Here is a 57,671-nt window from a genome sequence, read left to right as displayed (position 1 = left end):
ATTGTAGGATCTCTGCTCCGGCAGAAGGAGATCAATAACCTTTCCATTTACCCTCACAAGCCCCGGCCCGGGATTAACGGCAGGAGGCTGAAACTCCACCGGCTGCATAATGGTGTCTTTCTGATCCATAAATATTCCGTCTATTGTTAAGCTGTCGCCAATTTGAATTCCCGGCGGTATGGCATCGACAGGCAATCCGTTCATAGGTATGGGAACCGTAATCGTCTTCCCCTCTGCTTGCAGCTCCAGATCATAGGGATTGATGGTTACTCGTTCAAACCGGTTATTCAGAAGGGAGACACTTGCATCGCTCCGATTCATGAAAGTGCCCAGCTTCCGCGCGGCTTGCGGTTCACTCTGTCCGGCTTCAGGATAAGATTCCGCGAAGGTGTTCATCCTCCGTTCCAATGCCTCAACCTTGGTTGATTTGTAGAACCGCTCGAAAAACAATCCTTCCGCCAGCATCACCAAAGAGAACACAATCAACACCAGAGTGGTCGTCACCAGAAACAGCTTAAGAACTACACTATGCCTTCTCATGAGTCCAAATCAAATTTATAGCCTGTGCGGATGACGGTACTGATGTACCGTCCTTCCTCTCCCAATTTGGCTCTTAATTTCTTAATATGGGTGTCCACGGTGCGCACATCCCCCAAATAATCATATCCCCAGACGGCATTCAAGATCGTATCCCGGGGCATCACTTTACCGTAATGCTTAATAAGATAGAGTAGTAAATCGTACTCTTTTGGAGAAAGACTAATTTTATTTCCTGCCACAGTTACGGTGTGTGCCGCCTTATTCACTAAGAGATCACCATAGCTCAGAGAATCATTTTCACGGCCGACGGTACCTTCTGTTCTTTTCATCAATGCGGTCGCACGAGCCACTAGCACTCTTGGACTTAAAGGCTTAGTGACATACTCATCGGCACCCAACTCAAAACCCATCATTTGATCATCGTCTTCCGATCTGGCGGTGATGATAATAATCGGCACGTCCGAGGTTTTGCGGATACGCCTGCATACCGACCATCCATCCAGCTCCGGCATCATGATATCCAGGACCACCAGGTCAACGGAGTTCTGTTCGAAAATATCGAGTGCAATTCTGCCGTTCTCCGCTTCAAGCACTTCCCATTGCTCATTCCTGAAATAATCCGTTATAAATTCACGCATCAGCATATCGTCTTCAACCAGTAAGATCGTTCTTTTCATCCCTATACACTCACTTCCACCCTCATCTGATTACTGATTAGCTACAGGACCCACTATAAAGAACTCCTGTGTACATCGTGTGTATTCTATAGGAATTTTAGATGTTTTCAAGGCTTAATCGGCGTACTAGTTACCAATTACATACTCCAGCTGAATATCGAATGGCTCCAGCTCCACATGATGTTGGTTGATTTCCACAGCATCCACACAGCCCATAGAACTGTAAAATGCATAGGTTTCTTCAGCGGAATGTGAAGAGATATATAATTTCCGGGCACCCCACAGCTCAGCCTGCTTCACACACTTTTCAAATAGCTGCCTTCCAAGCCCTCGATGCCGGTATTCATATGAAACATGAAGCTGCATTAAATCTGCATACTGTTGTTCACTCCCGAACAAACTGCGGAGCAATGATGAAAAAGCAATGATCTCCCCATTATACTGGGCACAGTTTACGATCCCGCCATCTTTTAGACAATAAAATAAATCCTCACTTACGATCTCTTTCTTCGTCTCTAGATCCCATTGATCAATGAATGGCTCAGCAACGAGACATCTTTGGCCTTTGACAGTTCTCCAAACCCGTTTAACCTCCTGATAACGGTTGAATGTTTCGAGCAATCCGGATCTCAAGTCGTTTAAAGTTAGGTGTTTCCATTGAATCTCTTCAAAATTCATCATTCTAACCTCTCCATCCAGTTGCATTTTTATATAAAATTCCCCGGTAATAACAAAAAACCTGCAAAGGAAGCACCGGGACGGGCTTATCTGCAGGCCATATGTAATGTGGCAGCTAAATCACTTGACTTTAGCGGCTTTAGTTATTTGTCTATTGTCTCTTTTAAAGTCCAGTCCCGGTCTTAGACAGAAGCATGAGATCGATTCCCGGCTGATCACTAAATCTTTCAAGTTCATTGTAAGCAGGAATCCCGTGCATAGCCATATCCAGACCTTCCTCTTCTTCCTCTTCGGTCACGCGTAGACCTACCGTTCTCTGAAGCAGCTTCGCAAAACCAAAGCTCATCACGAGCCCCCAGATCGCTACCACTGCAACACCCAGCGCTTGTACCCCGAGCAGATGAATGCTTCCGGTTGTGAACAGTCCGTCTCCTTTGTCAAACAATCCGACCGCCAAAGTACCGAACACACCGTTGACACCGTGTACCGCGACTGCACCAACAGGATCGTCTACCTTCAGCTTATCAACGGCAAGCGTTCCCCAGATTACCAGCAGACCAGCGATCAAACCGATCAGAATCGATGAGTAAGGGCTAACATATGCGCAACCTGCTGTGATGGCTACCAGGCCTGCCAATGCACCATTCATCGTCATACTTGGGTCTGTTTTACCAAAGCGGTACATGGTGTAGAGCATTGCGGAGGTTCCTCCGGCCGCTGCAGCTAGCATTGTATTTAGAGCAATAACGGACAGATTAATATCCGCAGCATTCAAAGTACTTCCGGCATTAAAGCCAAACCAGCCAAACCAAAGAATAAAGGTGCCCGCTGAAGCCAGTGGAATGTTACTTGGAGCGAAGACATTCACACTTCCGTCTGTATTGAATCTTCCACGGCGCGGACCGAGTACTTTTGCAAAGGAAAATGCAGCCCAGCCTCCCAAAGCGTGAATCGCAGCCGAACCGGCGAAATCCTTCATTCCAAGCTGCGCCAGCCAGCCATCCGCATTCCAAACCCAATGACCCGATATTGGATACATCACTGCTGCAACAAATAATGCGATTAGTATATAGGCCCTAAAGGACATCCGTTCCGCAACCGCACCTGAAATAATCGAAATGGCAGCAATCGCGAAGCCGATTTGAAATAACACATAAGCAGATAATGGCAAATCTATCGCAAGCTTCAAGGATTGGGAAGCACCCCAGAAATCAAAGCTGATTACACCGCCTGCATCCTTGCCGAACATAAGTCCAAATCCAATTAGAAAAAATGACAGTACACCTACGGTTAAATCAACAAAAATCTTCATTGTTACATTAACTGCATTTTTAGTCCGAACAAAGCCAGCCTCCAGCAAGCTGAAGCCGCCCTCCATAAATATGACCATGGCCGCAGCCAATACTACCCAAACTGTATTCAGTGCCATTTCATTACCGGCGAACATGATGTCAACCTCCCTGACATGTAATAACTTTTATAATAGTAAAAGCATGGACTTAAATTGTCAACATCAAATGTAATGTTTTCTAACATAAAAAAGAGACAAAGCCTTATGCTTTGCCTCTTTTTTGTACCGCAACAGGAAGAATTCACTTCAATTCGTCAATGGTTTCGTCCGTTACACCCGTTCTGATATTGTACATTTCTTGAACAGGAACAACAAAAATTTTGCCGTCTCCCATTTCCCCAGTCTGTGCAGTTTTTATTATGGTTTGAATGGTCTCCTGCACTTTATGGTCGGATACAATAATCTCCATTTTGACTTTATGATGCAGATTAACGGTGTAAGACTTACCTCTGTACACGCCTGTTGTATTCTTTTGCTGTCCGCGTCCTTGCGCCTGGGTCACTGTAAATCCGGTAACATCTATAATCCGAAGAGCTTCAATAACTTCTCTAAGTTTCTCGGGACGAATAATGGCTTCTATCTTCTTCATATAGTACCTCCAATAATGTACACCAAATGGTCATTAATTGATTTGATTGTATCATATCACCGGGGTAGTCATGTTAGATTTCAATAATCTGTGACATTTATAGGGTTCTTCTTTTTGTTTTATACTTCTTACGAAGCCAATCTATAAAAAGTCCTGCAATCAGCCACGAAAAAAAATGTAGGCAGTACAAAATAAAATTGAATAGAAGTTCATTATTCATGGAGTAATGGAGATCCGTTAACCATGAATTCAGACGTAATAACAATGGACTTGTCAGGAACAATAGCAAGTTTTTATCATCATTCCCAGATAAGTTATGTATGCAAATGATCAAAGACAATACAGGCAGTAAGAAACTGGCTTTCTTGAAAATTTTCATAGAAAACTCCTTTACCTAAATTCTACCATGCAGTGATGTGGTGTTTCCAATTTATTTCTATTATGCACTTTTCAAAAATAATTCTTTACCGATCGTTCCCGTAATGTTAAGATAATAGCGAAGCACGACTTCTTATTTTTTTGATCTTTTTAAGAACGATCATTCTCGAATAAACCTAAAGGAGCGATTATCCATGGGAAAACTTACAAACAAAGTGGCTTTAATTACAGGAGGAAACAGCGGTATTGGGTTCGCCACTGCAAAGTTATTTATTGAAGAAGGCGCGAAGGTCGTCGTTACGGGAAGAAATCAGGACAGACTAAATGCAGTTAAGGAAGAACTCGGAGCAAATGTCCTCACTATTCAAACCGATGCAACCGACCCAGCAGGTCTCGAAAAAGCTGCGGCTGCGGCTGTAGAAACATTTGGTAGTCTGGATATCGTTTTTGCGAATGCCGGAATTTCCGGAGCAACTCCAGTAGGTGGCACAGAGCATTCTGTATTTGAAGAGATTTTGAGAACAAACGTAACCGGTGTGTTCTTTACCGTTCAAGGGGCTCTTCCTCATCTGAAAGAAGGAGCATCAGTGATTCTGGTCGGTTCCGTACTAGCTAAGGCTGGAAGACCGGGAGGGTCTGCATATGCTGCAAGTAAAGGGGCGATCAGCAGTATGGCAAGGGTTATGGCTGCCGAGCTGTCACCACGCGGTATACGTGTAAACACGGTCGTACCTGGAGCAACCCGCACACCGATCTGGGGACAGTCTGACCCGGAAAGCTTTGCTAAATTAGAGGCTGGGCTTGCATTAAGCATACCTCTTAACCGTATTGGTGAAGCTGTAGAAATAGCCAAGGCGGCACTTTTCCTGGCCTCAGAAGATTCTTCATTTGTTCAAGGAGCCGAAATCAGTGTTGATGGCGGTGCCGGAGCTGCTCCGCTAGGAGCTCCAATTTATCGCAGCTAAACCGTATTGTAATGAATACTAAAAAACGCTAATGACTTTATTCGTCATTAGCGTTTTTTAGTTCTTTTACACGGGTCTACAATGTCTCTGCATTCTTTAACGCATGATCCCAGCTTGGGAAATAAAACAACGCGTTCTGCATCAGCTCAGGATCGGATTGCTTCACTTGCTTTTTATTAGTCGTACCTCCATTCGATTGAAGCTGCCTGATCCGGTTGATAACTTCATCTGCACCCATTGTAATTTCCAATTACCTCGCTCCTTTTGTATAGATGAGAATTAGTCATATTTTTCACAAATCCAAATCGTCTTATACAGTAAAAAGGTATTATTTAGAACAAGGCATAATTATGTTGTTTTTTTAGATACTACAAGTAGGTAATTCACAATGCGGAAAGGACCATGGATACATAAGCAGAATGGACGAAATGGGGCCAGCCTCAAATGGCGATCCAATCGAACGGTCAAACGAACCCGCTGGAGGATATTCTTTCGTAAAATAAAAAAGGCCGCTTAGCTCGGCCTTTTTTTCATGCTATTCGCGATATGTCCTATTCCAAAAACCACCGTTGCGGCCAGCATATAGGGTGAGTGAAGAACTAATGTAGCACACAGAAAAAACAGAACTGGTGTAACCGCCAAAGGTACCGGAATTCCTGCCATAGGCGAGAACATCAGCTCATATTCCCTTCCGCCTTTAAAATATCGGATCCATCCAAAGTAATAGAGGATCAAAGTTATTATCATACCTGACATTGCGATTTCTTCATATGTATTGTCCAGATGTATGGTTGCAAAAAGAGGAGCGATGATGACTCCTGTACGGCCAATCCCTTCTGCAGCTGAGAGTCTGAAATCCCCATTCTCATCCGGATTGTCCGGCATATTCTTTGGCTGAAATTTGATCAATAGTACAGTGGGCAGAATCACCATAAGCGGTATCAAAAGACTCAGCGGATGAAACAGATTTACTCCCCCCTCGAATTTAAACGTGCAATAAAAAGTGTTTATTGTAATTATTATACTCTTTCCGGTTCAAATAGGACCACACCTTTCAATCATCTTTCAAACAGCTTAATGACCGTTGCTGCACTCCTGAGATTCGGGAAGTATTAATTACATCAGCGTTATCATGACCTACTTCGGCATTATGGGTATTTTTGCAGGAATCACCTATTGCCTCGATAAAATGCTAGGGAGAAGAAAAAGGGTGCGAATCGCATAAATAAGAACTAAGAAGCTTCCGAGATGCGGAAGCTTCTTTCACTATCACTACTTTAAGCTGGCTTTAATTTGGGAGTGTCAGAGTACACTACAGCAATTGGAGCGCCAAATCAACCGCCGCATTCGCATGTATTTCTGTTGTATCGAACAGGGGGATATTCGTATCCCTTTGATTGATTAACATCGAGATTTCCGTACAGCCCAAAATAACGCCCTCGGCACCTTTCAGGCCCAGATTATGAATGACCCGCAAATAAGTATCCTTGGAGTTACTTTGAATGTCTCCTTTGCACAATTCTTCATATATGATCCTGTGGATTTCTTCTCTCTCCTCCGGCTGTGGAATAATGGCCTCTATGCCGAATTTCTCACTCAGGATTTGTTTAAAGAACTCCCCTTCCATCGTGAACCGGGTTCCGAGCAGTCCTACCCGCTTTAAGCCTTGTCTACTCACTTCCCGGCCTGTCGCCTCAGCGATATGTAGAATATCAATACCAGCCTCCCGCTGAATGTCTTCAGCCATTCTATGCATGGTATTAGTGCAGATAACAATGAAGTCCGCACCTCCATTCTTAAGCCTTCGGGCGATGTCTATCATCATCTCAGTTAATTTATCCCACTCATTATAGTGCTGTAGTCTTTCTACTTCTGTAAAATCAACGGAATACATCAGGCACTGTGCTGAGTGCAGTCCGCCTAATTGCTTCTTTACTCTTTCATTGATGATCTTGTAATAAAGCAGAGAAGATTCCCAGCTCATTCCGCCGATCAACCCAATCGTTCTCAATAAGATCTCCTCCACCCGCTACTGACAAACGTTATGAGAAGTCTATCACGATCCGCTATTTCTCTCAATCCAACAAATCAGCTACCTTCCATGTTTCTATCGCAAATTATAAGAAAGCTCCTGTGACGTTAGGGGGTCAGTCCCGTCCCTAGGTCACAGGAGCTTTTTTCATACCTGGTTTTCTTTACGGGGAAGGATTGAAATTCTGCAGACCGTAACCGTAAGGGAACAATGGATTACCATAAGTGGTAGGTACCGGTTGATTATTATTGATATAATTGCGGATTTCGGCCCGTTCCGCTTCAGTGGCACCTAGATCGTAAGGGAGATCCCACTTCTCCAGTTGATTGGTTGTTACATCCGTTCCTACCTGATCCACTGATCGCGGGAGCTGGAATGGAAGCTTACCTTTAGGCAGATAATCACCGAACAGTAATTGGGAAGTTGCCAGACCTCCTCCGTTCCCCGGCCGGTATACCACGACGATTGCCGCACATTTATTCAGTATATCTGTCAATACATAAGGTCTTGGCATCACGACTACGGCGACAACAGGAATTCCCTTATTATAGAACTTATCAATCTGAGCAATTTGGTCTGTAGGAATCGTGATCTGTTTATCCGGCCACTCGGTTCCGTGGGTATAACTCTTCTCGCCAATAACCACTACAGCAGCTTTAGCTGTTGCCGCATCATTCAGGACGACATTTACTCCTGTACCCGCCCTGTCCTTGATTCCCTGGTAATACGATTTAGCAGCAGGGTTATCATGGTAGATGGATTGCCAGATGACATTGGCGATATTGTCGGTTGCCATATCATCACTGGTAGCCCGGGGACCGGCTACAACAAGCGTTTCACCACTGTTCACTTTCAGAGGGAGAACTCCGTTGTTCTTCAGCAACGTAAGAGACTGACGTGCCGCTTCATTAACAATGTTATTGCTCTCTGTGCTATGCCAGATGCTGGTTGGATAATCCGGGTCGCCATAAGGGTTCTCGAACATACCCAGCTTGAATTTTAGCTCCAGCACCCGGCGAACTGCTTCATTCAAACGAACCCAGCCAACGGAACCGATTACCGTATTGAAATCTGTTCCGGAAGCCATTGCTCCTCCCATAACATCAACACCCGCATTCAAGCTCTTGACTGAAGTATCCGTTGCCGAAGCCAGCCAGTCGGTCACAACAACACCTTTGAAGCCGATCACATTGCGCAAATAGTCAATGGTAGGCTTGCTGACTCCCGCCCCTGCTCCGCTTGGATCCAGGAAAGGTGCAGTGCCATAACCCGGCATGACTGTGCCGGCGTTGGCTTCAATGGCCGCATACCAAGGCTTCATGTGATATTTTATAGTGGTACTGTCATACACGATGGCCTGTTCACCACCAGCCCCTTGACTTGGCCAGTGTTTAACGGTAATCAGAATCGATTTGGGATTAACCTCAGGTCCTCCCTGCATCCCAACGATCATCGCACGGACCATCGCTGCCGCGTAATCCGCGTTCTCTCCTGCGCCCTCCTGAAACCGTGGATATAGCACCTTGGTATTCACTTCGGCAAGCGGGGAGAGCGTTCCGGTGAAGCCCCATGCTTTCTGCTCCCGCCGCTGGAGATCACCGGCCTGCCAGGCCAGATTAAGATTACGGGTTGCCGCCAAACCCAGTTCCGTCGGGAAAATCGTCTTCCAACCTTGGATCTTATCGCCCGTGAAGGCGATAGGTACGCCAAGACGCTGGGTGGAGGCTACTTTTTTCTGTGCATCGGTAATGAAGTCCGTTGTTCCATAGGAGAACACAAATCCCGCCTGCGTATTCATCGCACTCAGAGTATCCGGTGAATAAAACAGCTGGTTTAGCTTCTCGTCGCTGGTCATCCGCGTCATCAAATCATCCAGCCGGGTATTGATTGAATTATGCCAATCCTCATAGGGCTCAATTGCCCCATTCTTATTCAAGTCACGGCTGCCATTCACCAGATTCACTCCGTCGGCAACCTGCTCAAGATAGGGTAAGTACACGCTGAATTGTCCAATACTGGACTGGCTTCTTGCTCCGCTGCCGTCCACAGCAACGACGTACCATTTATAGGTCCAGCGGTCGACAAGGGATGGAGCCGTGAAGCTTGTTCCCGTAACCTCGCCTACCTTGGTATATCGGTCTAGCAGGTTGCCGGAGGCGTTCCAGTCGTAGTCCGTTCTTGAAATATTTACGTATACCTCGTATCTCGCAGCTCCTGCCTTAGCTTCCCAGGTCAGCAACGGCGTTCGTGTTGTCGTAATCATTTGTCCGTTAACCGGTGAGAGCACTTTAAAAGCGGCGATGGTATACGCCGCGGTTGCCACTTCCGAATTCGTCATATCGGTCTTTATCGCTATCGCTTTAATCGTCGTTGTCACCGACACATTGATCGCCCCGGTGTATGTCGGGGATGCAGCGGTAGGGGTAGATCCATCTGTTGTATATTTAATGGTGGCACCAGCCGTACTGCTGCTGATGGTCACATTCTGAGCCGTTGTATAAGTACCGGCAGCGGGTGTGAACACTGGGACTGCCACTTGGGGAGTAGGTTGGCCGTACACCTCAAACTCCCACAGCGAATACCCCCACTCTGTATTTCTCGCTGTAGCATTCATTCTCACATAACGGGCCGTCACAGGCGTAAACGTGATGTTCTCTGTTCCTCCCATTCCGTTTGGCTGGGTGTAGGCATCATTCCAGGAGTTTCCGTTGGTCGATACCTGGATTTTGTAGCTTTTGGCGCTGGCCGTTTCCCAAATGAGCTTCACGCCGCCAACCGTGATGTTCGCGCCCAAGTCTACATAGATCCATTGCAGATCGCTGAATTCCGACTCCCAGCGTGTTCCCGGATCGCCGTCAAAGGCGGCATTTGCGATATTGCCCCCTAGATAGGAGAAGGCTGTGCCCGTCTTATGCAAGGCCAGATTCGTTGTTGAAGAGCCAATCGTATACGTTGCAGAGGCAACTGCCGAGTCGTTCATGCCGGTGAGCGACGCAAAGGCTTTTATCGTTGTCGTCTGGGTCACACTGACCGGCCCAGTGTAGGTCGGGGAAGCCGATGTGGGTGTGCTTCCATCAACCGTATATTTAATAACTGCACCCGCTGTACTGCTGGTGATAGTGACGTTCTGGGTTGAAGTGTAATTACCTCCGGCGGGGGTGAAAATAGGGGTTGCTACAGACGGGCGGTCCGAAATCTCAACAGTTACAGCCGAGTTCGCATGTACAGTAAAGGTCAAAGGATTGCCTTGGATGACCTGACCGCTGGCAGTGGTTGTTTTGAATACAACCTGCTTCTGCTCCACCATATAATTGACACTAAGGGTCACTGTAGTGCCGACGTTATACCTCATAGTTTGAGCAATGGTCGTATTCTGAGATTTCAAGGTTGAGACCTGATTCAAATCAGCCGGACTAAGTCCCATCTCCAGATACTGGACATAAGGTCCTGTCATCGGCACATTGACTGCTGTCTGGCCCGCATTAATAGTGTAGGCTGCAGTTACAACCGCCGAATCACTCATACCGGACTTGGTGGCGATCGCCTTCAACGTAGTAGATGCTGCCACATTGATCGGACCACTATAGGTGGGCGATGCTGCTGTTGGAGGGGAACCATCTGTCGTATATTTAATAACCGCACCTGCCGTTGTGCTTGCGAGGGTTACGTTTTGCGCTGTGGTATAGGTTCCCGCTGCCGGGTTAAATGTTGGGGCTGCTGCCTGCCCGGTGGCTGCCGAGGTCAGACTCAGCCAGTTCAGATTCCATCCGTTTGTCGGCGCATAGACACGCAAGGTTTGTGTGCCTGCTGTCAGACTTACCTGAGCACTGATGGTCTGCCACGTCTGATAATCTCCGGTATTAGGTACAGTCAAAGTTGACAACACAGTAGTACCCTTTCGAAGCTGCAGTTGCGTTCCTGCATAGGGGCTGGACACTCTGAATTCAGCGGTATACGTTCCTGCATTCTGGATATTGACCGTATAGTCCATCCAGTCGCCTGCGTCAACATACGAAATATTCATGCCACCTTCTGAACACACTTCGGTTTGAATGCCGTTCATTGCTGTATAGTTTTCGGCTTCTATCTTTCCCGGGTCTCCGGTAGCAGCAAAGCCGGGCGCAGAAGACCACACCAAACCTGCAATCAGAGTTAATGCCAATACGATCGAACAGATTTTCCTGAAATTCATTCCGTAACCATTCCTCTCATGAACAATTGGTTGGAAACCCACTAGATAACAGGTAGCATCCGGACTAGGTATACGCTTACATAAAGAACCGGATCAACTCTGCCAAATACGCATTACCACCCCCATTCCATATCAATGAAGAAATGACGGACGCGGCTGGACAACATTTGAGTGCAAGCCGAAACCGGTTTTGTAACGATATACATCATATAAATAATTGGTAATTTTGAGAACGGATGGATATCTTTTTTTTAGAATTATTTGTGAAGATAAGAAGCATACTGTGAAACTTTAGTTTCTTGTATATTAAAGGCCTTGCGGTAAGTAACCGCAAAGCCTGTAATTCTGGAACTCTATGATCCAAAGGCATGCCTGTACTGACTTGGCGGCATTCCTTCCTGCTGCTTGAACACTTTGATAAAATAGCTGGATTGCGAAAATCCGGTCTGCTGCGACACCTCAGCCACCGTAAGTTCAGTGGAGACGAGCAAGAGCTTGGCTTTGACCAGACGGGAATCCAGCAAATAACGATTCGGTGTCTTGCCCATCACTTCGCGGAACAGCCGCAGAAAATGACAGCTGCTGTAGCCTGCCAGCCGGGCCATGGATTCCAGTGTCCACTTTCTGCTGCAGTCCTTGTGGATAATATCCGCCACGTTGCGGATGGAATGTCTAAGCTGGAGCGGGACAGAGCCGTGCAGAGGTTCTGAATTTGGCAAAAGCTTCACCAAAATCTCATATAGCAAAGCAGATAGTCGCGGTTCACTGCGAGATTCATAGGATGTACTCAAGTTGTACATCTCATCAAACAAGATGTCCAGACCTGCATCCGGATCAAAAGAAAACAGGTAGCCCTTGGACTGATCAGCTTCCTCTAGCATAGGCAGCGGAATTTCGGTATCAAAATGAACCCAGCGGACATCCCAGGGCTGCTGGGTATCCGATCCGTATTGCTGGTAAGCTCCCCTAGGATATAGAAATCCCCTTCCCCTCCGCATCAGAATCCGCTCTCCTTCCTGAAACACATATCCTTCGCCGCCAAAGACTAGGTGGAGGTTATACTTGCTTAGTACACCCTCCTTCCGGCGCTCCGTATGCTGGGGGAAATCCGTATAGTGCCCCACAAATTCCGGGTAACACACGTATTTGGTAAAGGCTGGCGCAGGTAAATAGCATTGTAATTTCATAGGTTTCCACCTCTATAATTCTATCTATTTCAAATCACGCAATATAGTCATATCATCGCAATATTGTGTTATATCTTCTTCATTACTGCTGATAATACAATAGACTTAAGAATATATGAAAGCATATTTTTCATACCTTGGAGGTTATGATGAAGAAGCCAGCACAAGAGAATTTCGAGCTTGGGGTCTGTTATTATCCGGAGCATTGGCCGGAAAGCATGTGGGAAGATGACTACCGCCGTATGCGGGAGATGGGATTTACAATCGTAAGGATGGGCGAGTTCGCCTGGTCTATTTTCGAGCCGGAGGAGGGTCATTTCGAGTTTGGACTGTTTGACCGGGCGATTGACCTCGCGCATCAATATGGATTAAAAGTTGTACTTGGCACACCTACAGCGACGCCTCCTGCCTGGCTAACTGAACGGTATCCAGAGGTGCTTAATGTAACGTATGAAGGTGTTACCCTTCAGCATGGTCTCCGCCGCCATACGAACTACACCAGTCCTAAATACCATGATCTATGCGCCCGGATTGTTGAACAATTGGCTCTACATTATGCGGATCACCCCGGCGTCACCGGCTGGCAGATCGATAATGAGCTAAACTGCGAGATCAGTGAATTTTATTCCGAAAGCGACCATGCTGCCTTCCGGGATTGGCTTAAAGAGAAGTATGGCACCCTGAAGAGTCTGAACGAAGCCTGGGGCGCCGTGTTCTGGAGTCAGACCTACAGCGACTGGTCACAGGTTTATTTGCCGCGTCCAACACCGGCCATGAGGCAGCCGAATCCGCATCAGGCTTTGGATGAGAAACGTTTCATCTCTGACATTACGATTTCTTTTGCCAAAATCCAGGCCGACATTCTCCGTGCAAAGGCACCAAACCAATGGATAACCACCAACGGATTGTTTGGACATCTGGACAGTCACCGGATGAATGATGAACTGCTCGATTTCTTCAGCTATGATTCCTATCCGCAGTTCTCAAGTATTTATTATAATCCGGAGGAACAGAATCCGCTTAAGGACCGGAGCTGGAGCCTTACATTATCAACCGTCCGCTCTATTAGCCCAAACTTCTGCATTATGGAGCAGCAGGCTGGCCCCGGAGGATGGGTGAACCGGATGGATATGCCTTCTCCGAAGCCTGGACAGATGCGCTTATGGACGTATCAATCCATCGCGCATGGAGCAGACATGGTGCTTTATTTCCGCTGGCGGACAGCAACCTTCGGCAATGAAATCTACTGGCACGGAATTAATGACTACCACAACCAGCCTAACCGGCGGGTACGAGAAGCTGCACAGATCGGACAAGAGCTGGCAGCTATCGGCAGCTCCATCGTTGGAACACAATCCCATGCCAATATCGCAATTGTGCGCGATTACAACAATGAATGGGATGGTGAATACGATGTATGGCATGGGCCCTTCGCTTGGCAGAGCAATAAAGAATGGTTCAAAGCCCTGCAGCACAAGCATATCCCGAGCGATATCCTGTATATCCGCAGCACAACACAACTGGAGGAGCTTGCACGATATGAAGTTCTGATCTATCCGCATCCGGCGATTCTGACCGATTCTACCGCTTCACTCCTGGATCAATATGTCCAGCTTGGGGGTAAGCTGGTCTTTGGCTGCAGAACCGGGTATAAGGATGAACGGGGCCATTGTTACATGCGTCCTTTCCCAGGAGCAGCCAAAGAGCTGTGCGGTATTACAGTTGAAGAATTCACTGTTGTCAAAGGGACTCGTCAGCCTACCCTGATTCGCTGGGAGGGTGCTGAAGAACTCCTTACTGGAGCTGACGCATTTAACGATATCCTGCATGTTGAAGAGACTACAGTTGAAGTTATGGGAACCTACGCTTCCGATTATTACACAGGCAAACCTGCTGTCACCCGCAATCGGCGCGGCAATGGTGAGGTCTGGTATTACGGAGCTGTCTTTAATGAAAGTTCCGCAACTCAAATGATTCATCAGTTGGGACTGCAATCACCTGTCTCTGAATGGCTTGAGCTTCCTGCGGATGTAGAATTGCAAATTCGCCGGAGTGGGTCTGACGAATATACCTTTCTCTTAAACTACGGTGAAGAACCTGCTGAAATTCTGCTTAAAACGGAGAAGCATAATTTGCTGGACGGAAAGCTGCTTTCGGGCAATGTCCTGCTGGAAGGCTATGGAGTGCTAATCCTCAATTAATGATTTATGGTAACAGGATTTTCACCACCTCAAACACAACAAAAGGCCTTAGGGACAATCTCATCCCTAAGGCCTTTACATCACTATGACTTTGCTAGCATTTATGCTCTTTGTTTGCGTGTCATTACGTCGAAGATTACTGCTGCGGCTAGTACTCCACCACGAATCATGTACTGGTAGGAAATGCCGACGCCGAGCAAGTTCATCCCGCTGGACAGTGACGCCATTACAATCGCACCAATGATGGAACCGGTGATTTTACCTACGCCACCTGCTGCAGATACACCGCCGACATAAGCAGCTGCAATTGCATCAAGCTCGAACAGTGTTCCTGCAGTTGTTGTTGCCGATTGAAGACGGGCAGTAAAGAGGATACCGGACAATGCGGACAGCATACCCATGGAACCGAATACGATGTACGTAATCTTTTTGACGCTAATACCGCTAAGGTTGGCCGCTTCCGGATTACTTCCGACTGCATAAATATGACGTCCGATAACAGTGGAATTCGCCAGGAAGTTGTAGATCACAACGACGATCATAACGATAATAACCGTCCAGGAGAACCCGTTGTAGCCTGCAAGGATCCAGGTAATGTAAGCAATAATAGCAGCTACAAACACCAGTTTCACAGTGAACATTCCGTTCGAGATAACATCGAAATTATATTTGAGTTTATTTCTGCGTTTGGAGAACTCAAAGTAAATGAATAACAAGATAATCAATGCGCCTAGGATCAATGACAGCAGATTAAGACCGCCTAATTTCCCCAGTGAAGGGATAAAGCCGTTGCCCAGTGCGTTGAATGTCTCGTCTTTAGTGATGATTGTACCTGTTTTTTCGGTTACACGCAGCAGTGCTCCTCTAAAGATCAACATAGCTGCAAGTGATGCAACGAACGATGGAATACCCATTTGGGCCACCAGGAAGCCGTTAAACATCCCGATAATAATCCCCATTACCAGGATCACAGGAATCGTAATAAACACCGACACTCCGAGTTGAGTAAGTAGAATTGCTGCGATCGCACCCATGAAACCAGCAGCGAAACCAACGGACAAATCGATATGACGGATAACGATAACCAGTGTCATCCCTACCGCAAGCACAGCAATATAGCCTGTTGCATCAATAAGGTTACTGATATTCCGGGAGGACATGAATAGTCCATCGGTCAGAATCGAAAAAGTAAGCATGATAACAAATAAAGCAATATACATTCCGTAATCCCGAATATTAACTTTGATCAACGATTTAGCTTCATTAAATATTTTCACCGGTCTTCCTCCTATTGCGTAGCAAGCTTCATTATTTTTTCTTGATCCGCTTCGTTTGCAGGCAGTTCGCCTTTGATTTTTCCTTCAGCCATAACATAAACACGGTCGCTCATGCCCAGCACTTCTGTCAACTCGGATGAAATCATAATGATACTCATGCCTTCGCTGATCAATTTGTTCATAATCGTGTAGATCTCGAATTTGGCCCCTACATCTATACCGCGGGTTGGTTCATCCAGAATAAGCAGGCTCGGATTAACAAATAGCCATTTCCCCAAAGACACCTTCTGCTGGTTCCCTCCGCTTAAATTGCCGACCAGCTGCTCAACGGAAGGAGCTTTAATGTTCAGAGAATTTTTGTATTCGTTAGAGATTTTAACCTCTTCATTAATGTTGATTACCCCGCTGGGAGCAATCGCCGTTAGATTACCGACGGAAATATTCTGTTTGATATCCTGTATCAAAAATAAGCCGTCACCTTTCCGGTCTTCCGTTACATAAGCAATTCCCGCTTGAATAGCATCTTTGGGACTTTTGAAGTTCTTTTGAGCACCGTTCATAAATAGTTCGCCGTTAATCTTGTAGCCTTTCGGATTCCCGAAAATGCTCTGAGCGAGCTCTGTACGTCCTGAACCCATCAAACCTGCTATGCCGACAATTTCTCCCTTTCTTACATTAAGATTGGCTTCCTTGACCACATTCCGGCCAAGCTTAGGATCAAATGCTGTCCAATCCTTAATCTCCAGCACTTTATCGCCAAATTTCTGGTTGCTGCGTTTAGGATAAATATCATCGATTTCACGGCCGACCATGTTCTTGATAATGACGCTTTCGGAGATTTCATTTTTAGCTGCGTCCAGCGTACAAATCGTACGACCATCCCGCAAAACGGTGACCTGATCAGCAATTGCAATTACTTCCTTCAGTTTATGAGAGATCATGATACTGGTAATTCCCTGTGTCTTGAGTTCTCTGAGCAACTGGAGAAGGTTCTCACTGTCATCTTCATTAAGTGCAGCCGTAGGTTCGTCCAATATGAGCAGCTTAACATCTTTACTAAGTGCTTTGGCGATTTCCACTAGCTGTTGCTTGCCTACGCCCAGATCTTTGATCAGAGCCTCGGGATTTACATCCAGCTTTACTTTTTTGAGCATTTCTTTGGCTTTGACAATCGTTTGGTTCCAATCGACGATCGAGCCTTTTTTCACTTCATTGCCTGCAAATATATTCTCGTATACGGTTAGGTCTGGAAACAGCGCAAGCTCTTGATAGATAATGGCAATACCTGTTTTAACACTGTCACTGATTTTGGCGAATTGTTGTACATGCCCTTCAAATACAATATCACCGGTATAGGTCCCATGCGGGTACACTCCACTCAGCACCTTCATCAAGGTTGATTTGCCGGCACCATTCTCACCAATCAGACAGTGTATTTCTCCCTTATTCACCTTAAAGTTAACGTTCGAGAGCGCTTTGACGCCTGTGAACTCCTTAGAGATGTTGTTCATTTCTAAAATGTATGGATTCATCTACTACACTCCTTAACAAAACAAGTCATAGAATAGCGGAATAGTGATAGACGTATCTATCACTACTCCGTCCAAGCTATGGTTCTGTGCGATTATAGACCTGTGAATTCGCTTGCTTCGTAGTATTTGGAATCAATCAGAGACGCTTTAACATTGTCTTTGTCGACTACGATAACGTCGGTTTGTTTGGCTTTAACATCCACTTTACCGTTGTTATAAGAACCTGTTGTTTCAGGGTCTTTACCGTCAAGAATGGATACGGCCATTCCCATAGCGTCTTTAACCAGGCTGCGCACGTCTTTGAATACAGTCATCGATTGTTTGCCGTCGATTACGTATTGGATGGAGGCTTTCTCAGCATCTTGTCCTGTAACCACGTAGCTTGTAACTGCACTGTCTGAACCAAATACGTCAGCGATAGAACGAGCAGTACCGTCATTTGGTGCAAGGATAGCTACGTCGCCTTTTGCGTCAGCAGCGGCTGCAGTCAAGTGAGTTTGAGCTTTGTTCTTAGCTTCATTGGCATCCCAGTTTGTAGTAACCTGGCTGATGATCTTACTCAGTTCATCACGGGAAAGTTCAGCTTTATCCTGCAAAGCTACAGCTTCGCTGGAGTTAGCGATTTTGAAAGTGCCGTCAGCGATCTTAGGTTGCAGAACTTCCCAAGCGCCTTGGAAGAACAAGAATGCGTTGTTATCAGAAGCGGCACCAGCATACAGGTACAATGGTTGGCCGTTGCCTTTAGCATGATCAACCAGGTATTGAGCTTGTGCTTTACCTACAGCCACACTGTCAAATGTTACATAGTAGTTAACTGCATCAGTATTAGTGATCAGACGGTCATAAGAGATAACTTTGATACCAGCTTTTTGAGCGGCTTCGATGGCAGCAGCTGCTGCATCGCCATCTTGAGGACAAATAATCAAGACTTTGATGTCTTTAGCAATCAAGGAATCCACGTTTTCTTTTTCTTTCGCGGAAGAACCTTGGCTGAACAGGATTTCTACAGAGTAGTCTGTTCCTTTTAAAGCATCTTTAAATCTTTGTTCGTCTTGCACCCATCTTGGCTCATCTTTGGTAGGCAATACGATACCTACATCCACTTTGCCGCCACTGTTTCCACAAGCTGCCATTAATGCAGTGAGCATAATTGCAACGAGCATGAGCGGAATCGCTTTCAAAATCTTTTTCATTCTCAAAAACCCTCCCTTTATTTGGCTAATACTGTAAGGCACATCTGAATAGTAACATCGGTTTCGGTGCCCCGGAATAGAAAATTCTCCTATAAATCTTGAATATCCTCATATTCCAGGTTAAAAAGTCCATTTTTTTAAGGAATATTTTTCCGAGAGAACAAGAACGCGCGTTCACATCAAATTTCAGAGTGAAACTCTCAAAATGACCAATTATTTTCTATTTTTTGCTACTCAGAGATAAAACAGTTAAGAATTTTACCTATTTTATAGCATAAATTGTCTGAATTTCACTAAATCGCCCGCAGGAAAAAGAAGGAATATCGGCCTTTGCAGAGAATATCAAAGAGTGTAATAAAATACATGCTTATCAGGTATTTACTAACAGGAGGGAATTTCAATGGCTAACTTGTTCGGCGGCTTATTAGGAAACTATTCGGAGGTCAGTGTTCCTGAATTAAAAAGCCAATATGGAGCATATCTCATGCCGCAGGAAGAAATTCAAAGTGGTTTCAAACTGATCCGGGACGCATTTCTGATTACAAATGAAAGATTAATTATGATTGACCATCAAGGCGTTACCGGGAAAAAGACACGCGTCGCTTCCATCCACCTCAGTTCTATTTTCGAAGTTACCATGGAAACAGGCGGAACAGGCTTTGATGATTGCGAAGTGACTATCCATTACATTACTTCTCCCTATCATAAAACGAATAATTTGCAGACTTCGATCTACAAATTTGAATTCGGCAAGAAATTCAACGTACAACCGCTTTATACGGCTCTTGTCAGCATTGCCTCTGAGAATTATAACCGCTTGAATTCATAATCCGGCTCTACTTTGAGCACAAAGAAATCCTTCCGCCAACGAGGCTGAAGGATTTCTTTGTTTGTGTTCAAGTCAAAGGATTCTTAACTTACACCTGTCCTCTGTATAATTCACGACGGTAGTACTCTGCGGATCGCCAAAATTAATTACTTTTATTTTCCCTATTCAGCAAGTCGATAATAAGGAAGAGTAAGAGACGGCTCGAAACCCAGACGTTGCGCAAGCTTGTATGAACCCTCATTCTCCAACCTGCATGACCACACGGGCTCCAACTGATGCTCCAGGCAGTAATCAATCAGAGCCGCGCATACGGCATAGGCATACCCTTTGCCCCGATGACCTTCCGAGGTCTCAATGCCAATCTCCAGCTTATACGGATCAATAAATGCCGAAAAAGCTGTAGAGGCAATGTCTCCGCTGCTGAGTAAGCTATAGCCTATTCCTTCAGCCAAAAAATGCTCTTCATCCCTCCAGAAATTCCGCGCCGTCACACTACCCGGTTGAGCCATGAACATTCCCTTGGTAATCTGCACGATTTCATCATCGGGTCCAGTTATAGTCTTTCTCGTTCTCCGATAAGCTTCACTGTTAAATCTGAAATTAACCCGCGTATTTCTTAGGATCGGCTGACTGGTGCCCTTGACATCTATCGTCTGATCTCTGACTAATGAATCGTTATGGGTGAGCATTACCGAATCAATTAGCGCAATCCAATCCCCTGCCGGATCTGCCTGAAGCCATTCCTGTGAAAGTCTCTTCTGCTTCTTGTTAGTTATGTAATGGACTAGCTCCCGATTGAAATCCTCATTACCGGATTCACCGAACAATAACGACATTCCATATGGATGTAGCACATAAAAAGCATGCGGATCTTCAAGGCAGTCCACATACACGTTTCCGGGAATTGTCTTCCTGATCACTGCTTCTGCGAACATTCTGTTTATTTTCACTTGATTTAAGGGAATGAGTACCTTGTTATAGTCTTCACGTGCCAAATGGATCATATACTCCTCTCACCTCTCTCGTTTGGAATCTTTTTTCAAGCTATTGTAACATAAGAAGAAACGGCTAGAACTTATACTTTCTTGTATTTCAAAAAAAGAAACGGAAGACGGGTTATCCCCGCTTCCGTTTCTTTTTTCTCCGCTTTGACCCATTACCTTTTGGCGGGAGATGATCCTTGAATACGACTTTATCTAATTCTCCGACCGATTCTGCTTCACCTGTCAATTCCCGGGACGCCTCAGCTCCAGCTAATCCGGGTAAAGCTGTGCCTCGGGACCTTATCCCGAACTGCTGCTTAGCCCGTACCTTTGATGCTGCACGCAGTCTGCTAACTCCATATAAGCCGGCATACAAGAGCACAAACATCATCCCCGCAGCCAAACCCCCACCCTGCCCGGGAATAAGCGGCATGCTCGCAATGATGATGATCAAGCTGCCGATTGCGATCCATGAGGTGTAGGGAAAGCCTCTTAACCCACTCCCATCTATAAACGCACTGCCATGCTGCTTACGCAGCCGGTAATGGCTGGCCATAATAAGGCAATACGCGAACAGCAGAGAGAACCCGCCGGAACTGACTAGAAAGAGGTAGATTCCCTGCGGAAGCAGCATGCCAAGACCAAGTCCGGCCAGCATTGCCCCCCCGGAGATCAGAATCCCGCGGTATGGAATATCACTACGGTCTTTCATCCAGTTGGGTGTATGACCCTCTTCTGCTAAGGAACGGAGCATCCGTCCCAGACCAAACACAGAAGCGAGCATAGTAGATAAGATCGCAGAAACGAGCACAATATTCATAATGTTACCGGCCCAGCTAAAGCCATAAAGGCTGAGCGCTGATACAAACGGGCTGACCGTAAGCGATACCCGATTAGGGGGGAGCAGCAGGAACAATGATGCCATAGCGGCCAAATAAAGGCCCACTAGCAAAATGATCGTATACCGAATCGCTTTTGGAATAATTACTGACGGATTGCCCGTCTCCGATGCTGCCAGACCCAGAACCTCAAACCCTGCATAGGTGAACATGACCATCAGCATACTACCGGCAATTCCACGAATTCCTCCCGGGAAAAAGCCCTGACCTTGAACGACATCCAATCCCGCTGAACCGTTCACCCGTGTGCCCAGCCCTGCCAGCAGGCAGATGGCAAACACCACAAAAGCAGCTATAGCAATCAGTTTGATTGCAGCCAGACCGCTCTCCAGCTTACTAAGCCGCTCCGCCCCCAGCAGATTAAGCAATGTAACACCTACAATAATAACTGCACCGACGAGCGACAACGGAAGCCATGGATACCAGCCCCGGAGCAGAATGGATACTGCTGTTGCTTCACTGGACATAGCCAGTACAAGTCCTGTCCAATATACCCAACCTACAGTAAAACCCGCTCCCCGGCCAAATGCCTGCTCGGTGTAGGTCCGAAAGGACCCGGATGCAGGATTCGCTACCGTCATCTCCGACAACGCTGATAATATGAAATACACCAGAATTCCGCCGATCACATAAGCCAGCAGAACAGACGGTCCTGCCGCACGAATCGCCACCGAGCTTCCCAGAAAAAACGACCCGCCTACGACCGTTCCTAGTGCAAGCATCGTTAGCTGCCACACCGACAATCCTTTTCCTTCCTGCCGCATCTTGCCGCCTCCCAGAACTTGTTTAGAACAAGTATCTGCATGAAACGGGGAATTTACCCATGGGAAATTGCGGTTATTCCTTTACGATCATCGTAACACGGTTTCTGCCGGATGCTTTGGATTGATAAAGTGCGTCATCTGCCAGCTTGTAGATATCCTCTTCCCTGAGATTGTGAACTTTCACAGCAGCGATACCTACTGAGACCGTAATGATCCCATACTCCGTGCTCATCTCATGAGGCAGCCGCAAGTCCTCAATGCTTTTGCGCAGACCCTCAGCATATTCGAACGATTGTTTAGGGCTAATTTCGGGGATGATCATCCCGAATTCTTCGCCTCCCAGCCTGAATACAAATCTGTCCTCTTGTCCGGCTACATCCCATAGCATTTTTCCAAACTCACGCAGCACATTGTCCCCTTCATAATGACCGTACGTATCATTGTATTTCTTGAAATAATCAATATCGAGCATCAGATAGGTTAGTTCCCCCCCCTCTCTTACAGCCTCTTCGACTTTTTCCTGGAATACCTTGTTGAAGTACCGCCGGTTATACAGACCGGTTAGCTCATCCGTGATGGAGATTTGTTCAATCAGCTTAATGTATTTATTTAGTTCCTCATTATTCATCTCAAGCTCCCGGGTGCGCTCAGTTACAAGCTCCTCAAGGTGTTCTTTATGGCGTCTAAGCTCTTCTTCAGCCTGCTTCCTGATTGTTATATCTTTCACAGTCCCCTGAATGGCCGGCGTATCCAAATAATTAATCAATGTCACTTTGTGGATGACGATAATTTCGCGAACCTGGTCCTTGTGAATAAGCCTTGTCTCATACTCGCCTGGTACACTTTTCCCGTCAAACCGTCTGTTGTAAAAATGCATTACTTTTTCTCGTTCGGTAGGGCTGACAAATTTCTCAAAGGGCATTCCGATCATTTCATCCATTTCATACCCCAGCATTGCAGCCAGTGCTTCATTTACATACACACACTTTTTGTTCTGGGTTATGAATATGCCATCCTGCAAGTTGTTCACGAGTGTGCGGTATTTCTCCTCCGAACGTTCTAGATCTGAGTACAAACTGGCATTCTCCAGAGAAAATACCATTTCACGGGAGAGCAGATTGATGATTTTCATCCGCTCCTTCGTGAATGCTCCCGTAATCTTGTTGTTCTCAAGATAGATGACCGCAATAATCTTATTCTGATTCATGAGCGGCATGCAGACCAGTGATTTAGGCTGGTATTTGACCATATAGGGGTCATTGACGAACTGCGTCTCCGAGAACGCATCATTATAGATGAGACTCTCCTTGCTCTTCTCCACATAACGTAAGATGGATTGAGGCAATTGGGCTTGTTGAGGCTGATCATGGAGAACAACCGAGACTTTATCTTCATCCGGTTTATACTCTCCCTCAACAATTAATCCGCTGCTGGCGCTCATAATGATACAACCCCGCTGCGCACCGGCATTTTTGATAACAATGACCATGAGCGCCTCCAAAAGGCTGTTCAAATCAATTTCTCTGGAAATTGCCTGTGAAGCCATAAGCATAGAGTCGAGATCTAGGCTCTCCGAATAATCCGTGATGGTAGGGCCTTGAAGAAACTCTTTCGTGCTCATTTTATTGAAGATATCCGGATATTGGTCATACAATTGCCGGATTTTCCCCTTGGCTCCCCACACAGAGTAATAATATGTTGATTGTTTCAGTAGATAAGCAGCGAATTCCCTGTAATCTTTACCGTAGTAAAATTTCGCTGCGAGCTCATTAGTCAGGGCCTTGTATCTAACAAAGCCTCCCCGTTCACTGGCTTCAATTGCCAGATCGTAAAATTTCCCTGCTGCTTCGTTCTTACCTTTGATTCTTGCCCATTCCGCCTTCATCAAGTACTCATGCTGTTTGAATGTATCCGGCGCGCTCCGGGCCCATTTCTTCACTCTTCCAAGCTCTTTGTGCATTCTTGAGCGCGCCCGCAATTTCTCAGCTGCATTCATATCCTTATATCCGCCTGCCAGGTTGAGGAAGGTAAAGAGTGCGAACTCTTCCATAAATGCTGCACCGGCCAGTGTGCCAATAATCGCATAGGCTTTATCAATATACTCCATTGCCTCACTGTAACTTTCATAGGTGAACAACAGTTTGATTTTATAAATATAGTATATAGCTATTCCCGAGTAGTATTTGGCATCTTCCAGTTGCTTGAGATAAGCAATTTCACTAAAGTCCTTATCGTTAAAAGAAAGTTTATCCTGAAGCTCTCCCGCAAGGGCCAGGTAATACTGCCGCACCAGCTTAGTTGTCGCCAAAGATTCTCTGTACTTTGTATTCTCAATAATAGCTATCGATCTCTCAATGTCCTGCAAGCTCGAAGCAATATCGAGAGTCGGATTCCAAAGGTTCACATAGAAGCTGGAGTGGGCCAGGTATAACAAATCTCCTGACCGAAGACTGGATTCCATGGACACAGTGAACCAATCCTGCAAGGTATCCCAGGGCTCCGACCACGGGTGACAGAACAGTGTATAGAGAACATAGGCTGCCCCCTTCCACTTGGGATCATTAAACTTACCGTTGATCCGTATGCCCAGCCTCCCGAATTCGAAAGCACCCTTGATATCCCCAAATCCGGACAACAGCATGGCATATCCGATAAAAGCAAGGGCTGATTCTGGAGAGTTTCCGTACTTCAGAGTTAAACCTACCTTTTTCAGAACAACCAGTCCAAACAACGAGGTTTCTCCTGAAATAAACGCCGGAGGAATAAAGTTGATCAGAAGTCTCATGATGAGCTTCATTTGAGGATCTGTCATTTCCGCAGCCTCATAGATGTCATCTGCCGTCTTTCCGCGCAGAGCCACTTTAATACTGACGAACTCCTTCAGTACAGAGGCCATTCCAACTTTATTGGGGATATGAATTCCAAGCTCTTGAAGTCCCTGTTTGCCTGCGGATATGGATTCAGTCATCATCCCAAGATACATATAATGATTTGCCTGCAGTTCATAAATTTCTGCACGGTCAAACTTGCCCGGGATATGACGAAGCAGCTCCGCACAAGCACTATCGGCGGCTTCTACATGTTGTGTGAGATAGCCGCACTGTGCATAGAGCACATAGATATCCGCAGTCCTCTGTGCTTTTTCATCCCAAGCCGTATTCCCGAGCAGTCGAATAGCCGCTTCCAGAAGCTTGAAGGCAGAGTCGTAACCAAAAGCCTGTTTCGCTTTCAGGGCAGCTCTCAGATTAAGGGTTATAACCTCATCAAGCTCGACCTTATCAACGATATAATCAAGCCCCTGATTCATATGGTTAGCGATATCTACGATTTTGTCTTCCAGTGCATCAGATTCCATATTCTGAAGCATCAATCGGCCAATGGTTAGATGCAGTTTCTTGCTGGTCGCGGGATCAAGCAGCTGATATAACGCCTGCTGTATACGGTCGTGCTGGAAACGGAATGAAACTCTCAAACCTGGAAGGGACTCGTTCGCTTCCTCCGAGATACCGTCCAGAATCGCATAACTGGAATTAAGGGGTACAATAATATCCTCATCAACAGCCTTAACAATGGACTGAGCTATGACCTTCGGCGTATGATTGCTGATCATTACAAGCATTTGATAATCAAATACACTTCCCACAGCTGCGCTAAGCATCAAGACTTCCAGAACATCCGGCGGCAGATTCTTCAGTTTGATCATTAAGAAATCAACCACATTGTCATTGATCGGCAATTGCATAATTTCTTCCTGATTCCATGACCAACCGCCCAAGAGATCATCAAAAAACAGGAGCCCATTACGGTACAGATCCTTAAGAATTTCCTTTACATAAAAAGAATTCCCCTTGGTCCGTTTATAAATGATTGCAGCCAGTTGATGTACCTTGCCGTTCTCAGTGTGAAGCGTATCCGTAACAAGTTGTTCCACATCTCCGGGCGTCATAGGTTCCAGGATAATATGTCCGGCTACCCGGCTCTTTTCAAGCTTGCTCATTATCGCAAACAAAGGATGTCCTTGAGGAATTTCATTCTGGCGATATGAACATATGAAAAAACACTTCCGTAAATGATTACCGGAAATCAATCGCTCCACAAGCTGTAAGCTGGCTAGATCAGCCCACTGTGCATCATCCAGGAATAATACAAGCGGTCTATCCCCCTGGGTGATCCCCTCCAAAAAGTTAGCGAAGGCGAGGAAAAAGCGGTTTGTCTCTTCGGCAGGATTTAAGGGCTCAAGTTCGGGCTGAACTCCGATCCACTGTTCCAGCTCAGGAATCATCCCTATAAGAAGATTTCCATTCCCGTCCAAAGCCTGCCTAATCGAGTTCCCTGTTTTGTGGATATACCCCTTATCCGGACTTCCAATGAGCTGATTGACCAACTTCCGCAATGCCTGAATCAATGCGCTGTAAGGCACAGACTGATTATATTGTTGGAACTTACCTTCCGCGTACAGACTATTCTCCTGATTTATGTACTCAAACAATTCATGGACAAGTGCCGTTTTACCTACCCCGGCCTCACCGGAGAGCATCATGATTTGCGGGATACCACGAGAACTTCTCTGGAATGCTTTTACCAGACTATCAATTTCTGCTTCCCTGCCATAAATATGCTGAGGGATCCGAAACAAATTCATTTGGTCGTTCAGGCCGATCTCGAAATCCCCACTATTCTCAAGGCAATGGATAAGATCGGCTTTGATTCCATATGAGCTTTGATATCTATTCTCCGAGGATTTCTCCATAAGTTTCATTATAATAGAAGATAGTGATCTGGATATCTTGCCTCCGGTTAATACAAAAGGAGAGACAGCTTCTTTAGCGATAATAGAGTACACTTGATCCAGGATTTCCTCCGCTTCAAACGGTCTGATACCTGTCATACACTCATATAAGACTACACCAAGTGAATAGTAATCACTCCGGTAGTCGACATTTCGATTCATCCGGCCAGTCTGCTCTGGAGAAATATAAGGAAGACTTCCCTCAAATACAGCACTGTTCTGATAATCAGGTTTCTCTTTGGACAATTTCACGGCAAGATCGAAATCAATGATCTGAACTACATCGGTATCCCGGTTCCAAATAATATTGGATGGTTTAATGTCCTTATGTATTACATTCTGCTCGTGTATAGCCCCAAGGATATCGACGATCTTGACCACAAGCCGCAAAAGTTCTTCCGCTCCCGGTCTTTCATCCGCAAGGATACTCTTCAACGAGATTCCCTCGATATCTTCAAGGACCATCATGTAATAACCGTTTAGCTCCGATAACTTAGTAGGTTTAATAACTCCCCGTATAGATGAACTGAGTTCCTTCAGCAGCTTATACTCCTGCTTAAAGCGCATAACTTCTGCATGACCTGCATATTCAGACTTAAGGACCTTCAGGATAACAGTCTCACCAGAGTGAGTATCCTTGCCTCGATAGACTGCCTTTATATGATTATCTGAAATCGTCTCCAGAATTTGATAGTTATCAATGAAAAGCATCCCCCACACCGCCTTTAGCTGTTATCTCACATTATTACGTACAATGTGATAACATTCTATCTTTTTCATTCAAAAAGTCGAAATTTGTTGATATTAAGGCTTACTATTCGATATGAAGCCAATTTATTCCTGCCGCTAGGCTTCCATATTTTTTTAATCAAAAATGCCAACGGATTCTACCGTTGGCGTCATTAACCTTTTTATATTCTCTCATCTCTGATCGCATCAATAATGTTGTCCTTCTTGATCATGCTCCCGGTAATCCGGTAAGCCAGCCATACTCCTCCCACACTGAAGGACAGGGCAGAAAGCAGGTATCCCCACGGCGCATGAACCAGGAAGGAACCCCAGTTCACACTGTTTGAACTTCGTAGAATGAACGTGCAGGTTACAATCAGCAGTGGCAAGGACAGGAGCATCGGGATGAATCCGAACATTAGGCTCTCAAGCAGCAACAGCCGGCTCAACCCTTTTGGCGACAAGCCCGCACTCCGCAGGATTGCAAATTCTCTTCTCCGTACCTGCAGATTACCGGTCACCGCAGAGAAGGCACCCGATATACCGACCACACCCAGAAATACCACAAAACCTCCGATCAGCAGTTCAATGGAAGCCATTAATCTGGCATAAGAAGCCTCACGCTCAATCAGGGAGACACTGCTCCAGTCCTCTTGAGGCAGATACTTGCCAAGTATAGTCTCAGCTTGTTCCTGTGCTGCTGCCAATTCCTTGCGGGGAATATCCGCTTTGTAGTTCACACTCAGGTATTCCAGGCCCCTCTGCGGGTTCAAATTCTGCACAATATCCATGTACGCTCCCATAGGTACGATAACAACCAGATCAAAAGGAAAGAAATACTGATCCAGCACCGGATATTGGCGTGTAAGCGCCCCAACCTTGAGGCCGTAACTCCCAAGCTCCTGTGCCTCCATCCCAGCTCTTTCATTTACAGACAAGGTATCGCCAGGTGTCAGCTTAAGATAATCGGCAGCGGGAATCGGATGCTTATCCAATAAGGCCGTGTTGTTACCCGTCGTATAATTAACGATAATAGCCGCATGCTCAGTAGGACCCTTGAACAGGGTCGGATCAATGCCAGTCATCTTGCAGTAGTCTTCAAAAGATGCAGCATCAAAGCCTATCAGGTCAACAAATACCTGTGTCTGCCCACCCTCCCGCGACAGATTGGTCCACCCGTTAAAATCCTCTTCCCGAAATCCCCCGAGTGCCTGAAAGTCCGAATGAAGCTTGCCGGGATCCCACAAAAGCGTGTGATAGGATTCCCGGTACATCACTTGTTTGCGTATACCTGGAATTGCAGCTAATTCCTCTATCATCCCCGAATCGGGTTCATCAACAATATTAGCCGAAATATTCAGTGTATAGGCCTTATTAGAGAGCGTTTGCTTCTGATCCAGCATCCAGATCGACGCAAAAGACTGGAAGCCGATGATCAAAGCAATAAACAAAGTCAGTGAGAGCATGGTTGTCCGGTAAGCCCGCCTACCCGCTGACAAAGCGTTCCAAGCCAGTTCGCCTTCAATTCCGAACCATTTGTATCCCCCTCTTCGGCTGCGCGGCTTCGGTAATTTCCGTTCAACCGGCGTGTTTCTCACAGCCTCGATGGGAAGCATTTTACTTAGTCTTCTAGAAGGCCCCCACGCGGATATCAGAACTGTGAGAAAGGCGGCAACCAAGGACAGGAGCACGATTTTCCAGGAAAAATGGACACGAAGCGGTACATCCAGATCATGCTGAAGCAGGGAGGAGGTACCACGGATTACCATTGCCATGCCGCCATAGCCAAACAGGATACCGGCCGGCACTGCACATGAGGCTAATATCCAAGCTTCGTAACGGATTATATGAGAAATCTGCTTAGGTGTCGCCCCGATGCTCTTCAAAATCCCTAAATGCCTGATCCGGCTGGCCGAAGTTACGCTAAAAGCATTATAGATCAGCACAACAAATACAAGCGCTACTAATCCAAGCGATAACAGAAGCGGAAGCGTATATCCAGGCAGCCCGACGGATACTCCATCCGGATCATTAAGACCATACAATTTCAGCAGGGCGGTGTTATAAACGATATCAACCCGTCCGCTTTCATTTGGCTTAAGCCCAATGTTCTTGGCAAGCTGCGGAAACACTTCATAAGCATTGCGGATATCGCTGAGTTTTGCTGACACATTATACTCCTCATTTGGGAGCGGTGATTCCATATCCAGATACCCGTATGCGTAATACGCTGGATATGCCGATGGTGAAGTCTGGTTCAATGAGCCTGTAATGGTCATAATGGATGGTTCGCCTGAAGCCTGAAAAATCTCACCACTCAATACAGGAGCGTCTCCGGCAACGATCTTCCCGTTCAGCAGCCGCTTTCCCGCGGGAAGCGTTAATTGGTCACCGATGTGTATGTCCGGGTTCTCTTTAAAAAATAATTGCGAGAGTACAATTTCTCCTTTTTTATCTGGCAGTCTGCCCTCTAGCAGTCTTTTGTGTATAGAAGGACTTTCCAATGAATTAGTGTTAAGCCCAACCAGATGAATATAAGGCCGTTTGGTTCCTGTCAGTTGAAGAAACTGGCTTTGTGTTTCTATGTATATGGCTTCTACCTGCGGGTTCTGTTCAATATATTTCAGCGCATTCTTCTGAACCGGTTCACGAAAGTGTCCCTGCCATTCTCCGGCCTGTGCCTTAACCTGGTCCACCTCGTTCAACCACTGCGAATGGACGAACACACCTGTGGCACTAATCAGCATGGAAGCTATTAATATAGCCGTGAACAAAAAGATGCTGTTCTTTCTGTTCTCCCTCAAGTGTGAAAGAGCATATTCATGAAGGATCTTCATGAGCGTACCGCCTTGTCGGAAACGATACGGCCATCCTCGATCGTAAGAATCCGGTCGGCTTCGAGGGCAATTTTCTCATTATGCGTAATGACCAGCACCGTCTGATGAAATCTTTTATTAGACAGCTTGAGCAGTTCAATGGTCTCCTCCGTATTGCGTCTATCCAAATTTCCCGTAGGCTCGTCCGCAAGAATAATCGCCGGACGGTATATTAGGGAACGGGCAATGGCTACCCTCTGCTGTTGTCCTCCGGAAAGCTGACCGGGCAGATGGTTAAGCCGTTCCTCCAAACCAAGTGTCTTAATAATTTCTGTAAACTGCTGTTCATCCGGAACTCTGCCATCCAGCAGCAGGGGCAGTACAATGTTCTTCCTGACATTTAAGGTTGGGATTAAATTGTAGAACTGATAGATTAACCCCACCTTCCTCCGCCGAAAAACCGCAAGCTGCTCCTCTTTCAGACTGGCAATATCGATGTCTTCAATCCGGATGCTTCCATTCGTTGGACGGTCTACACCACCAAGCATATGAAGCAGTGTGGATTTGCCTGAACCGGATGACCCTACGATGGCTACGAACTCGCCCTTTTGCACCGTTAGATTTACTTCGTCCAGGGCAGTTACTGCAGCAGGACCTGTACCGTAGATCTTGGTTAATTGTTCACAACGTAATATTTCCATCTAAGTTGAACCTCCTTTATGCCGCCACTTTACCACTCCAAAATGACATTCTGGTGACAGCATACGTTCAGCGAGCGTATATCTTCACAGTAAAACTGGCCCCACCTTCCGGGCGGTTCGCCGCACGAATTTGACCATTCTGCTTCTCCATAATGGATTTCGCGAATGCGAGCCCGATTCCAACACTGTCTTTACGTGTATTTTTACCCCTGAAGAACCGCTCAAATAACCGGGGAATATCCTCCGGATTTAGTCCTTCTCCATTATCCTCCACAACAATTTTTGTATAGAGCGGATTTTGCTCAAAAGACAATGTGACACTCCCTCCGGCAGGTGTATGCTCAGAACAGTTCTTGATCAGGTTCCGTATCGCCTCCGCACTCCAACGGGGATCACCAATGAAAGTGACAACGGGCTCACCCTGAACACTAAGTGTTTGTCTCCTTTCCGTAATAATATCCTTAAGTGGCTCCACGGCTTCCGCCAGCATCTCCTGTACATCCACTGTATCCTTCCGCAGTTCCAGGATTCCCGCATCCAATTTCGATAACATTAGCAAAGCCGCGATCAAGTGTTCGAAATGCTGCAGGCGGCTTTGAATTCTCTCTACATAAATGGCATCCTCGGGAACTCCTTGTCTGCTTTCGGCGAGAAGCTCCGTCATCATTGAGATAGAGGTGAGAGGGGTTTTGAGCTGATGAGCGATATCGGCTAAATTATCTGCCAAGGACTGCCGTGCATGCAGCGCAGATTCCCGAGTCTGCCGTAGCTCGACTACTGTTTTGTGAAGCTCATCCTCCAGCAGGGACAAGGCATCCTCAGCCGCTTGAGGCAATACACTCTCTTTGCCAAGATTGATGGCGCCCAGATAGCCGGTCAGTCCGTCAATTCTCTGCTTCTGCCTCCTGTGCAGCCCTAAAAACACGGTAGCGACCAGCGCAAATAACACCACCCACACCGTGATACTAGCGGCCATAATAGAAGTGGTGTCCTTCCCGTAGGAATCAGTAGTGTATCCATATCTGTTAAGTAATGCAGAGCCTGAGTTCATGTCATTAGCGTCCGAGCTATGTAGACCTTGAATCAAGATGGCTTCCATGTCCGGATGTTTATTATAGATAGCACCAATCAGTTTGGCATATTCGTTATGGCTTGTCCGGTTAACCGACAGGGATATAAGCGTGCCCATGAATATACCGGCAGCCAGAGCGGCTGCAAAACCCAAAATCAATACCTGAAATAGCCTTCTGTCATACATCCCTATCCTCCGCCCGATAACCGATCCCGCGGATCGTCTGGATAATTCCGGTGTTGCCGAGCTTCTCCCGCAATCTTTTCATGGTTACTGTAAGTGTATTGTCATTCACGAAGGCCGCGTCGATATCCCAAAGCCTTTCCAGCAGCACCCTGCGGGTCAAAGTCTGGTTCTTATGCTCCAGCAGCATCAGCAGCAGCCGGTATTCACCTGCCGTAAGCTGCACCTCCTGCCCGGCGACCCAAACCTGTGTCCGGTTTCTGTCCAGAACAAGATCACCGCAGGCAAGGGTGTTCGCGGTATTCGTACTCCCCGCCCGGCGAAGTACGGCATTAATCCGCGAGTATAATACGCTGAGCTGAAACGGCTTAACGATGTAATCATCAGCACCACTGTCCAGCCCCTGTACGATATCCGCTTCATCATCCCGTACTGTAAGGAATATTACGGGCACACTTGATTTGCTCTTGATGTAGGAGCAGAGCTCGTAACCCGTGCCATCCGGCAGATTCCAATCCAGAAGAATCATATCAAATGTTTCCGATAGTAGAATCCTTTGGGCCTCCTCCACCCGATCGATACAGGTCACGCTGAAATCCTTTTTGTGCATGTATGACTGTATCCCGAATGTGATAGTTTCATCATCTTCCACTACTAAAAGACTACCCATTTATAATTCGCCGCCTGTTTATCGTTTATATAATTCTCAATAGCATGGAAATATTATTATTTATAGAAATTCAGCTTTAATTAACGGCAGTCCCATAAATGCGGCATAACGTTCCGCCTGTTGCAGAACCTCCGCCCGGATGCGTCCAATGTCCTGAAATGGGGAGAATGTGATCTCCACCCCTTTTTTCTTTATGGTTCTTCTCCATGTACCGATAACTTGGCCGCCTGCTACCACAGTAGGCAGAAAGATTCCATTGTTACCAGGTACGATCAGCGGAGCGTACTGTGGTTCAAGTACAGCACTCCTGTCCTTATATCCTAATATAAATTCATCAAATCCGGCGAGGAGGTAGACGTCTTCATCATGAGGCACATCTACAGAAGTATTCGGCATCCAATATTCCAGGCCATCGAGCAGCTCGGAGACCAGCTCTCCTTTGAACATATCCAATCCGTTTCTGGCATCGCCAAGAGTTAAACCACCCCACCAGGCAAAATCCTGAACGGTCGCTGGTCCATGCGAAGTGAAATATCTGCGGGCCAGCTCTGACAAAGATTCTTCAAAGGATAAATCGCGGGAATCCGGCACCCACTCGTCCAGCAAAACAAACGTCTGCTGCTTACCGCTCACCGGCCCGAAGCAAATCAAGCCGTGATAGGCGCTGGTCCACAGGATATGATATCCTCGTTGACCCGATGTGCTGATTCCCGATTGTTCGAGTAATTCCATCAGCGCAGGACGTGTGATCACCTTATGCCCTTTCAAAGCATCATAAATAATCCTCCTGCACTTCTCTAATGTTCTTTCATCAAGCTCCAGCTGTTCCAGCCTGGTCTTGGCACTCCGCAGGACACGCGGCGCCGCAAGTCGCAGCATCCATTCCACATCCTCTGAAGGTACCATATGAATAGTCCCCCGCTGAACCCAGGTCAGCAGAAGCTGCCGCTCAGCGATAGCTCGCTCTATGTCCGCCACGTTACCGGAAGACAGGCGGGAGCCAAGTGCCCAGAGTGACTGCATATAGTCCTGTGCCTGGAGCGCACCCAATCTTTGTACCACCTGCCCGGGGGCCTCGGTTTCAGCGCCGGCAATGCACAGGTTATGCAGGCGTCTGAACCCCATCAAATTGCTCTTCACTCTGCAGCACCTCCACCAAATTTCGATCACAGTTGTTATAACTCTCCGTTGTAATTTCAACATCTAAGCTCGTTTTTCCTACCGAACAACAAAACGGACTCCTCACGCGCATGCATGCATCGAAGGAGTCCGTTCTATTGCGGTATATATTGTCACTCTTTTTGTTCATATAAATCTGTATATGGAAGTGTTTTGTTCCTCCAAGCCTCAGACACATCACTCAATTCCGGGGTATACACGGCCTGCAAATATGCCGACACATGATTGACCTGATCTTCTACCAGGATTTCTTTAACATCCGAAGACTTGGCGGGAACCCGGCTATCCGCGGACCTCTGGAACAAAGAAATCGGCAGCAGCATCTCCGGGCTCTTCCTGTAACTGCAGCGGGAGGGAAACCTTGGGGAGCTGCCAGAGTCGTATTTCGACAACTTCACTGAATCGAAATGATCATAGATCAGGGAGCTGGCATCCATAGCCAATACGGCAAAATGCTCCTCCGGTTCTCTTCTGCCGTAAGTGTCCATCATCTTCCGGCAGTCTTTTAGTGTGGGCCAAAAAAAGATATGCCGGTCCAGACAAGCGCGGAACTGCTCCACTGTAGTCCCAGCATCTATCATGCTGTCTGCTATTCGCAAGTGGGAGTTAATAGTGACCGGGTAACCCCGGTACACAGTAGTTTCCGCTTTCAGCCTGCGCTCACCCGCAGATCCGGTCTTTATGCCTACACTTGAGTACAAGGTATTTAGTGCTGAAATGGCCTGGAGATTCCTTGCCCTGGTGAAATGGTAGAGTACGCTCCGGTTTCTTCCTTTAGTGACGGCAGCTATGATGTCATCTTTCATATTTAAGCTCCATGAAGTTAGGTTGTCTCTCGAAAATATTCCTCAGTTTCAGCCGGGACTGCGCATTATTTCTCAGCGGCTTTAATTTCTGCCATAAAATGCCTAATAATTTGAAGATTCGTTCAACGTCCTGAATACTGTTGTTTTCATTCATAACTCTTCCCTTCATTTTAATAATAACCGAACAATCGTTTAATGTATACGAACAAGAAAGGACGCCTTATACCCTTATGGCATCCCAACTCATTTCAATGATTTGTCGTACGTGCTCCTCATTCGCTTCAAACTGCCCCTTGAAATGGGCTTTGGCCAGTTGGGTAACTGGAATATAGCAGTAAGTCAGCAGATAAACAGGCTCCAGAGTCTTCAGTTCTCCTCGCTCTTGTCCCTTCCGGATTAAAGCATGCAGCGGCATGAACATCGTCATGGTATCCTCCAGACATAACTTATCAATCAGGGGCGAGGTAGAGAATTGCTCCAGGAACATGAAGTAGTCCTTATTCTCCAGAATGAACTGCAGCGAGTTCCTCATGAATTTCTCGCACACTTCCCGTGCAGGCATGGAATCATCAATCTTATATATCATCTGACGGCTCATCTTATCTTTGACCCTGACATAGAGCTTGGCGAGCATATCCTCCTTGTTCTCAAAATAAACATAGATCGTCGCTGAAGATACGCCGGCTCTCTTCGCGATCTTGGACATTGAAATTTCGGAGAATCCGATCTCATTCAACAGCCCAATAGTAGCTTCAAAAATCGCTTCGTTTTTGTTATCATCTTTACGTCTCATGAGCCTATAATAAACGATCGTTTAATTAATGTCAATTTGCAATTTTCCGTTTTTCTTGCTTTGCCGCTGATGTTTTATTAAAGTAACTATACCACTGAAATTCGAGTGAACAGGTTAAAATCCACAGAAAAGGAGTTTACATTATGGAAATCTCTTCATTTCTGCTGCCCAAGGATCAAGTCGCCTTTGTTACCTCGTCATTCTCTATGCTAGAAGCGATGAATCAGTTGGAGCAACACCACTACACAGCAATCCCCATTATAGACCCCGAAGGTAAATATACCGGTACACTGTCCGAAGGCGACCTGCTGTGGATGCTAAAAAATACACCCGGATTAAACTTTAGCAACATGGCGGATATTCCTGTCAGTGAAATTGCAAGGCATGTCCATAATGAGAGCGTCTTCATAAATGCTCAAATGGAGGATATGCTGACACTTGCAGCAGATCAGAATTTTGTTCCTGTCATCGATAGTGCTGGGTTATTCTTAGGCATTATTCGACGCAAGGATATCATCGAATATTATACGAGAAATATAACGGATTAAACGTTGAAAGGCGGTTAACGGTTCATGCTCTATATCATCAAATTTATATACGGCTTTCTCCTGCCCCCCGGACTATTCGTGCTGCTGCTTGTGGCATTATCCTTGTGGTTATGGAAAAGGCAACGTAGAACCGCCCTTATGCTACTAGGAGTAACAGCCCTTTTATTCCTACTCTCCACAGGCTGGATCGGCGGAGTGCTGATCAGCAGACTGGAACAACAATATCCCCAGCCAGATACTCTGAAAGGGGATATTATCGTTGTATTAGGTGGCGGAGCCACACTCGGTACACCCGATATCAATGGTGAAGGCAACCTGTTCGGATCAGCGGCCAATCGTCTGCTGGCAGCAGCCAGACTCAACCGGACTTCAGATTTGCCCGTTCTGTTCTCCGGAGGCACAGTCTTCCCGGACAGCGGTAACGAAGCAGACATCGCGAAGCGCCAGCTGCTAGCATTAGGAATGCCTGAGAAGGCCATCATTGCTGAGAACCGTTCACTGAATACAGAGCAAAATGCCCGCTACACGTCAGAAATCCTCAGATCCCGGGGGTACTCCTCTGTGGTTCTGGTAACCTCTGCTTTTCACCTGCCGCGGGCGGTACTAGAATTTCGCAAAGTAGGAGTCAACGTACAACCTTATCCAGTCGATTATTTGACTGGCTCTACCGGCAAACTTTATCCTTCGAGCCTCTCTCCTTCTGCAGGGGGTCTGTCCTTAACAAGCCTCGCTCTGAAAGAATACCTTGGAATCCTTGCCTTGAAGCTAAGAGATCATTAATTACAGGATTTCAAACACACGATGCAATCTGGTCATTTCAAATACCTTCATTACATTAGCGCTTAGTGACTTCAGCTTGAGGTTGCCTCCAACCTCAAGACACTTTTTATAGGTACTGACAATAACCCCAAGACCAGTGCTGTCAATAAATTGGCAAGTACTGAAATCGAGTACCAGATGGACCGGTTCACCGCTTTTGCCGTTGAAATACACCAGAACACTTTCTCTAAAACGTGCCGCTTCGTCCACAGCAAAAATTTCCGGCATTATGATAATTGATTCACCCACGGTTATCACCTCTAATAATAAAATTCTCTACTGATGTTTCTAACTCATTAGCCATTGCACTAACTTCCTGTGCTGATGCAGCGAAATGGTTGACCGTGGCTGCTTGCTCCTCAACCGCACTGGACACATTTTCGCTATTGGCTGCTGCAATTTCCGAGGTCGTACCCATGTTATCAATGAGTTTGACAATCTGATCTGAAGTAGCTACCTCATCCTTGGTAATCTCCAGAATCTCCTGTACATTGTTTGCGATCATTTCCGCGGATTCGATAATGTGAATAAAAGCATGGTCTGTTTCTTGTACAACTTTTACTCCTTCATTAACGGCTTCAGAAGCACCCTGCATGGAGATAACTGCCATTTCAATTTTGGAGACCATATTCTGAACCAGCTCGGTTATTTCATCCGCACGGCGATGGGACTGATCGGCCAGCTTTCTGACTTCCCCGGCCACTACACTGAACCCCCGGCCCTCTTCACCGGCTCTTGCTGCTTCAATAGCAGCGTTCAGGGCCAGAAGATTGGTCTGACCTGCCAAATCGTTAATTGTTGCGACAATCGTGGAGACTTTACCGGACATCTCGTTGATGGATTGCAGAATACTGCCGGTCTCCCTGGTACTGCTGCTGATGGTATCCATGGCTTCCACCGTATTTATTATTTTCGCTCTACCCGACTGGGCAGCCTGATGGCTTATATTCGCGTTGTTTGCGGTAGCCGCCGCTTTATTCTGGGCAAGCTGAACCAGACTGGATAGCTGCACAAGCACTTGGGACGCATTCAATACAGACATATTATTATTCTCCGCGCCTGCTGCGATTTCATGGGTACTTGAGCTGATCTCCTCAATAGAGGCACTGATTTCTTCTGAAGATGCTGCCATTTCCTCCGACATAGCCACTAAAAGCACCGAATTCGAGCGGATTTTCTCAATGACATCTCCTTGCTTAACAATCATTGTATTAAAGGAATCACTTAATTCCCTAAGCTCATCACGGGATTTAATGGAGGTATGCACGGTCAGATCGCCATCTCCGGCCAAAGCCATAGCTTTTCTCAGCTTCTGGATTGGATTGATAATATTTTTGGAGGTAAAGAAATAGGCAACCACAAGAGCAGCAACAATGAATAAGGCTGTGATCCATATGGTTTTATTACGTATATTGATTGCGGGTGCCATATAATCGTTATAGTTCACAGTTGTGGCAACTACCCAATTACCCGCTGGCTGGAAAGACATAAATTTATAGGTACCTTCGTAGGTGTAGAATCCGTGCGACGTTTCTCCCGCTTTCATCTTCTGCACGTATGCATTTAACTGTTGATTGCTGTTGCCGTCAATGTTTTCTTTTAGAATCTTCTCTTTAACCGGATGATAAACGATCAGCCCTGTACGGTCGATCATATAGGCATATCCTGTCTCGCCAACCTTTACTTCAGCGGCAGCCTTTGCAATGGAATCAAAAATAAGGGTCCCAATCAAAACTCCCCTGGTGTTCCCGTCGATGATTAACGGCTGGGCCACAGCTACGACCTGCTTGCCGGAATCCTTCGAAGTAATCACCCCGCTGACAGCTTCAGTACCTTTTACCGCCGTCTGAAAATACTCCCGATCCTTCACATTAAGAGACGGGGACTCCGAGTTATTCATCAACAGCGCTTGTCCATCCATATTGACAATCAGAAGAGTCTCAAATGTGCCCGCATTGTCTTTTTGAAAGCTGGCTATATAGTCGAACGCACTTTTTTTCAATTGAGTGTCTGCCGGATTCTCAGAAAATCGGGTCAGAACATTATCTTTACTGGCGATCTGAAGATAATGACTGGCTGATTCCAGCGCGGAGTCAATTGAACTGGCAGCAGAAGCAGTAGTATCCTGCAGCTGTTGTTCAATCGTCTCCTGTAGCGCATCTGATGCTGAACGATAGGAGAGTACTCCCGTAATCGTTAATGGAATGCTGATGATCATTAATAAAAGCAGACTTATCTTCACCCTAAGACTAAACTTCACACGTATTCCTCCTGTTATTCCCGTAACTGCAACTTTCATGGATCTCATTATTGTAGACTGGTTAGGTTCTTTTCAATATATATGACGTTACGGATCATATGTACACGGTCTGAGAAACACCGGATCAAAAATAATCCTCTACCGGTTTCCTGAAGCAAGTCATCATCGTTGACTTCACTGGGGATCTTCTTATCTCCTAGACCCTCACCGCAATCCTCAACCTGCAGTTGCAAGTGACTTCCGTACCGCGAATACCGGATCGATATCGGTTTGCTTCTATCAGACAGATTTCCATGATAATAAGCATTCATTACTGCTTCTACCAATATCAATTTGACATCAAACGCCACGTCTTCAATATGGAGCTCCCGGATAATTCCGTCGATGATGCCCTGATGATTCTCCAGCCCGCAAAAGCTCACTTCCTTCTCTAAAGATTCCATTTCCCCCTCCTCCCCGATATTCAACCGCTGGATTTTATGATTTTGCATACATCTTCTACTTTTTCTGATTATATCATTATGATTAGTAAAGGAGATGTGAGGTTCGACATAAAAATACATTAATCACCAATGATTTCTTTCATGTTTATACCAGAAACAGAGATTCTGCCGATACGGGAAAACGAAAAGTGAATATAGCACCGCCATGTTTGTCGTTTTTTGCCGAAATTCGGCCGCCACAACGTTCGACAATTGCCCGTGATATTGCTAGCCCTAGTCCGGTATCCCCATCTTTTCCCTTTACAAAACGATGAAACAGATAAGGCAGCACATCCTCCGGTATTCCCGTTCCATCATCCGAAATCGTGATTTCCACACATTCGTTGCTTATCCCGGCATGAATATGAATCCGTGTCTTCGCATATCTGGCCGCATTCATCACAACGTTAAGAAATGCCTGCAGCAGCTTATCCTGGTCCGCACGGATTGCAAGACTCTCATCCTCGTTTTGATTAAATTCAACTTCCAGAGACAATCCTTTCTTAACCAGCAGCGGGTTAACCCGTTCAATACTCTCCTGCAATATCTCCTCTACACTCACCACTGCCGGACGGAAAATATCCTCTTCACTGTCCAGCTTGGCGAGCAGTGTCATCTCCGTCACGATGTTCTTAAGTCTTCTGCTCTCACCGAGGATTATATCCAGCCCCTTGCGTATATTCTCACCTTCAAATACACCGTCGCGGATGCCTTCAGCATAACCCGATATCGACATCAAAGGTGTCTTCAGCTCATGGGAGGCATTCTGAAAAAACTGCTTCTGCGCGTGGCTGTACCGCTCCGTTTCACGGGCAAGCTCGTACACAGCTTCAGCTACGGAGCCGATCTCTCCACCCGCTTTTATCAATTGCACCTCTGAATATTGGCGGCTCTTCAGCTTCTTCAGTTCTTCCTTCAAGGACATTAAAGGCCGGATTAACTTCCTTGTAATTAACAGGCTAAGCAGGACCATCAGCACGCCTCCGAAGCATATGACCAGGAGCAACCGTTTCAACAGTTCCTGTTCAATCTCTCTTATTCTGCTTACGGGAGAGATCAGTGTTAGGGTCCCCTGGGGAATGGTATTCACAGCGACAAGGTAACGGTTGTCCTTACCCGCCCAAAGATTCTTCAAGCTCTCAGATGCGAGCTGTGTCTTGACCGCTTGACCTTCTACATCCAGCGGCAGAACCGTAGCACTCACACCTGTAACAGAGGGCATTACACCAGACAAAACTTCACCGGATGGGTTAGTAACGATAGCTTCGATGCTTGTTAGCGGGGCAGCAATGGCTGCCGGAGATAACGCAGTTGTTGTTCCTGCAGCAGCTGTAAAAGTACTGACACTTAAGGCCGATAAATCCAGCCCGGTGCTTTCAGTTAACTTAGCCTGCATTGCCGAACCGATGGACTGCATCTGCGCCTGTTCGGTTCCCATGAAATGATCCAGCAGCACATAGTGGATAATAACGGCGGAAACAGCCAGAACAAAGATAAGCACAATGGCAAATGCCAGATTGATCTGATGCACAAGTTTCATTTCAACGTCTCCTCCCCATCGGTTCTCAGGCGGTACCCATGTCCCCATACAGCCTCAATAGGCAGATTGTCCATTTTTTTACGGATACGTTTAATAAGATGATCCACAGCGCGGTCGCTTCCGTAATAATCTTCACCCCAAACCATTGTAAGCAGTTCGTCCCTGGTAAAGGCCCGGTTCGGATGTTCGGCAAGCACTTTTAGCAGATCATATTCCTTCAGGGTAAGCTCACGCTCTTCCCCGTACCAATACACCCGTCTTTCCTCTAGCATGAACAGCAACCGTCCGATTTCGAGTTTGGATGGACCTTCTGGTTGGGTTACCACTTCCGTAGAGCCCGTCAGCTTATACCATCTCTGCAATTGACGCTTCACGCGTGCTACCAGCTCACGCGGACTGAAAGGCTTGACCAGGTAATCGTCACTGCCCAGCTCCAGACCAAGTATTTTATCGACCTCACTGTCTCTGGCGGAGATCATGATGATCGGAACTTCCGCTTCCTTACGTATCCGTCTGCATAATTCATACCCGTCCATGCCGGGCAACATCAAATCCAGCACCCACATATCCGGAGGTGATGTCTTCCAAAGCTCCCACGCCTCCTCGGCATTATCGAGTCCGATCGTGCGATAATTCTCTTTATGTAAATAGGCTTCTACCAAATGACGTATGTTCTGATCGTCATCCACAACTGCTATGAGATAATTATTCATGAAGACTAGCCTCCTGGGTATTATTCATGACCCATTATACTAAGAGAAGCTTAGGCACAGATGAATGCCATTGTTTTTCCACACTTGGACCATGGTTCTGCCATGATTGATCGATAAAGTGAGACAGGTAAGACAAATCAACCCGCCAAGGAGTGTTAATTATGAATTACAAACGCAGTTTGAGAAGTGTTGCACTGTCTGCACTATTGCTCTCCGCAGTATCCGGCTCAGTTATGGCAAGCGCAGCAGAAGACACGATTCAAGTAGACCAGACAACCATTACAGCAGTACAAGCAATTCCCGCTATTGCAACGAATCCGTTAGAGCTGGCTAAACAGTATGCACCGGAAACGGTAAAGGAATGGACCGAAGTACTTGCAAAGTTTGATAAGCTAATGGGTGCAGGTGACAACCGTTTCCTAGACATAACAATAGCTGAAGCCTCCCCCCTAACATCACTTCCGCTGCTGCCATCCGGTTCTGTTCTTACTGAGAGTGCCCAAAGGGTGACCATACCACTAAAAGGTGTCGCTCAAGCACTCCCCCTCGACGTTAAGGGGGCAATAAAAGTGGGGGGAGCTGTTAAAAGCACATTAGTTACTCGGGCCGCGGGTAAAGCGATCTCAATCGGTAAACTAGCAGAAGCTGAACTCCCAGCTATAACAGCGTCATTTGTCACACTCGCTAATACCGACCCTGTCTTGGAATCTTTCTTCAAAGTCCAATCCGACCTGATGGATGCCGTAATATCCAAGGATGCTGCTGCCATCAAGACTACGCTGGCCAATCTACTGGTGGAATATAAACAACAGATCACGAGCCTGGAAGCGAAGAAATAAGCAAGGGGTGTCCCCCAGCCTGACAACGGCTACCGGGACACCCCATATTTATGTGCTCACTTTTCAGGTTAATCATGCATCTGCTATGGATTGAAATACTGCTTCACGGTTCCGGTGCCTTCTGCGGCATTCACTTCAATTTCAGCATACGCTCCGTTAATAAATGTAATTTGAGGAGGTACATGTCCACAATCGACGTCATAAACAACCGGAATTCCCAACTCATCAGCAAGATCTTTGTACACATCCTGAGCGGTGTAGTTCTGAACCGTCTGGTTCGCGCTGCTTCTGCCGAATATAAGCCCTGTACAATGATCCAACCATCCAGCCAGTTTCATATGAACCAATGACCTGCGCAGATCAGTGGCTGACAGTTCACAATTCTCCAAAACCCACACAACCGGTTCATTGTTAATATACTTCTCCTGAAAATGCCGTACATTGCCAAACGGTGTACCGATCAAATGTCTGATCACATCGATGCATCCGCCAAGCAGACGGCCTTGTATATGTACATTTTGTTCTGAAATGACTTTCCATTTTGTTGGTTCCGTTAAGTGAAAGACACAAGAGGAAGGGTCTGAGTGTCTCCATTCCTTCTGGTACCGTGGTGATGAACGCTGAAGGATGGATTCTCCGAATGGCGTGGATAAGACCGATTCCCACATCGCAGTAGTTTCGTCAGAGTGTTCTCCCCGCACATCCATGAGATTTGTACCATGGGCAGTCGCGATGCCAGTATTTAGGGTGATTGCTAATAGCAGCACACTCGTATCCGAATATCCCATGATCCATTTGCACGCCGCATTCTTAAAATCAATGAATTCCAGAATCTCTATTAGCAATTCTCCTCCCCACGGAGGAAAAATCAAACCTATGCTGTCGTCCTGCATCATTTCATTGAATTCGGCAGCACGAATCCGCGCCGGTGCTGACTTCGCCTTGTCGTGCGTCCAGACCGTCCCGCCGCTGACCACATTATATCCCTTCGCCTTCAAGCGCGAACATGCAAGTTTCACCGAGTCATGCAGCTCTTCACTTACCCCTGAAGAGGGTGCTGTTACACCTACGGTTGTTCCTTTTTCCAAATGCGGATATCTGATCATTTCGCCACCTCCCATCTACGTTATATTACCAATTCGTGTCAAGCGATAGCAATGTCTATTTAATTAAAAAAGCATCCAAACAAAAATCGTTTGAATGCTGCTTGTATGAATCAGTCATGAAAATGAATTCCGGAAGTTACTGCCTGAACATAACCGGCACGGATAACAAAATCTCCAAAGTGTTCGCCGGAGGTACGTTCCTTGGCATATCGGTGAAGGATCGGTGCAAGTGTCGAGATAATCTCCTCTTCCCCGATATTCTCTCTATAGAGCTTGTTCAGCCGGTCTCCGGCGAAACCTGCACCCAGATACATATTGTATTTGCCGAGAGATTTACCGATAAAAGAGATCTCGCCCAGTGCCGGTCTGGCACAGCCATTCGGACAACCCGTCATGCGAATCACGATCTCCTCGTCCCGGAGTCCCGCTTCGTCTACGATCACTTCCAGCTTATCGAGCAGCGAAGGCAGGTAACGCTCGGCTTCAGCCATCGCCAGTCCGCAGGTTGGAAATGCAACGCAGGACAACGCGCTTCTGCGTAGAGCTGAATAATGTGAACCTGCCGTCAGCCCATACTGTGCTGCCAGCTCCTCGACTTTGCGTTTCTTCGTCTGGGATACATTCGCAATCGTCAGGTTCTGGTTAGGAGTCAGCCGGAAATCACCGGTATGTATCTTAGCGATTTCCTTCAAGCCTGTCATTAATGCATATCCTTCATGGTCTTTGATCCGTCCGCTCTGGATGTACAAGGTTAGATTCCATTTACCATTACTGCCCTTCACCCAGCCGTACCGGTCTCCGTTATGGTCGAAATGGTACTCCCGTGCCTGCTCGAGCGTGAAGCCCAGCCGCTCATGCAGCTCATCCTTGAACCACTCCAGACCATGACGGTCAATCGTGTACTTGAACCTGGCATTCTTGCGCACGGAGCGGTTGCCATAATCACGCTGAATCGTTACCGTCTTCTCAGCAACGTCAATCATTTGCTCCGGCGTGCAGAAACCGATAACACGGCCCAGTTGTGGATATGTACTGGTATCACCATGTGTCATCCCCATTCCGCCGCCGACAGACACGTTGAATCCGACCAGCTGTCCATTCTCTATAATTGCGATAAAGCCCAGATCCTGTGAGAAGACGTCTACATCATTGGAAGGCGGAACCGCAAGACCGATCTTAAATTTACGCGGGAGATACACAGGACCGTAAATAGGTTCTACTTCCACGCCATCCAGGCTGTCAACGACCTTCTCGCCATCCAGCCAGATTTCATGGTAAGCAGGTGTCTTCGGTGCCAGATGATCACTCACCCGCCGCGCCCATTCGTAGACCTCTGCGTGTACCTCTGATTGGTATGGATTCGGATTGCTCATCACATTACGATTAACATCGCCGCACGCTGCAAGCGTGGTCATCAGGGTATCATTAATCGTACGAATCGTTTTTTTCAAATTCCATTTCAGGACTCCGTGCATTTGAAAGGCCTGACGGGTCGTAATACGCAGCGTATCGTTTCCGTATTTATGTGCCAAATCGTCCATTACCAGCCACTGTGCAGGAGTAACGACACCCCCTGGTGCTACTACACGAAGCATGAACTGGTAAGCTGGCTCAAGCTTTGACCGCTCCCGTTCATTGCGTAAATCCCGGTCGTCCTGCATATAACTGCCATGAAATTTCAGCAGACGGTTGTCATCTTCGGGAAGACCTCCTGTTATGGGGTTGGACAAGGTCTCCACGAGTGCCCCCCGCAGGTAATTGCTCTCAATCTTTATATGTTCAACATCGCTCGGCGGCCCGCCGATGGGCTTCACCGCATTATTGTTCGCCATGGTCCATTCTCCTTCCGCTTCCAATTCGCTTTTCCTGCTATTCGACTCTAATATACGTCACGCTGGTAACGCTTCTCCCGCTGCATATTCTCCAGGTAAGCTGCTGCCTCTTCCGGGCTGATGCCGCCTTCCTGCTGGATCACGGTTACCAGAGCGGATTGGACATCGTGGGCCATCTGCTGCTTGTCACCACAAATATAGAGATGTGCGCCTTCCTGCAGCCATTGATAAAGCTCACGGCTATTCTCCAGGATGCGGTTCTGAACATAGACCTTCTCCTCCGTATCACGGGAAAAGGCTACATCCAGCTTGCTAAGCACTCCATCCTTAAGCATTCGCTGCCAGTCGGTCTGATACAGGAAATCGGTGACAAAATGACGGTCTCCGTAGAACAGCCAAGACTTACCTTGCGCTCCCTGCTCCTCCCGCTCTTCCAGGAAAGATCTGAACGGAGCTACGCCTGTTCCCGGTCCAATCATGATAATCGGAGTTTCCGGACTCGAAGGCAGCTTGAAATTCGGGTTAGGCTGGATATAGATAGGCAGCGTGTCCCCTGGCTTCAAACGATCCGCACAGTGTACAGAACATACACCGTAACGGTCACGGCCATGCGCATGATAACGGACGGCGCGGATTGTGAGGTGAACCTCATCCGGATTTGCTTTCGAACTGCTCGCTATGGAATAAAGACGGGCTGGAAGCTTTCGTAGAATCGTAACGAACTCGCGGGCGTCCGCTTTCCAAGATGAGAAATCCTGAACCAAGTCAAGCAGATCCCGACCTTTCACGTAATCCTTCAGTTCCTGCTTGCGTTCCGGTGACAGCAGGCCACTAAGTCTTTCATCTGCAGAGAATGAAGCAGCTTTCTCAAGAACCGGCTTTGATAGAATCGATATTTCATAGTGACGCAGCAGCGCCTCATACAAAGTGCCTTCATCACCATTTTTGTTCAGCGGAACGATTTCATCCGGGCTCCAACCCATCGATTCAATTAGGGCATTGACCAGCTCAGGTTGATTCTCTGGATAGATGCCAAGTGAATCCCCTGGCTCGTATTGTAAGTTGGAGCCCTCCAGTGATAACTCCAAATGGCGGGTTTCGCGATCCGAACCCCGACCATTCAAGTTCAGGTTCTCCAATACTTCGGCTCTAAACGGATGATTCCGCGTGTACACCGAACCAGAGGCTTCTGCCGCCTCTGCAGCCTCAACAACTTCAGTTGCAGCAGCTTCTGCACCGGCTTGTCCGTTTAGTTCAGTAATCACACTTTCAAACCAAGCTGCTACCGGCTCATCAAATTCTAAATCGCAATCGACACGAGGTGTCAGGCGCTTTCCGCCCAGTTCTTCCAGCCTCTTGTCGAAATCTTTGCCAGTTTGGCAGAAAAATTCATAGGAAGTATCTCCTAAAGCCAGCACAGAGAAACGCAGGTTCTCAAGCTGCGGCGCTCTTTTACTGTACAAGAACTCATGGAATGCACGGGCATTGTCCGGCGGCTCCCCTTCACCATGGGTACTCACGAGAAGCAATAGATTCGCTGTCTTCTTTAGCCCGGCTGGTTTGAAGCTGTTCATGGCCGATACCGTAACCTGAAATCCCTGTTCCGTAAGCTTGCGGGACAAGCTAGTAGCAAGACGTTGGCAATTCCCGGTCTGGGAACCGAATAATACGGTGACCTCACGGGATATGGCAGGCGGAGCTAAAGATGGAGACACTTCAGCAGTTCCTGCGGCTGCAGAGCTTGCCTGAAGCTCCGCACCGGTACGTTCTGGAGCAGCTACAGCCGGCTGCGAAGCGGCCAGGTATCCGCTGAGCCAAATCTGCTGGGTCGTGGTCAACGATGGAAGCAACGTGTTAAGGAGTTCCACCTGTTTTTCGTTAAAAGGACTGTTCGTAACGTGTAGTTGCAACAAGATCCACCTCTCCTATACCTATCTTCATGGATTCAGGCTAACATAATTCAGTGAAACGTTCAACGAATTGCTAATAGCATAAATTTTATATTAATTATAAATATATTCCAATTTGTGGGTGAAATGAGCTGAAATCATAGTATTTCACCCTGAATTAAGCCGATTCATCATTAATCCTGATAGCTTTTATTAAATAAAATGATAAGCCAAATGTCCGGAATGTGGATTTCGGGCACCGGAAGGCCACTCCACTAGTATAAGGTTCTGAATGCCAGCCGTTCTATCCGCAGCAGCAGTTCTTTCATGTGGAACGGTTTGATCACATAATCATCCGCTCCCGTCTGCAGGGCATGTACAATATCGGCCTGATTGTTTCTGCCCGTCAGCATGATAATCAGAATATTCGTCTGCGGGTAATTGTTGCGTATCCGCTCGAGAACCTCTATGCCATCAAGATCCGGCAGGACACCGTCTAGAAGAATAATGTACTTCTCATCCTTGGAATACCAGTCCGATTGCAGAAACTCAAGACCACTTCCATAGCCGCGCACACTTACCTTAGTCACATTGTTCGGCTTCCAGGAGGAGAACTCGGTAGTGATGATTTTGCGGATCAGAGCTTCGTCATCAATCACCATCACATTCAGTACGGACTCGATGATTTCCCCTGATAGGTGTTCGGTATACAGTGTCGTCCGGTTTCTTCCGGCATTCTTGCTGGCGTAAAGTGCTTGATCCGCCTCCCCTACTAGTACATCCGCCGTATCTTCCGTACTCTTGATCTGAGTGATCCCGCTGGAGAAGGTTACGTGAAAGGTCTCATTTGCCCCATAAAAATCAATGGCTGCGAACCGCTCCTGAATCCGCTGAATGACCACAAGTGCGTGATCAACACTCGTATTGGGTAGAAACAAGGCGAACTCTTCCCCGCCATAACGGCAAAATGTATCTTCAACCCGTATGGATGACCGTACTTCTTCCGAAAAGGTCTGAAGCACCTCATCACCAATCAAATGGCCAAAGGTATCATTGACTCTTTTGAAATGATCGAGATCCAGCATAGCCAAGGAAAAAATCCGTTCACTTCGTTTATAATCAGAAATAAGCTGCTTCATCATTTGATTGAAATGCTTGCGGTTATATGCTCCCGTCAGTTCATCGACAACAATTGATTTGAGCCATTCAGCCTTTAGTCTGAAACGGTTATTAATCACAATGAGGAGCAGGTCGAAATCGATTGGCTTCGGTATGAAATCCATGGCTCCCAAAGCGTATGCACGCATCTGCAGCATTTTGGAGTTTTCTTCGCTTACGATGATTACCGGTGTCCGTTCTTTTTTGGCTTTGCCGATAATTTGCGCCAGTACCTCCATCCCGCTTTTATCCGGCAGTTTGATATCAAGCAGAATCATGTCCGGTCTGCTTTCATAGAACATTGTGATGCCCCGTTCTGCTGTTAAAGCAATGCTGACATAGTAATCCTGATTCTCCAGTGATTCTTTCAGGAATGCAACCAGCTCCACGTCATCATCAATGATTAATACTTTATTTGGCTGCCGCAGCGGTCCTCTTACGCTTCTGTCACTTTCTTCATGCAGCGAGCCGGCCGGAGCACTGTGATCTTCCTTAAAAGCAGTCAGGCATGGTTTGAGGTAGTCCTCCCATTCTTCCATTGTCCACCTGCGGCTCCCGCTATCCGAGAAGAACAGCAACCTGCTCCCTGCAGCTTCCTCCACTTCTTTAAGACCGATAGTTCCGGCTGTCCCCTTCAAATTGTACAGAAAACGATAAATATCCTTCTCCTCAACAGTCTGTTGTTCTGACCATTCCTGCAGCGTATATCTGGTNAGCTTCCTCCACTTCTTTAAGACCGATAGTTCCGGCTGTCCCCTTCAAATTGTACAGAAAACGATAAATATCCTTCTCCTCAACAGTCTGTTGTTCTGACCATTCCTGCAGCGTATATCTGGTGCGTTGCTCAAGCAATTCCTTATATTTCCTCATGCTGCGCCCCTTAAGTTAAACTTGTGTAATTTCTGAGAATATGAGATATGAATTGAATTCTATCTTTAATATGACAGCCTGATCAAATAATTAATCAACCTGACAAAAAATCTTTGGTTGCTCCATGTTTCAGCATTTGCCATAATAGTTGAAATGATCATTTCCGCATTGGGAGATGATAACCGTAAATCAAGGGGGGCATTTCATTGAAGGGGATCATTACTGTATTAGGCAAAGACAAAGTAGGCATTATTGCCAAGGTGTGTACCTATTTAGCCGAGCATCAGGTTAACATTCTGGATATCTCGCAGACCATCGTTCAGGAATATTTTAATATGATGATGATCGTAGATATTTCGGGAGCAACACAGCCTTTTGAAACACTTGTCGAAGATTTGCATCATGTAGGCGAGTCCATTGGTGTAGAGATCAAGCTTCAGCATGAGGACATCTTCAATATTATGCACCGGATTTAGTAAGGTAACATCGCCGGTGCCACCGGAACCATTTAAGGAGGGTATACATGATTTCACTCGTGGAAGTACAGGAAACGAACAAAATGATCCGGGAAATGAATCTCGATGTGCGTACGATTACGATGGGAATCTCCCTTATGGATTGTGCCCACTCGGATATGAAGATCTTTAACCAAAAGGTATATGATAAAATCACCCGTTCCGCTGAGAAACTCGTAAAAACCGGTGAGGATCTGGAGAAACAGTTTGGCGTTCCTATCGTTAATAAACGGATATCGGTAACACCCATCTCCATCGCAGCGGGCGCTATCAAGACAGACACTTATGTGCCGGTTGCCCAAATTCTGGACAAGGCGGCCAAAGAGGTAGGCGTGAACTTCATCGGCGGATATTCGGCACTGGTGCAAAAGGGCTGCACCGTCGGGGACCGAATTCTGATCGACAGTATTCCTGAAGCACTTGCGGTTACAGAGCGTGTCTGCTCTTCGGTCAACGTAGGCTCCTCGCGCAGCGGCATCAATATGGACGCGGTTAAACTCATGGGCGACATTATTCTGCAGACGGCAGAGCGCACTAAAGACCGGGACTCCATCGGCTGTGCGAAACTGGTCGTCTTCTGCAATGCGGTTGAAGACAATCCGTTTATGGCCGGAGCCTTTCACGGTGTTGGAGAACGCGAGTGTGTCATCAATGTTGGCGTAAGCGGACCCGGCGTAATTAAGCGGGCGCTGGAGGAAGTAAAAGGCCAGGATTTCGAAACCCTGTGTGAAACGATCAAACGAACTGCCTTTAAGGTTACGCGGGTCGGACAGCTCGTGGCCCAGGAAGCCTCCAAACGGATGGGAGTTCCTTTCGGAATTATCGACCTCTCACTGGCCCCTACTCCTGAGATCGGAGATTCGATCGCTGAGATCTTCCAGGTCATGGGTCTTGAAGAAGCCGGCGCTCCAGGAACAACCGCTGCACTGGCCATCCTGAATGACAATGTGAAAAAAGGTGGAGTCATGGCTTCTTCCTATGTCGGCGGACTTAGTGGAGCCTTTATACCCGTCAGTGAAGACCATGGTATGATTCAGGCGGTTCAGCGCGGCGCGCTAACACTGGAGAAGCTTGAAGCGATGACCTGCGTATGTTCCGTTGGCCTCGATATGATCGCTATCCCTGGATCAACAACGAAAGAAACGATCTCCGGGATTATCGCCGACGAAGCAGCGATCGGAATGGTCAACAACAAAACAACAGCCGTTCGTGTGATTCCGGTCATCGGCAAAGATGTAGGAGAGATGGTAGAATTCGGCGGACTTCTTGGTTATGCACCGGTTATGGCCGTCAACGGCTTTAACTGCGCACCTTTTATCAATAGGGGCGGCCGGATCCCTGCTCCGATCCACAGCTTTAAGAATTAACGTCATAGAAACAAAAGCCACCTCATTCTGCTTGCAGTTGAGGTGGCTTTTATATGACCAATAAGATTACTATGCTTCCAACTGCTTTGCCTTTCTGGCACTAAACAATCTCCAGCCGGTCAGCACCGCTGCTGCCAGACAAATCGACGCGGAGGTTACAAATACAACATGCATCCCTGCAAGAAATATCTCTGGGCGACCCGGGATTAGACCTGTTACTCGGTGACCCGCCCTGCTGCTCATCACATGAAACAGAATCGTTGTGGCAATTGTAATTCCAACGACCATACCGATATTGCGCACCAGTGAGTTGGCACTGCCGGCCGAACCGAGCTGGTTTCTTGGCACTTTGGACATTATCAGGGAATTGTTTGGCGGCTGAAACAGCCCGCTGCCGATACCGAGCATCGAAATCCAAAGACCCACAAGGACTACAGAACTGCCTTCATGCAGCTGGGACAATCCGATTTGCGCTGCTACCATGACCACAAGACCGGCGAAGGTCAGGAGCTCCGAACCGATTTTGTCCGATAATGCACCGCTTAGCGGTGAAATGATCACCATGGAAATCGGGAACAGCATAAGCAGGAAGCCTGCGTAGAAAGGAGACAAATTCAGCATGTTCTGTGCGTAGAACGGCGCGATGATGTTAAAGCAGAAATTAGCCGCAAAGACCAGGAAACCACATAGTATGCTCAGCGAGAACAGGGAATTCCGGAACAATGACAGCTGCAGCAGAGGTTGTGATCTGCGCAGTTCTACCCGGATAAAGGCGACAATTGCAATACCAGCAATCACCAGCGAAGCGATAATCCGACTGTCACTGTAGCCAAGCTGCTGCCCCAGCAGCAATCCGGAGAATAACGCGATGATAAACACCGTAAATAGCAGACTACCCGGAATATCAATGCGTGATTTAACCCGGACCAGATCTTTAGGCAGTACCTTCCACCCCAGAATTATCGCAATGAACCCAATCGGGATATTGACCCAAAAAATATATTCCCAGCCGAGGGAAGAGACAATAATGCCCCCAAGACTCGGCCCCGCAATGCTGCCCAGGGAGACAAAAGTACCGATTAAGCCCAATGCCCTGCCGCGTTCATTCCCGGGAAAGATATCCGTTACAATACCTTGGCTGTTCGCCATGGTCATCGAAGCGCCTAGTGCCTGAATGATCCGCGAAGCAATCAATAGCGTCAGGCTGTGGCTTAGCCCGCATAGAAGCGAACCGAAGATAAATACAATAGTTCCGATCTTGAAAACCCTTATTTTCCCGACGATATCCCCAAGCTTGCCGAAGAACAGAATCACGGCGCAGATGGACATCAGATAACCTGTGGTCACCCATTCAATCTGCGCGATCGGCAGACCAAGCTGCTTCGAAATCACGGGCAGGGCAATATTCACAATACTTCCGTCGAGCGTTGACATAAATGTAAACAGATTCAGGACGATCAGAATAATCCAGCGTTTCTTCTGAACAGATACATCCTCCTGGTAGGTTGCACTAATTGTACTCATATAAAAACACCTCACTTCCAAACATTATTCCGGTTAGTTGCATGCGCAACTAATAGACTTCCCCAGTGTACATCATATTAGTTGCGCACGCAACCATTTCATTGTACACTTTGTGATGTAATCTTCGTGTCCGTCGGAATTCTAAAAAGAGGTGTCTACATTGAAAAAGGAACCCATTGGCAAGCTGATCTCTGAGATTCACCGCCAAAATCAGAAAAAGCTGGTCAAAATGCTCGCCCCTTACGGAATCGGCAGCGGCGGCCACCACAGCTTTCTAAAGCTGATATTAGTCCATCCTGGAATCACTCAGGACGAGCTAACCCAAGAACTGAAGTTTGACAAAGCTACTACAGCGCGCTCGGTACGACAATTGGAGGAATCCGGTTATATCGAACGGAAGGTGGACGATAAGGACCGCCGTTCCCATCTGTTATTTCCGACTCCCAAAGCCCTGGAATTTGAACCTGTACTCCAGAATATCCTGAAGCAGCTCAACATTGATCTGACCCGGGATCTGACAGACGAAGAGCAAGCTCTGCTAGTCTCACTGCTGAAGAAGGTCAGCGCATCTGCCTTTGACTAAGCCCAGTTCATCAGAAAGGAATGAATTTCTTGTCCATAGAGAATGTTAGAAACCATTTCCGGTTGTACGGCAAAGAACACGATATACTGGAGTTCAAGGAATCAAGCGCGACCGTCGAACTGGCGGCGGCCATTCTTGGTGTCATCCCTGCACGGATTGCCAAGACCCTCTCCTTCCGGGGAACCGGTGAGGATTCGGCCATACTAGTTGTGGCCGCCGGCGACGCCAAAATAGACAACAAAAAATTCCGCGATGCCTTTGGGTTCAAACCCCGAATGCTGAGTGCCGAAGAGGTGCTGGAACAGACAGGTCATGCTGTCGGCGGTGTCTGCCCTTTTGGCTTAGTCCGAGAACTCGATGTGTATCTGGATATATCCATGAAACGGTTTACGACTTTATTCCCGGCATGCGGCAGCAGCAGCTCCGCCATCGAATTAACCTGCGATGAGCTGGCCCTGTACTCAGGGGGTAAGGAATGGGTGGACGTCTGCAAATCGTGGGATGAGTCAATCCCGCAACTTCAGTGATAATATTCATTTCTTATTCACAGCCTCGGCAACCTCTTGGGTAATTTGATCCCCACCAAGCTGTTTCCACTTGGCTACAAATTCATCAAAGCTGCTAATAGGTGCGTCACCTACGATGATTTTCAGAAAGGTTTCGCTTTCAAGTTTCATAAGTGCAGACCATTTACTTGTCATAGATGGGGTAGTCCCGTAAAAAACACTGCGTACCCCCTCTATGGCTGTTGAGGATAATACGGCAGCTCCATATCTATACGCATTCGCGACTTTCCATCCTTCCAGATTCTTCTTCGGCTGCTCGATATCCGCTACCCACTGATCATAAATCCGGCGGGTATCCGCATCGAGCATTTCCGGATCAATCTTCCCGTGCAGCGCCTGCTGAATATCAGAATAATGCTTCTCGATGGCATCCGAGTAATCAAGGAGGAGATCAAACGGATAATATGCGCGCGGCTGAATGCCCGTCTGGGCGGAGAAATCATCCAGTTGCATTACAGCTTCATTATTAGGGTCCTGTCTTCGTTCGAGTCTGGTAAATGCGTTCAATAACTTAACCACGGCCTCCGGGTTCTCATATCCTTTACGAACGACCAGATAGCGGTCAGTAACCGGAGCCATGTGGGCAACAAATTTACCTGAAGCATCGAGCGGGGCAGCATAAGCTCTCCACTCCGCTTTGGTATCCAGAGCAACCGCTTCGGACAGTGGATAATAAGGCATCCACCACGGACCGAAGAAAATACCGGAGCTTCCGTTGATAATAGGCTCCTGTGTTTCTTTGTATAATGCAAACCCTGGGTCGATTAACCCCCGCTCATACCAGTCAGCCAGCTTGGCTAGCGCCCCTTTGGTCTCTGTTGTGATTGAACCGTAGACGACATTGCCTGAGCTGTCTTTGATCCAGTTTGTAGGGAAAGAATGAAAGCTGCTAAAGAAGGTATCAAGTCCACCCACATACGGCTTCGTTCCATACACAATATTTTTGTAGCCGATGAGGCCTACCGTATCTCTTTTGCCATTCCCGTCAGGGTCCTGTTCAATAAAAGCTTTGACGATACCTTCAATATCTTCCAGGGTTTGAGGAGGCTGCAGATTCAGCTTCTCCAGCCAATCCTGGCGTATCCATAGCAGAGAAGGAGAATCTGCGTTTATCGCTACATTGGGTAGCCCGTACAATCGTCCCCCCCGGCTGGCATCATTCAGGGCTTCTCCTTGCGTCGAATTATACATATCTTTAATTAATTCCGAACCGTATTGTTCATAGATTTGGGTTAAATCCTCAATCATGCCGTTATCGATCAGTTTCGCTAACTGATTACGGTCCACAATCATCGCATCCGGCAAATCATAGCTGTCGATGGCAAGCTGGGCCTTCTGGACGAACGTATCTTCACCTTTAGCTTCCCAGGTATGAATTACTTTAATATTCGTAATGCTCTCCAAATAACGTGAGATGGGATTATTATCATTACTGTCTCCTGTATTCAGCTTGGAATCCGGAACCTTGAAGCCAATACGCATCACCACCGGTTCTGGATATTTGCCGTATGCATCAGTCTCAAGATTGTCTTCGCTTGGTGCAGGATTAGCGGAATGGGCAGGTTCTACAGCTTCCCGGCACCCGCTAAGACAGAGCAGCAGCACCATGAATAGCAGGCCATTTCTCCATTTCATGTTCTCCCCACCCCTTCTGCACGAAATTCACTCGGCAGCATGCCGATCCGTTCACGGAACAATCTGCTGAAATATCGATCATCCTCAAATCCCGACCGGGACGCAATCTCACAGATGGAGACGGATGTCGTAAGCAGCAGAGATTGGGCAAGGTCAAGCCTCATTCCCCGCAGACTCTCGCCAAAGCTCTCCCCGGCCAATTTAGCAAAACATTGACTAAAATAACCGCGGCTCATATTGACTGCAGAGGCAACTTCGCTTTGGTTGATTTTGTCTCCAGCATGCTCCCTCATATAAATGATGGCCCGGAAAAGACAGCTCATCACTTCTTTCGTCAGACCGAGCTCAATCATCCGCCGCTGTACAATATCTGCAAATCGCCGTAGCCATTGCTTCCAATGACACCAGGTCACCATCCGGGTGATTTCTTCCTGCATCTCCAAGGCTTCCTCCGGTTTGAACAGCAGATAGCCCCATTGCCGACATAATGACTCCCCAAATACAGGGAAATGGTCATAATCGGGCTTTTGAAGGGTAATCTCGCGAAGGAGACATTCCCATTCCATTCCATCCAGACTCCATCTCAGATCCTTAGCTTTGGTTAATACTTCACTTGAACCCCTGACGACAGCGGTCTCTTTCAATTCCTCATATTTCAATGGAATCAGCTCTCCAGTTCCACTGTTGTAAAAAAGGGTGTTCTGCAGCTTGTCGGTAAAGATGGCTTCAATCTCCTTTAGCGGCTGCTCCCGGAGGCCACAGACGAGCGCAGTCTTCCAGCGGCTGCCCAGATGCGTGATTATTTCCCGGTTCATCTCCACTTCAGGTGTCCGCTCCAGCAGCGGAGTCACCCACATTTCCTGAAAGGTAATCAGCGGATTGTTCCTTACCATAGCAAGCTGAAATAGCTCTTTCTCACTTCCGCCTGATCCCAGAGGTAAATAGACCAATACCTTGTCCGCTGCCATTCGTTTACCTTCACCACGAATCAGAGCTTCCCGGGTACTGTCCTCCCATTTGATCCGCTCGACCAGACGCCCAATAACCTCATCCGCATTTTCCATTTCAAGCAGTGTTTTGACGATATAATCAACAGCCCCCAGCCGGAGGGCTTCCTGTACAAAATCGAATTCATGATGACAAGTGAGTACAACCGAGCGAATCCCGGAATACCGCTGTCGTACGGCCCGGATCAGGTCAAACCCGGACATTCCTGGCATAGTAATATCTACAAATAATAGATCTACTTCTTGCTGCCTTAACAGCTCAAGAGCAGATTTACCGTCACCAGCTTCTCCCACAATCACCACGCCGAAGGCGGACCAGTCGATCATAGAGATAAACCCTTTGCGTACGAGTCTTTCGTCATCCACTACTACAGCTCTAATCATCGAAGTCCTCCTTAGTTTTTCTCGGTATG

46 protein-coding genes (2 of these 46 only partly in view) are annotated in these 57,671 nt (G+C 47.0%); 10 read left to right on the top strand and 36 right to left on the bottom strand.

Going from position 1 to position 57,671, the window contains the following annotated elements; all coding sequences use genetic code 11:
- The 5 genes from ACAN55_RS06230 to ACAN55_RS06210 form a co-directional block, all read right to left on the bottom strand.
- Positions 1 to 540 carry the 5' end (the start) of a sensor histidine kinase gene (locus tag ACAN55_RS06230; RefSeq protein WP_379129594.1) on the bottom strand. 1,218 nt of this gene lie to the left of the window's left edge, so 540 of the gene's 1,758 nt are visible here — the first part of the coding sequence; it begins with the start codon at positions 538 to 540; its stop codon lies beyond the left edge, outside the window.
- Positions 537 to 1,217, bottom strand: coding sequence for a response regulator transcription factor (locus tag ACAN55_RS06225; RefSeq protein WP_379129592.1), 681 nt, complete (start codon positions 1,215 to 1,217; stop codon positions 537 to 539). Before ACAN55_RS06225 ends, ACAN55_RS06230 begins: the two co-directional genes overlap by 4 nt.
- A 126-nt stretch (positions 1,218 to 1,343) precedes the next feature.
- Entirely contained in the window at positions 1,344 to 1,898 is a 555-nt protein-coding gene (locus tag ACAN55_RS06220) for a GNAT family N-acetyltransferase (protein ID WP_379129588.1), read from the bottom strand.
- A gap of 160 nt (positions 1,899 to 2,058) precedes the next feature.
- On the bottom strand, positions 2,059 to 3,342 hold the full coding sequence (locus ACAN55_RS06215) for an ammonium transporter (RefSeq protein ID WP_379129586.1): 1,284 nt from the start codon (positions 3,340 to 3,342) through the stop codon (positions 2,059 to 2,061).
- Positions 3,343 to 3,487: 145 nt separating this feature from the next.
- Positions 3,488 to 3,835, bottom strand: coding sequence for a P-II family nitrogen regulator (locus ACAN55_RS06210; protein WP_379129583.1), 348 nt, complete (start codon positions 3,833 to 3,835; stop codon positions 3,488 to 3,490).
- Between the two features lie 572 nt (positions 3,836 to 4,407).
- Here ACAN55_RS06210 and ACAN55_RS06205 point away from each other — a divergent pair.
- On the top strand, positions 4,408 to 5,178 hold the full coding sequence (locus ACAN55_RS06205; protein ID WP_379129580.1) for an SDR family NAD(P)-dependent oxidoreductase: 771 nt from the start codon (positions 4,408 to 4,410) through the stop codon (positions 5,176 to 5,178).
- A 76-nt stretch (positions 5,179 to 5,254) separates the two neighbouring features.
- Here ACAN55_RS06205 and ACAN55_RS06200 read toward each other — a convergent pair whose 3' ends face one another.
- The 5 genes from ACAN55_RS06200 to ACAN55_RS06180 all read right to left on the bottom strand — a co-directional run bounded on the left by ACAN55_RS06200 (position 5,255) and on the right by ACAN55_RS06180 (position 12,589).
- On the bottom strand, positions 5,255 to 5,428 hold the full coding sequence (locus ACAN55_RS06200) for a hypothetical protein (protein ID WP_379129578.1): 174 nt from the start codon (positions 5,426 to 5,428) through the stop codon (positions 5,255 to 5,257).
- A 263-nt stretch (positions 5,429 to 5,691) separates the two neighbouring features.
- On the bottom strand, positions 5,692 to 6,123 hold the full coding sequence (locus ACAN55_RS06195) for a hypothetical protein (RefSeq protein ID WP_379129575.1): 432 nt from the start codon (positions 6,121 to 6,123) through the stop codon (positions 5,692 to 5,694).
- Positions 6,124 to 6,490: 367 nt separating this feature from the next.
- The gene (locus tag ACAN55_RS06190; RefSeq protein ID WP_379129572.1) at positions 6,491 to 7,189 is read right to left on the bottom strand and encodes an aspartate/glutamate racemase family protein; all 699 of its coding nucleotides are present in this window, start codon (positions 7,187 to 7,189) and stop codon (positions 6,491 to 6,493) included.
- Between the two features lie 184 nt (positions 7,190 to 7,373).
- Positions 7,374 to 11,402, bottom strand: coding sequence for a chitobiase/beta-hexosaminidase C-terminal domain-containing protein (locus tag ACAN55_RS06185; RefSeq protein ID WP_379129569.1), 4,029 nt, complete (start codon positions 11,400 to 11,402; stop codon positions 7,374 to 7,376).
- Between the two features lie 353 nt (positions 11,403 to 11,755).
- Positions 11,756 to 12,589, bottom strand: a complete 834-nt coding sequence (locus ACAN55_RS06180) for a helix-turn-helix transcriptional regulator (protein WP_379129565.1) — start codon at positions 12,587 to 12,589, stop codon at positions 11,756 to 11,758.
- A 146-nt stretch (positions 12,590 to 12,735) separates the two neighbouring features.
- Here ACAN55_RS06180 and ACAN55_RS06175 point away from each other — a divergent pair, with 146 nt between their 5' ends.
- Positions 12,736 to 14,790 carry a beta-galactosidase gene (locus ACAN55_RS06175; RefSeq protein WP_379129562.1) on the top strand — a complete coding sequence of 685 codons (2,055 nt, stop codon included), beginning with the start codon at positions 12,736 to 12,738 and terminating at the stop codon, positions 14,788 to 14,790.
- A 101-nt stretch (positions 14,791 to 14,891) separates the two neighbouring features.
- On the opposite strand, the gene ACAN55_RS06170 is transcribed toward ACAN55_RS06175, so the two are convergent.
- The 3 genes from ACAN55_RS06170 to ACAN55_RS06160 all read right to left on the bottom strand — a co-directional run bounded on the left by ACAN55_RS06170 (position 14,892) and on the right by ACAN55_RS06160 (position 18,792).
- Positions 14,892 to 16,067, bottom strand: coding sequence for a sugar ABC transporter permease (locus ACAN55_RS06170; RefSeq protein ID WP_379129559.1), 1,176 nt, complete (start codon positions 16,065 to 16,067; stop codon positions 14,892 to 14,894).
- A gap of 11 nt (positions 16,068 to 16,078) precedes the next feature.
- Positions 16,079 to 17,599: an ATP-binding cassette domain-containing protein gene (locus ACAN55_RS06165; protein WP_379129556.1), complete on the bottom strand. Its 1,521-nt coding sequence runs from the start codon at positions 17,597 to 17,599 to the stop codon at positions 16,079 to 16,081.
- 92 nt (positions 17,600 to 17,691) lie between these two features.
- On the bottom strand, positions 17,692 to 18,792 hold the full coding sequence (locus ACAN55_RS06160; protein WP_379129554.1) for a sugar ABC transporter substrate-binding protein: 1,101 nt from the start codon (positions 18,790 to 18,792) through the stop codon (positions 17,692 to 17,694).
- A 400-nt stretch (positions 18,793 to 19,192) separates the two neighbouring features.
- Between ACAN55_RS06160 and ACAN55_RS06155 the strand changes: the two genes are divergently transcribed.
- Complete coding sequence (locus tag ACAN55_RS06155) at positions 19,193 to 19,621, top strand: PH domain-containing protein (protein ID WP_379129551.1); 429 nt, start codon at positions 19,193 to 19,195, stop codon at positions 19,619 to 19,621.
- A 161-nt stretch (positions 19,622 to 19,782) separates the two neighbouring features.
- On the opposite strand, the gene ACAN55_RS06150 is transcribed toward ACAN55_RS06155, so the two are convergent.
- From ACAN55_RS06150 to ACAN55_RS06105, 10 genes are all read right to left on the bottom strand, one after another.
- Positions 19,783 to 20,625, bottom strand: coding sequence for a GNAT family N-acetyltransferase (locus ACAN55_RS06150; protein WP_379129548.1), 843 nt, complete (start codon positions 20,623 to 20,625; stop codon positions 19,783 to 19,785).
- A 112-nt stretch (positions 20,626 to 20,737) separates the two neighbouring features.
- Positions 20,738 to 22,267, bottom strand: a complete 1,530-nt coding sequence (locus ACAN55_RS06145) for an amino acid permease (protein ID WP_379129545.1) — start codon at positions 22,265 to 22,267, stop codon at positions 20,738 to 20,740.
- Between the two features lie 73 nt (positions 22,268 to 22,340).
- Positions 22,341 to 27,767: a diguanylate cyclase gene (locus tag ACAN55_RS06140; protein WP_379129541.1), complete on the bottom strand. Its 5,427-nt coding sequence runs from the start codon at positions 27,765 to 27,767 to the stop codon at positions 22,341 to 22,343.
- Positions 27,768 to 27,967: 200 nt separating this feature from the next.
- Positions 27,968 to 30,622: an ABC transporter permease gene (locus ACAN55_RS06135; RefSeq protein WP_379129538.1), complete on the bottom strand. Its 2,655-nt coding sequence runs from the start codon at positions 30,620 to 30,622 to the stop codon at positions 27,968 to 27,970.
- The gene (locus tag ACAN55_RS06130; RefSeq protein WP_379129535.1) at positions 30,619 to 31,302 is read right to left on the bottom strand and encodes an ABC transporter ATP-binding protein; all 684 of its coding nucleotides are present in this window, start codon (positions 31,300 to 31,302) and stop codon (positions 30,619 to 30,621) included. Before ACAN55_RS06130 ends, ACAN55_RS06135 begins: the two co-directional genes overlap by 4 nt.
- 67 nt (positions 31,303 to 31,369) lie before the next feature.
- The gene (locus ACAN55_RS06125; RefSeq protein ID WP_379129532.1) at positions 31,370 to 32,560 is read right to left on the bottom strand and encodes a sensor histidine kinase; all 1,191 of its coding nucleotides are present in this window, start codon (positions 32,558 to 32,560) and stop codon (positions 31,370 to 31,372) included.
- The gene (locus ACAN55_RS06120; RefSeq protein ID WP_379129530.1) at positions 32,553 to 33,227 is read right to left on the bottom strand and encodes a response regulator transcription factor; all 675 of its coding nucleotides are present in this window, start codon (positions 33,225 to 33,227) and stop codon (positions 32,553 to 32,555) included. The genes ACAN55_RS06125 and ACAN55_RS06120 overlap by 8 nt, the downstream gene beginning before the upstream one ends.
- A 60-nt stretch (positions 33,228 to 33,287) precedes the next feature.
- On the bottom strand, positions 33,288 to 34,367 hold the full coding sequence (locus ACAN55_RS06115; RefSeq protein ID WP_379129528.1) for a winged helix DNA-binding domain-containing protein: 1,080 nt from the start codon (positions 34,365 to 34,367) through the stop codon (positions 33,288 to 33,290).
- Positions 34,368 to 34,519: 152 nt separating this feature from the next.
- Positions 34,520 to 35,212, bottom strand: coding sequence for a DUF7002 family protein (locus tag ACAN55_RS06110; RefSeq protein WP_379129525.1), 693 nt, complete (start codon positions 35,210 to 35,212; stop codon positions 34,520 to 34,522).
- A 220-nt stretch (positions 35,213 to 35,432) separates the two neighbouring features.
- Positions 35,433 to 36,005, bottom strand: coding sequence for a TetR/AcrR family transcriptional regulator (locus ACAN55_RS06105; protein WP_379129522.1), 573 nt, complete (start codon positions 36,003 to 36,005; stop codon positions 35,433 to 35,435).
- Between the two features lie 143 nt (positions 36,006 to 36,148).
- Here ACAN55_RS06105 and ACAN55_RS06100 point away from each other — a divergent pair, with 143 nt between their 5' ends.
- Positions 36,149 to 36,553, top strand: coding sequence for a CBS domain-containing protein (locus tag ACAN55_RS06100; protein ID WP_379129520.1), 405 nt, complete (start codon positions 36,149 to 36,151; stop codon positions 36,551 to 36,553).
- A gap of 24 nt (positions 36,554 to 36,577) precedes the next feature.
- A complete protein-coding gene (locus ACAN55_RS06095; protein ID WP_379129518.1) occupies positions 36,578 to 37,333 on the top strand; it encodes a YdcF family protein in 756 nt (251 codons plus the stop codon).
- On the opposite strand, the gene ACAN55_RS06090 is transcribed toward ACAN55_RS06095, so the two are convergent.
- The 5 genes from ACAN55_RS06090 to ACAN55_RS06070 form a co-directional block, all read right to left on the bottom strand.
- Positions 37,334 to 37,621, bottom strand: a complete 288-nt coding sequence (locus ACAN55_RS06090) for an STAS domain-containing protein (RefSeq protein ID WP_379129515.1) — start codon at positions 37,619 to 37,621, stop codon at positions 37,334 to 37,336.
- On the bottom strand, positions 37,614 to 39,632 hold the full coding sequence (locus ACAN55_RS06085; protein ID WP_379129512.1) for a methyl-accepting chemotaxis protein: 2,019 nt from the start codon (positions 39,630 to 39,632) through the stop codon (positions 37,614 to 37,616). The genes ACAN55_RS06090 and ACAN55_RS06085 overlap by 8 nt, the downstream gene beginning before the upstream one ends.
- Before the next feature lie 47 nt (positions 39,633 to 39,679).
- The gene (locus ACAN55_RS06080) at positions 39,680 to 40,075 is read right to left on the bottom strand and encodes an ATP-binding protein (RefSeq protein WP_379129508.1); all 396 of its coding nucleotides are present in this window, start codon (positions 40,073 to 40,075) and stop codon (positions 39,680 to 39,682) included.
- A 145-nt stretch (positions 40,076 to 40,220) separates the two neighbouring features.
- Positions 40,221 to 41,654, bottom strand: coding sequence for a sensor histidine kinase (locus ACAN55_RS06075; RefSeq protein WP_379129506.1), 1,434 nt, complete (start codon positions 41,652 to 41,654; stop codon positions 40,221 to 40,223).
- The gene (locus ACAN55_RS06070; protein WP_379129503.1) at positions 41,651 to 42,367 is read right to left on the bottom strand and encodes a response regulator transcription factor; all 717 of its coding nucleotides are present in this window, start codon (positions 42,365 to 42,367) and stop codon (positions 41,651 to 41,653) included. The genes ACAN55_RS06075 and ACAN55_RS06070 overlap by 4 nt, the downstream gene beginning before the upstream one ends.
- 161 nt (positions 42,368 to 42,528) lie before the next feature.
- Here ACAN55_RS06070 and ACAN55_RS06065 point away from each other — a divergent pair, with 161 nt between their 5' ends.
- On the top strand, positions 42,529 to 43,206 hold the full coding sequence (locus ACAN55_RS06065) for a hypothetical protein (RefSeq protein WP_379129501.1): 678 nt from the start codon (positions 42,529 to 42,531) through the stop codon (positions 43,204 to 43,206).
- Positions 43,207 to 43,289: 83 nt separating this feature from the next.
- On the opposite strand, the gene ACAN55_RS06060 is transcribed toward ACAN55_RS06065, so the two are convergent.
- The 4 genes from ACAN55_RS06060 to ACAN55_RS06045 all read right to left on the bottom strand — a co-directional run bounded on the left by ACAN55_RS06060 (position 43,290) and on the right by ACAN55_RS06045 (position 49,829).
- Complete coding sequence (locus ACAN55_RS06060; RefSeq protein ID WP_379129499.1) at positions 43,290 to 44,312, bottom strand: S66 family peptidase; 1,023 nt, start codon at positions 44,310 to 44,312, stop codon at positions 43,290 to 43,292.
- Between the two features lie 110 nt (positions 44,313 to 44,422).
- Positions 44,423 to 46,144, bottom strand: coding sequence for an assimilatory sulfite reductase (NADPH) hemoprotein subunit (gene cysI / locus ACAN55_RS06055; RefSeq protein ID WP_379129497.1), 1,722 nt, complete (start codon positions 46,142 to 46,144; stop codon positions 44,423 to 44,425).
- A 47-nt stretch (positions 46,145 to 46,191) separates the two neighbouring features.
- A complete protein-coding gene (locus tag ACAN55_RS06050) occupies positions 46,192 to 48,054 on the bottom strand; it encodes an assimilatory sulfite reductase (NADPH) flavoprotein subunit (protein ID WP_379129845.1) in 1,863 nt (620 codons plus the stop codon).
- A gap of 254 nt (positions 48,055 to 48,308) precedes the next feature.
- Positions 48,309 to 49,829, bottom strand: coding sequence for a GGDEF domain-containing response regulator (locus ACAN55_RS06045; protein ID WP_379129495.1), 1,521 nt, complete (start codon positions 49,827 to 49,829; stop codon positions 48,309 to 48,311).
- A 438-nt stretch (positions 49,830 to 50,267) separates the two neighbouring features.
- Between ACAN55_RS06045 and ACAN55_RS06040 the strand changes: the two genes are divergently transcribed.
- Complete coding sequence (locus ACAN55_RS06040; RefSeq protein ID WP_379129492.1) at positions 50,268 to 50,537, top strand: ACT domain-containing protein; 270 nt, start codon at positions 50,268 to 50,270, stop codon at positions 50,535 to 50,537.
- Positions 50,538 to 50,584: 47 nt separating this feature from the next.
- Positions 50,585 to 51,943 (top strand): PFL family protein, encoded by a 1,359-nt coding sequence (locus tag ACAN55_RS06035; RefSeq protein ID WP_379129490.1) that lies wholly within the window; start codon positions 50,585 to 50,587, stop codon positions 51,941 to 51,943.
- 69 nt (positions 51,944 to 52,012) lie between these two features.
- Here the strand turns inward: ACAN55_RS06035 and ACAN55_RS06030 are convergent, their stop codons facing one another.
- Positions 52,013 to 53,467, bottom strand: a complete 1,455-nt coding sequence (locus tag ACAN55_RS06030) for an MFS transporter (RefSeq protein ID WP_379129487.1) — start codon at positions 53,465 to 53,467, stop codon at positions 52,013 to 52,015.
- A gap of 160 nt (positions 53,468 to 53,627) precedes the next feature.
- On the opposite strand from ACAN55_RS06030, the gene ACAN55_RS06025 reads away from it, so the two are divergent.
- Positions 53,628 to 54,050: a MarR family winged helix-turn-helix transcriptional regulator gene (locus ACAN55_RS06025; protein ID WP_379129484.1), complete on the top strand. Its 423-nt coding sequence runs from the start codon at positions 53,628 to 53,630 to the stop codon at positions 54,048 to 54,050.
- A gap of 29 nt (positions 54,051 to 54,079) precedes the next feature.
- Complete coding sequence (locus ACAN55_RS06020; protein WP_379129481.1) at positions 54,080 to 54,577, top strand: YbaK/EbsC family protein; 498 nt, start codon at positions 54,080 to 54,082, stop codon at positions 54,575 to 54,577.
- A 6-nt stretch (positions 54,578 to 54,583) separates the two neighbouring features.
- Here ACAN55_RS06020 and ACAN55_RS06015 read toward each other — a convergent pair whose 3' ends face one another.
- The 3 genes in view from ACAN55_RS06015 to ACAN55_RS06005 are tightly spaced (each overlapping or abutting the next) and all read right to left on the bottom strand, a layout consistent with a single transcriptional unit that may run on beyond the window.
- Positions 54,584 to 56,251, bottom strand: coding sequence for an extracellular solute-binding protein (locus ACAN55_RS06015; RefSeq protein WP_379129478.1), 1,668 nt, complete (start codon positions 56,249 to 56,251; stop codon positions 54,584 to 54,586).
- A complete protein-coding gene (locus tag ACAN55_RS06010; protein ID WP_379129475.1) occupies positions 56,248 to 57,642 on the bottom strand; it encodes a response regulator in 1,395 nt (464 codons plus the stop codon). Before ACAN55_RS06010 ends, ACAN55_RS06015 begins: the two co-directional genes overlap by 4 nt.
- Positions 57,635 to 57,671, bottom strand: the 3' end of a protein-coding gene (locus ACAN55_RS06005; RefSeq protein WP_379129472.1) for a sensor histidine kinase. The gene runs 1,712 nt beyond the window's last position; only the last 37 of its 1,749 coding nucleotides appear in the window; its start codon lies beyond the right edge, outside the window; it ends in the stop codon at positions 57,635 to 57,637. Before ACAN55_RS06005 ends, ACAN55_RS06010 begins: the two co-directional genes overlap by 8 nt.

It is taken from the genome of Paenibacillus oryziterrae (assembly GCF_042610485.1).
Lineage (GTDB): Bacteria > Bacillota > Bacilli > Paenibacillales > Paenibacillaceae > Paenibacillus_AQ.
This window is presented reverse-complemented; position numbering and strand designations above follow the sequence as displayed.

What these genes read in the sequence shown, in the direction of transcription:
- ACAN55_RS06205 (WP_379129580.1), top strand. Translation starts at nt 4,408, where the DNA reads ATGGGAAAACTTACAAACAAAGTGGCTTTAATTACAGGAGGAAACAGC.
- cysI (WP_379129497.1), bottom strand. Translation starts at nt 46,144, where the DNA reads ATGGCGAACAATAATGCGGTGAAGCCCATCGGCGGGCCGCCGAGCGAT.
- ACAN55_RS06185 (WP_379129569.1), bottom strand. Translation starts at nt 11,402, where the DNA reads ATGAATTTCAGGAAAATCTGTTCGATCGTATTGGCATTAACTCTGATT.
- ACAN55_RS06015 (WP_379129478.1), bottom strand. Translation starts at nt 56,251, where the DNA reads ATGAAATGGAGAAATGGCCTGCTATTCATGGTGCTGCTGCTCTGTCTT.
- ACAN55_RS06180 (WP_379129565.1), bottom strand. Translation starts at nt 12,589, where the DNA reads ATGAAATTACAATGCTATTTACCTGCGCCAGCCTTTACCAAATACGTG.
- ACAN55_RS06070 (WP_379129503.1), bottom strand. Translation starts at nt 42,367, where the DNA reads ATGAATAATTATCTCATAGCAGTTGTGGATGACGATCAGAACATACGT.
- ACAN55_RS06150 (WP_379129548.1), bottom strand. Translation starts at nt 20,625, where the DNA reads ATGATCCATTTGGCACGTGAAGACTATAACAAGGTACTCATTCCCTTA.
- ACAN55_RS06060 (WP_379129499.1), bottom strand. Translation starts at nt 44,312, where the DNA reads ATGATCAGATATCCGCATTTGGAAAAAGGAACAACCGTAGGTGTAACA.
- ACAN55_RS06210 (WP_379129583.1), bottom strand. Translation starts at nt 3,835, where the DNA reads ATGAAGAAGATAGAAGCCATTATTCGTCCCGAGAAACTTAGAGAAGTT.
- ACAN55_RS06080 (WP_379129508.1), bottom strand. Translation starts at nt 40,075, where the DNA reads ATGGAATCTTTAGAGAAGGAAGTGAGCTTTTGCGGGCTGGAGAATCAT.
- ACAN55_RS06220 (WP_379129588.1), bottom strand. Translation starts at nt 1,898, where the DNA reads ATGATGAATTTTGAAGAGATTCAATGGAAACACCTAACTTTAAACGAC.
- ACAN55_RS06175 (WP_379129562.1), top strand. Translation starts at nt 12,736, where the DNA reads ATGATGAAGAAGCCAGCACAAGAGAATTTCGAGCTTGGGGTCTGTTAT.
- ACAN55_RS06165 (WP_379129556.1), bottom strand. Translation starts at nt 17,599, where the DNA reads ATGAATCCATACATTTTAGAAATGAACAACATCTCTAAGGAGTTCACA.
- ACAN55_RS06155 (WP_379129551.1), top strand. Translation starts at nt 19,193, where the DNA reads ATGGCTAACTTGTTCGGCGGCTTATTAGGAAACTATTCGGAGGTCAGT.
- ACAN55_RS06065 (WP_379129501.1), top strand. Translation starts at nt 42,529, where the DNA reads ATGAATTACAAACGCAGTTTGAGAAGTGTTGCACTGTCTGCACTATTG.
- ACAN55_RS06030 (WP_379129487.1), bottom strand. Translation starts at nt 53,467, where the DNA reads ATGAGTACAATTAGTGCAACCTACCAGGAGGATGTATCTGTTCAGAAG.
- ACAN55_RS06215 (WP_379129586.1), bottom strand. Translation starts at nt 3,342, where the DNA reads ATGTTCGCCGGTAATGAAATGGCACTGAATACAGTTTGGGTAGTATTG.
- ACAN55_RS06035 (WP_379129490.1), top strand. Translation starts at nt 50,585, where the DNA reads ATGATTTCACTCGTGGAAGTACAGGAAACGAACAAAATGATCCGGGAA.
- ACAN55_RS06105 (WP_379129522.1), bottom strand. Translation starts at nt 36,005, where the DNA reads ATGAGACGTAAAGATGATAACAAAAACGAAGCGATTTTTGAAGCTACT.
- ACAN55_RS06135 (WP_379129538.1), bottom strand. Translation starts at nt 30,622, where the DNA reads ATGAAGATCCTTCATGAATATGCTCTTTCACACTTGAGGGAGAACAGA.
- ACAN55_RS06010 (WP_379129475.1), bottom strand. Translation starts at nt 57,642, where the DNA reads ATGATTAGAGCTGTAGTAGTGGATGACGAAAGACTCGTACGCAAAGGG.
- ACAN55_RS06110 (WP_379129525.1), bottom strand. Translation starts at nt 35,212, where the DNA reads ATGAAAGATGACATCATAGCTGCCGTCACTAAAGGAAGAAACCGGAGC.
- ACAN55_RS06225 (WP_379129592.1), bottom strand. Translation starts at nt 1,217, where the DNA reads ATGAAAAGAACGATCTTACTGGTTGAAGACGATATGCTGATGCGTGAA.
- ACAN55_RS06145 (WP_379129545.1), bottom strand. Translation starts at nt 22,267, where the DNA reads ATGCGGCAGGAAGGAAAAGGATTGTCGGTGTGGCAGCTAACGATGCTT.
- ACAN55_RS06140 (WP_379129541.1), bottom strand. Translation starts at nt 27,767, where the DNA reads ATGCTTTTCATTGATAACTATCAAATTCTGGAGACGATTTCAGATAAT.
- ACAN55_RS06100 (WP_379129520.1), top strand. Translation starts at nt 36,149, where the DNA reads ATGGAAATCTCTTCATTTCTGCTGCCCAAGGATCAAGTCGCCTTTGTT.
- ACAN55_RS06075 (WP_379129506.1), bottom strand. Translation starts at nt 41,654, where the DNA reads ATGAAACTTGTGCATCAGATCAATCTGGCATTTGCCATTGTGCTTATC.
- ACAN55_RS06130 (WP_379129535.1), bottom strand. Translation starts at nt 31,302, where the DNA reads ATGGAAATATTACGTTGTGAACAATTAACCAAGATCTACGGTACAGGT.
- ACAN55_RS06160 (WP_379129554.1), bottom strand. Translation starts at nt 18,792, where the DNA reads ATGAAAAAGATTTTGAAAGCGATTCCGCTCATGCTCGTTGCAATTATG.
- ACAN55_RS06120 (WP_379129530.1), bottom strand. Translation starts at nt 33,227, where the DNA reads ATGGGTAGTCTTTTAGTAGTGGAAGATGATGAAACTATCACATTCGGG.
- ACAN55_RS06125 (WP_379129532.1), bottom strand. Translation starts at nt 32,560, where the DNA reads ATGTATGACAGAAGGCTATTTCAGGTATTGATTTTGGGTTTTGCAGCC.
- ACAN55_RS06095 (WP_379129518.1), top strand. Translation starts at nt 36,578, where the DNA reads ATGCTCTATATCATCAAATTTATATACGGCTTTCTCCTGCCCCCCGGA.